The sequence below is a fragment of the Thermostichus sp. OS-CIW-33 genome, from assembly GCF_054059615.1.
Genome location: NZ_JBSSCH010000003.1, coordinates 171,896 through 229,566, shown reverse-complemented (window position 1 = coordinate 229,566; position 57,671 = coordinate 171,896). Strand labels below are relative to the sequence as shown.

Annotated in this window: 45 protein-coding genes and 1 pseudogene (2 of these 46 running past the window's edge); 21 read left to right on the top strand and 25 right to left on the bottom strand. The window is 57.9% G+C overall.

The annotated features are described in order from the left end of the window. The 5 genes and pseudogenes from ACVWZG_RS03595 to remA form a co-directional block, all read right to left on the bottom strand. On the bottom strand, nucleotides 1-870 hold the 5' portion of the coding sequence (locus ACVWZG_RS03595) for a fused MFS/spermidine synthase (protein WP_414342992.1). 69 nt of this gene lie to the left of the window's left edge; the window shows 870 of its 939 coding nt (coding positions 1-870); its start codon is at nucleotides 868-870; its stop codon lies beyond the left edge, outside the window. 119 nt (nucleotides 871-989) lie between these two features. Further along, complete coding sequence (speD, locus tag ACVWZG_RS03590; protein WP_414350000.1) at nucleotides 990-1,448, bottom strand: adenosylmethionine decarboxylase; 459 nt, start codon at nucleotides 1,446-1,448, stop codon at nucleotides 990-992. A 96-nt stretch (nucleotides 1,449-1,544) separates the two neighbouring features. Further along, nucleotides 1,545-2,832: pseudogene (locus ACVWZG_RS03585) on the bottom strand (RNA-guided endonuclease InsQ/TnpB family protein). 210 nt (nucleotides 2,833-3,042) lie between these two features. Beyond that, nucleotides 3,043-3,690, bottom strand: a complete 648-nt coding sequence (gmk, locus tag ACVWZG_RS03580) for a guanylate kinase (RefSeq protein WP_457405009.1) — start codon at nucleotides 3,688-3,690, stop codon at nucleotides 3,043-3,045. A 99-nt stretch (nucleotides 3,691-3,789) separates the two neighbouring features. After that, the gene (gene remA / locus ACVWZG_RS03575; RefSeq protein ID WP_414330335.1) at nucleotides 3,790-4,059 is read right to left on the bottom strand and encodes an extracellular matrix/biofilm regulator RemA; all 270 of its coding nucleotides are present in this window, start codon (nucleotides 4,057-4,059) and stop codon (nucleotides 3,790-3,792) included. Nucleotides 4,060-4,418: 359 nt separating this feature from the next. Between remA and ACVWZG_RS03570 the strand changes: the two genes are divergently transcribed. Then, a complete protein-coding gene (locus tag ACVWZG_RS03570; protein ID WP_457405010.1) occupies nucleotides 4,419-5,435 on the top strand; it encodes a phosphotransferase enzyme family protein in 1,017 nt (338 codons plus the stop codon). A gap of 239 nt (nucleotides 5,436-5,674) precedes the next feature. Here the strand turns inward: ACVWZG_RS03570 and trmFO are convergent, their stop codons facing one another. After that, a complete protein-coding gene (gene trmFO / locus ACVWZG_RS03565; protein ID WP_457405013.1) occupies nucleotides 5,675-7,054 on the bottom strand; it encodes an FADH(2)-oxidizing methylenetetrahydrofolate--tRNA-(uracil(54)-C(5))-methyltransferase TrmFO in 1,380 nt (459 codons plus the stop codon). Between the two features lie 183 nt (nucleotides 7,055-7,237). Here trmFO and trpD point away from each other — a divergent pair, with 183 nt between their 5' ends. Next, a complete protein-coding gene (gene trpD / locus ACVWZG_RS03560) occupies nucleotides 7,238-8,269 on the top strand; it encodes an anthranilate phosphoribosyltransferase (protein WP_457405014.1) in 1,032 nt (343 codons plus the stop codon). A gap of 51 nt (nucleotides 8,270-8,320) precedes the next feature. Here trpD and ACVWZG_RS03555 read toward each other — a convergent pair whose 3' ends face one another. Beyond that, nucleotides 8,321-8,947 carry a nitroreductase family protein gene (locus ACVWZG_RS03555; protein WP_011431721.1) on the bottom strand — a complete coding sequence of 209 codons (627 nt, stop codon included), beginning with the start codon at nucleotides 8,945-8,947 and terminating at the stop codon, nucleotides 8,321-8,323. 279 nt (nucleotides 8,948-9,226) lie between these two features. Here ACVWZG_RS03555 and dapA point away from each other — a divergent pair, with 279 nt between their 5' ends. Next, nucleotides 9,227-10,147 (top strand): 4-hydroxy-tetrahydrodipicolinate synthase, encoded by a 921-nt coding sequence (gene dapA, locus ACVWZG_RS03550; RefSeq protein WP_011431720.1) that lies wholly within the window; start codon nucleotides 9,227-9,229, stop codon nucleotides 10,145-10,147. A gap of 219 nt (nucleotides 10,148-10,366) precedes the next feature. Then, the gene (locus ACVWZG_RS03545) at nucleotides 10,367-12,202 is read left to right on the top strand and encodes a ribonuclease J (RefSeq protein ID WP_457405017.1); all 1,836 of its coding nucleotides are present in this window, start codon (nucleotides 10,367-10,369) and stop codon (nucleotides 12,200-12,202) included. 71 nt (nucleotides 12,203-12,273) lie between these two features. On the opposite strand, the gene ACVWZG_RS03540 is transcribed toward ACVWZG_RS03545, so the two are convergent. Next, on the bottom strand, nucleotides 12,274-13,233 hold the full coding sequence (locus ACVWZG_RS03540) for an SGNH/GDSL hydrolase family protein (protein ID WP_457405019.1): 960 nt from the start codon (nucleotides 13,231-13,233) through the stop codon (nucleotides 12,274-12,276). A gap of 160 nt (nucleotides 13,234-13,393) precedes the next feature. Here ACVWZG_RS03540 and ACVWZG_RS03535 point away from each other — a divergent pair, with 160 nt between their 5' ends. The 3 genes from ACVWZG_RS03535 (at nucleotide 13,394) to purD (ending at nucleotide 17,340) form a co-directional block, all read left to right on the top strand. Continuing rightward, nucleotides 13,394-14,683 carry an HD domain-containing protein gene (locus ACVWZG_RS03535; RefSeq protein ID WP_414349558.1) on the top strand — a complete coding sequence of 430 codons (1,290 nt, stop codon included), beginning with the start codon at nucleotides 13,394-13,396 and terminating at the stop codon, nucleotides 14,681-14,683. Between the two features lie 83 nt (nucleotides 14,684-14,766). After that, a complete protein-coding gene (locus ACVWZG_RS03530) occupies nucleotides 14,767-15,942 on the top strand; it encodes a glycosyltransferase (protein ID WP_457405021.1) in 1,176 nt (391 codons plus the stop codon). A 102-nt stretch (nucleotides 15,943-16,044) separates the two neighbouring features. Beyond that, entirely contained in the window at nucleotides 16,045-17,340 is a 1,296-nt protein-coding gene (purD, locus tag ACVWZG_RS03525; RefSeq protein ID WP_414523130.1) for a phosphoribosylamine--glycine ligase, read from the top strand. A 645-nt stretch (nucleotides 17,341-17,985) separates the two neighbouring features. On the opposite strand, the gene ACVWZG_RS03520 is transcribed toward purD, so the two are convergent. From ACVWZG_RS03520 to ACVWZG_RS03470, 11 genes are all read right to left on the bottom strand, one after another. Then, entirely contained in the window at nucleotides 17,986-18,474 is a 489-nt protein-coding gene (locus tag ACVWZG_RS03520) for a nitrate reductase associated protein (RefSeq protein WP_414357823.1), read from the bottom strand. A gap of 24 nt (nucleotides 18,475-18,498) precedes the next feature. Beyond that, nucleotides 18,499-20,634 carry a molybdopterin oxidoreductase family protein gene (locus ACVWZG_RS03515; RefSeq protein ID WP_457405168.1) on the bottom strand — a complete coding sequence of 712 codons (2,136 nt, stop codon included), beginning with the start codon at nucleotides 20,632-20,634 and terminating at the stop codon, nucleotides 18,499-18,501. 86 nt (nucleotides 20,635-20,720) lie between these two features. Then, nucleotides 20,721-21,302, bottom strand: coding sequence for a Uma2 family endonuclease (locus ACVWZG_RS03510; protein WP_457405024.1), 582 nt, complete (start codon nucleotides 21,300-21,302; stop codon nucleotides 20,721-20,723). A gap of 33 nt (nucleotides 21,303-21,335) precedes the next feature. Beyond that, a complete protein-coding gene (locus ACVWZG_RS03505; RefSeq protein ID WP_457405171.1) occupies nucleotides 21,336-22,178 on the bottom strand; it encodes an ABC transporter ATP-binding protein in 843 nt (280 codons plus the stop codon). Nucleotides 22,179-22,216: 38 nt separating this feature from the next. Then, nucleotides 22,217-24,208, bottom strand: coding sequence for a nitrate ABC transporter ATP-binding protein (locus ACVWZG_RS03500; protein WP_457405026.1), 1,992 nt, complete (start codon nucleotides 24,206-24,208; stop codon nucleotides 22,217-22,219). A gap of 72 nt (nucleotides 24,209-24,280) precedes the next feature. Further along, nucleotides 24,281-25,240, bottom strand: coding sequence for a nitrate ABC transporter permease (gene ntrB, locus ACVWZG_RS03495; protein WP_011431708.1), 960 nt, complete (start codon nucleotides 25,238-25,240; stop codon nucleotides 24,281-24,283). Nucleotides 25,241-25,385: 145 nt separating this feature from the next. Continuing rightward, nucleotides 25,386-26,708 carry a CmpA/NrtA family ABC transporter substrate-binding protein gene (locus ACVWZG_RS03490; protein WP_457405029.1) on the bottom strand — a complete coding sequence of 441 codons (1,323 nt, stop codon included), beginning with the start codon at nucleotides 26,706-26,708 and terminating at the stop codon, nucleotides 25,386-25,388. Nucleotides 26,709-26,769: 61 nt separating this feature from the next. Beyond that, on the bottom strand, nucleotides 26,770-28,317 hold the full coding sequence (locus ACVWZG_RS03485; protein WP_457405031.1) for a ferredoxin--nitrite reductase: 1,548 nt from the start codon (nucleotides 28,315-28,317) through the stop codon (nucleotides 26,770-26,772). 192 nt (nucleotides 28,318-28,509) lie between these two features. Further along, complete coding sequence (locus ACVWZG_RS03480; protein WP_414330507.1) at nucleotides 28,510-29,649, bottom strand: CAP domain-containing protein; 1,140 nt, start codon at nucleotides 29,647-29,649, stop codon at nucleotides 28,510-28,512. A 16-nt stretch (nucleotides 29,650-29,665) separates the two neighbouring features. Next, nucleotides 29,666-29,812: a hypothetical protein gene (locus tag ACVWZG_RS03475; RefSeq protein WP_187147246.1), complete on the bottom strand. Its 147-nt coding sequence runs from the start codon at nucleotides 29,810-29,812 to the stop codon at nucleotides 29,666-29,668. Nucleotides 29,813-30,093: 281 nt separating this feature from the next. Further along, nucleotides 30,094-30,579: an ureidoglycolate lyase gene (locus ACVWZG_RS03470; protein WP_011431703.1), complete on the bottom strand. Its 486-nt coding sequence runs from the start codon at nucleotides 30,577-30,579 to the stop codon at nucleotides 30,094-30,096. A gap of 215 nt (nucleotides 30,580-30,794) precedes the next feature. Here ACVWZG_RS03470 and ACVWZG_RS03465 point away from each other — a divergent pair, with 215 nt between their 5' ends. The 3 genes from ACVWZG_RS03465 to ACVWZG_RS03455 all read left to right on the top strand — a co-directional run bounded on the left by ACVWZG_RS03465 (nucleotide 30,795) and on the right by ACVWZG_RS03455 (nucleotide 35,486). Continuing rightward, nucleotides 30,795-31,586 carry a hypothetical protein gene (locus ACVWZG_RS03465; protein WP_457405035.1) on the top strand — a complete coding sequence of 264 codons (792 nt, stop codon included), beginning with the start codon at nucleotides 30,795-30,797 and terminating at the stop codon, nucleotides 31,584-31,586. A gap of 225 nt (nucleotides 31,587-31,811) precedes the next feature. Further along, nucleotides 31,812-32,453, top strand: a complete 642-nt coding sequence (locus tag ACVWZG_RS03460; RefSeq protein WP_457405037.1) for an ABC transporter permease — start codon at nucleotides 31,812-31,814, stop codon at nucleotides 32,451-32,453. A gap of 18 nt (nucleotides 32,454-32,471) precedes the next feature. Beyond that, nucleotides 32,472-35,486, top strand: a complete 3,015-nt coding sequence (locus tag ACVWZG_RS03455; protein WP_457405039.1) for an ATP-binding protein — start codon at nucleotides 32,472-32,474, stop codon at nucleotides 35,484-35,486. Nucleotides 35,487-35,489: 3 nt separating this feature from the next. Here ACVWZG_RS03455 and ACVWZG_RS03450 read toward each other — a convergent pair whose 3' ends face one another. The 3 genes from ACVWZG_RS03450 to ureC are packed head-to-tail and all read right to left on the bottom strand — an operon-like array spanning nucleotide 35,490 to nucleotide 39,670. After that, entirely contained in the window at nucleotides 35,490-36,749 is a 1,260-nt protein-coding gene (locus ACVWZG_RS03450) for an ABC transporter substrate-binding protein (protein ID WP_457405041.1), read from the bottom strand. Nucleotides 36,750-36,794: 45 nt separating this feature from the next. Further along, nucleotides 36,795-37,901 (bottom strand): ABC transporter ATP-binding protein, encoded by a 1,107-nt coding sequence (locus ACVWZG_RS03445; RefSeq protein ID WP_457405042.1) that lies wholly within the window; start codon nucleotides 37,899-37,901, stop codon nucleotides 36,795-36,797. Between the two features lie 50 nt (nucleotides 37,902-37,951). Continuing rightward, nucleotides 37,952-39,670 carry an urease subunit alpha gene (gene ureC / locus ACVWZG_RS03440; RefSeq protein WP_457405045.1) on the bottom strand — a complete coding sequence of 573 codons (1,719 nt, stop codon included), beginning with the start codon at nucleotides 39,668-39,670 and terminating at the stop codon, nucleotides 37,952-37,954. Between the two features lie 327 nt (nucleotides 39,671-39,997). Here ureC and psaA point away from each other — a divergent pair, with 327 nt between their 5' ends. From psaA to ACVWZG_RS03420, 4 genes are all read left to right on the top strand, one after another. Continuing rightward, nucleotides 39,998-42,265: a photosystem I core protein PsaA gene (gene psaA / locus ACVWZG_RS03435; RefSeq protein WP_414418192.1), complete on the top strand. Its 2,268-nt coding sequence runs from the start codon at nucleotides 39,998-40,000 to the stop codon at nucleotides 42,263-42,265. A 21-nt stretch (nucleotides 42,266-42,286) separates the two neighbouring features. Next, nucleotides 42,287-44,521: a photosystem I core protein PsaB gene (gene psaB, locus ACVWZG_RS03430; protein ID WP_414332634.1), complete on the top strand. Its 2,235-nt coding sequence runs from the start codon at nucleotides 42,287-42,289 to the stop codon at nucleotides 44,519-44,521. A 107-nt stretch (nucleotides 44,522-44,628) separates the two neighbouring features. Then, the gene (locus ACVWZG_RS03425; protein ID WP_457405047.1) at nucleotides 44,629-45,210 is read left to right on the top strand and encodes a Uma2 family endonuclease; all 582 of its coding nucleotides are present in this window, start codon (nucleotides 44,629-44,631) and stop codon (nucleotides 45,208-45,210) included. 81 nt (nucleotides 45,211-45,291) lie between these two features. Further along, nucleotides 45,292-46,848 carry a phytoene desaturase family protein gene (locus tag ACVWZG_RS03420; protein ID WP_099812798.1) on the top strand — a complete coding sequence of 519 codons (1,557 nt, stop codon included), beginning with the start codon at nucleotides 45,292-45,294 and terminating at the stop codon, nucleotides 46,846-46,848. Between the two features lie 59 nt (nucleotides 46,849-46,907). Here ACVWZG_RS03420 and ACVWZG_RS03415 read toward each other — a convergent pair whose 3' ends face one another. Then, on the bottom strand, nucleotides 46,908-48,395 hold the full coding sequence (locus tag ACVWZG_RS03415) for a hypothetical protein (RefSeq protein WP_457405049.1): 1,488 nt from the start codon (nucleotides 48,393-48,395) through the stop codon (nucleotides 46,908-46,910). A 1,155-nt stretch (nucleotides 48,396-49,550) separates the two neighbouring features. On the opposite strand from ACVWZG_RS03415, the gene ACVWZG_RS03410 reads away from it, so the two are divergent. Continuing rightward, on the top strand, nucleotides 49,551-49,955 hold the full coding sequence (locus ACVWZG_RS03410; RefSeq protein WP_457405051.1) for a DUF7933 domain-containing protein: 405 nt from the start codon (nucleotides 49,551-49,553) through the stop codon (nucleotides 49,953-49,955). Nucleotides 49,956-50,021: 66 nt separating this feature from the next. Beyond that, nucleotides 50,022-51,395 carry a hypothetical protein gene (locus tag ACVWZG_RS03405; protein WP_457405054.1) on the top strand — a complete coding sequence of 458 codons (1,374 nt, stop codon included), beginning with the start codon at nucleotides 50,022-50,024 and terminating at the stop codon, nucleotides 51,393-51,395. A 315-nt stretch (nucleotides 51,396-51,710) separates the two neighbouring features. Here the strand turns inward: ACVWZG_RS03405 and ACVWZG_RS03400 are convergent, their stop codons facing one another. Beyond that, complete coding sequence (locus ACVWZG_RS03400; RefSeq protein WP_457405057.1) at nucleotides 51,711-53,105, bottom strand: phosphoglucomutase/phosphomannomutase family protein; 1,395 nt, start codon at nucleotides 53,103-53,105, stop codon at nucleotides 51,711-51,713. Nucleotides 53,106-53,374: 269 nt separating this feature from the next. Here ACVWZG_RS03400 and ACVWZG_RS03395 point away from each other — a divergent pair, with 269 nt between their 5' ends. The 5 genes from ACVWZG_RS03395 (at nucleotide 53,375) to ACVWZG_RS03375 (ending at nucleotide 57,325) form a co-directional block, all read left to right on the top strand. Next, the gene (locus tag ACVWZG_RS03395; RefSeq protein WP_457405059.1) at nucleotides 53,375-54,109 is read left to right on the top strand and encodes a hypothetical protein; all 735 of its coding nucleotides are present in this window, start codon (nucleotides 53,375-53,377) and stop codon (nucleotides 54,107-54,109) included. Nucleotides 54,110-54,279: 170 nt separating this feature from the next. Beyond that, entirely contained in the window at nucleotides 54,280-55,284 is a 1,005-nt protein-coding gene (phnD, locus tag ACVWZG_RS03390) for a phosphate/phosphite/phosphonate ABC transporter substrate-binding protein (RefSeq protein WP_457403980.1), read from the top strand. 140 nt (nucleotides 55,285-55,424) lie between these two features. Continuing rightward, on the top strand, nucleotides 55,425-56,105 hold the full coding sequence (locus ACVWZG_RS03385) for an ATP-binding cassette domain-containing protein (RefSeq protein ID WP_457415205.1): 681 nt from the start codon (nucleotides 55,425-55,427) through the stop codon (nucleotides 56,103-56,105). Further along, a complete protein-coding gene (locus ACVWZG_RS03380; protein ID WP_457415214.1) occupies nucleotides 55,999-56,754 on the top strand; it encodes an ABC-F family ATP-binding cassette domain-containing protein in 756 nt (251 codons plus the stop codon). Before ACVWZG_RS03385 ends, ACVWZG_RS03380 begins: the two co-directional genes overlap by 107 nt. Beyond that, nucleotides 56,666-57,325 (top strand): ATP-binding cassette domain-containing protein, encoded by a 660-nt coding sequence (locus ACVWZG_RS03375; RefSeq protein ID WP_457415203.1) that lies wholly within the window; start codon nucleotides 56,666-56,668, stop codon nucleotides 57,323-57,325. The genes ACVWZG_RS03380 and ACVWZG_RS03375 overlap by 89 nt, the downstream gene beginning before the upstream one ends. Here the strand turns inward: ACVWZG_RS03375 and ACVWZG_RS03370 are convergent. Beyond that, a protein-coding gene (locus ACVWZG_RS03370; RefSeq protein WP_083757623.1) for an arsenic resistance protein crosses the window boundary here: on the bottom strand, nucleotides 57,322-57,671 show its 3' portion. 601 nt of this gene lie beyond the right edge of the window; only the last 350 of its 951 coding nucleotides appear in the window; its start codon lies off the right edge, out of view; the stop codon is at nucleotides 57,322-57,324. The two genes, ACVWZG_RS03375 and ACVWZG_RS03370, sit on opposite strands and share 4 nt — an antisense overlap.

The window sequence follows — 57,671 nt, the reverse complement described above, 5'->3', positions numbered from 1 at the left end:
AGCTGGGACTTGGTAGAGGCCCAGAAGGGTGATGCCATCGATGAATTGCAGTGCCCCTCGCTCGGGATCCAACTGTTGGCTCAGAATCTGGTCGATCTGCTCCGGCTCTGGCCTGGAGGGGATGGGATCCTGAGCTGCCAGGGCAAAACCCAGTGGGCCACCGTAGGTGGGGGCATAGATGGCGTAGGGCTGCACGGCGGCAAACACCGTTTTCAGGGTGCGAACAATGCGGGTGTGTTGATGAAGCTCAACCGGCCCCGTCGGCCCGGCTTGGATGGTGAAAGCCCCATCTGGCTGCAACTTGGAGCGGATCTGGCGGAAAAACTCCTGGGTGAAGAGGCGGTAGGCAGGGCCGGACTCAATGGGATCGGAAAGATCGGAAAGGATCACATCCCAAATGGGGCCTGTTTCCTGGAGAAAATCCAAGGCATCGGCAATCACCACCTCCACCCGCGGATCTTCAAAGGATCCCTGGTGCATTTCCGGCAGGTGCTCTCGGCAGGCTGCCACCACCTCCCCATCGATGTCCACCATCACCACCTGCTCCACCGAGCGCCAACGCAGCACCTCCCGCAGCGTTGCCCCTTCTGCCCCCCCCAACACCAGTACCCGCCGGGGGATCCCGCCCGCTTGGACAACCTGCACCATAGCCGGATGAACCAAAGCCTCGTGGTACAGAAACTCATCCACGGTAGTGGATTGCCAATGCCCATCCAGCATCAGACCCTTGCCGAAGGCCCCCGTCTCGGCGATCAGCATCTCCTGGAAAGGGGTTTTTCGGTAGGCCAAGATGCGCGTGACGGCACGGGCGGTGTAGTCCCAAGGGGTAAAGTACTCCTGAACCCAGAAGAAACTTCTCGGGCTGCTCATAAGCACCTCGCTACAGCTTTTTCCAGCAACATAGACTGACCTCTGGGGTGAATCGGATCCCACCCAGCCTACAGATGGCCCCCATGACAGTTTGGAAAAAGCTGCGATTGGCGAAGATCTCAGCGCCTTCGTCGGGTCGCTTCACAGGTGAGCACCTCAGCCGAGTCTGGGGCCTCTTCCAGGAGTGTCGGTTGCGCGGTGCGGCGGGGCACCTTGCGCAGGGAATATCGTCGCGCTTGAAACACGTCGATCAGATATTCACAGGCCGCTTCCGGTCGGGTGTGGCGACCACAGGTGAACACATCCACCGCCGCGTAGCCCGCTTCGGGCCAGGTGTGAATGGAGATGTGGGATTCCCCCAAAAGAGCGAGGGCTGTAATCCCCTGTGGCTCAAATGAATGGCACAGCTCTCCCAAAAAGGTGGAGTTGGAGCGTCTGGCTGCCTCTCGCAAAGCCTGTTGCACCAGAGAGGCATCATCCAAAAGTTTGGCCGGGCAGTCGTAAAGCTCCAGGATACAGTGGATCCCGATCAGAGCTGGAGACCTATCCCCTAATTGGCCAGATAGTGTGTGCAGCATACTATCCCCTAATTGGCCAGATAGAACTGATTAGAACCAGAGGCTGCACAGAAAGCGCAGCTTTACCATTGTCTCACAATTGTCATACTCCCCTGCCTAAAGGCAGGGGATTCTGGTTCCTGGTTCTGCGACAGCACTTACCGTGTCAGGTTGCCCTTCCACAGCAGAGGTGCATCTCTCCCCAAGCGTTTCCCCTTTCGGGGCGGTTCCCTTATGCCCTAAGGTACCGTTGCTCCACTCTTCACCCAACAGCTCCAACCCTTTGCGCAGGATGTTGATGGCCGCGTTGACATCCCGGTCAATCACCGTTTCACACTGCGGGCAGCGGTGGGTGCGAGTGGACAGCGTCTTCTTCACCCGGTGGCCACACTGAGAACAGTCCTGACTGGTGTACTGCGGCGGCACGGCCACCACCACCTTGTTGAAGACTTTCCCGTAGTAGTCAAGCCACCCGGTGAATAAACTCCACCCGGCATCGTGAATCGACTTGGCCAAGTGGTGATTCCGCACCAAGCTGCGCACCTGCAAGTCCTCATACGCCACGATGTCGCTAGACAAAGCGCTCCGCGCCGCCGTAGGCGAGCACTACGCACCGGGCCAACTTCACAGCCCAGTCTCTACGCTGGCGTTGGACTTTGAGATGCACCTTGCCCAGTCGCTTCCTCTGCTGGTGGTAGTTCTTGGATTGGGGTTTGGCCCCTCTCCGAAACTTCCGACTTAACCTGCGTTGCTCTCGCTTTAACCTCCTTTCGGCACGACGCAAAAACTGGGGGCACTCTACCTTGTGGCCGTGGCTGTCGGTGTAGAAGTGCATCAAGCCCACATCCAGCCCCACCGCCTCGCCGGTGTAGCCCACCTTCTCCCGACGCTCCACGTCCAGGCAGAACTGGGCGTAGTAGCCATCGGCTCTCCGCACTACCCGCACCCGATTGATTTTTAGGGTGAGGATGTCCCGCCGCGCCTCGCCGTTGCAGTACAGGGCAAAGGTGCCCGCCTGGAAGCCGTCCGTGAAGGTGATGGACATTCCATCTTGGGAGAGCTTCCAGCCGGAGATTTTGTACTCCACGGAGCGGCAATGTTTCTGGAACTTGGGATAGCCCTTCCGGGCTGCCTTCTCCTTGCAGCGGCGGTAGAAGTTGGAGATGGCAAACCAGGCTCGCTCCGCACTGGCTTGCCGGGCAGAGGAGTTCAGCTTCTGGGCGAAGGGGAACTCTCTGGCCAAGTCCTTGCAGAGGGAGTACAACGTGGCCCTGTTCACCCCCTGATGATCCATCCAGTGGCGCAGGCACTTGTTGCGCACGAACTGGGCAGTCCGAATGGCCTCATCCAGGGCTTGGTACTGCTGGGCTGTGCCGTTGAGGAGCTTGGCTTCGAGGACGCGCATGAGCCTACTTTATCAAAGGTCTAGCAAGATAAAAGCCGCCCTGGTCGCGTCAGCGGGCCGTAGGCCTTAGGGCGGGGCTTCAGACCCAGTTTTTTGGTAAAGCCAAACTACCCTCCCCAGCAGCTTTTTTCTTAACCGAAAGTTAACCCTAGGCCCAATCTGGAGCCACTGCACCACCGACACCAGCGTTCCGGGAAGGGGCTGGAGAAGCTAGGGCTGCTGCTCCTTTGAAGAGGGAGAGGGGGGATAGAGCAGGGCTTCCAGCTCCTGCAGCGCTTGCTCCAGGTTGTCGTTGACAATCACGTAGTCAAATTCGTCTTGGGCATCCAATTCCTTGCGGGCCTGCTCCAGGCGGCGCTCGATGCTGGCCTCTGAGTCTTGTCCGCGCTCGCGGATGCGACGTTCCAGCTCTTCCAGAGAAGGGGGACAGAGAAAGATGCGAATGGCATCTGGGTACTGTTGCCTCACCTGACGGGCCCCCGCCAGCTCAATTTCCAGCAGCACATCCTGACCCTGATTGAGTTTTTGGAACACGATCTCGCGGGGAGTGCCGTAAAAGTTGCCCGCATACTGTGCCCATTCCAACAGCTCGTTGGCTTCAATCAAGTTGAGAAATTCCTCCCGGCTGCGAAAGTAGTAGTTGACACCTTCCTGTTCGCTGGGGCGGGGGGGGCGGGTGGTGACCGAAACCGAGAGATACAGCTCGGGGTGGCGCTGGCGCAACTGGCTGACCAACGTACCTTTGCCCACTCCACTGGGCCCTGTCAAAACCACCAAGCGACCGCGCGGGGTGGGAGCCGGAAGGGATCCCTGCTGCTGCGTACACTCAGAGGGAACTGGGGTAGGAGAGGCTGGCATAGACAGAGACCGACGCAAGACGGCTGGGCAATTGACTTGTTTGGGTTGGTTTTAGGATATCTCACTCCTGGTTCCTCAGACGGCTCACAGCGATGGCTTTCACTCGGTTTCGTCTGGCAAACCGGGCTTGGCCGTGAGGAAGCGGTTGGCAACGGTTTCGGGTTGGATGGCGGAGAGGATGACGTGCCCGGAATCGGTGATGATGACAGCGCGGGTACGACGACCATAGGTAGCATCCACCAACTGGCCCCTCTCGCGGGCATCGCTGATGATGCGTTTGATGGGAGCTGACTCGGGACTGACAATGGCGACCACACGCCCAGCGGCGACGATGTTGCCAAAGCCAATGTTGATTAGGCGGGTATCCATGGGGTGATGAGGGAACCTAACGGTTGTCCGGCCAGCAACCTTCATTAAGGTAGCAAATGGGGCTCTTTCGCGGGTTTGCCACAGCGACACCTGAGTTCTCGGCCAATTGGGCAGTGAGTTCTGGCGACAAGTCCCGTTCGGGTGAGCCGCAAAAAGGCTGTGGTTGCATAACAAGCTGCACCCTCCCAAACAACTTGCCCTGTTTATCGAGGACGGTAAAATCGTCAACATGAAGCCACTTCAATAGAACTTGAACTGTAAGCCTCAAAGGCCGCCGCTGTGGTAAGCAGTTTGAGGCAGCTCTGAAAACGAAAAGATCGACCCAGCACCCCAAGCTTGAATAGATTTCTTCCTTGCCTATGCTTGACCTGACTTGGCTGGATCCCCTTGTCCAGCACTTTCAACTGGGGGATCCAGAGCCACCCGAAGCCATCCGAGTGGGCCTCATTCACCAAACTTGGAAACTCAACACCTCTGAGGGATCCTTCATCGCCCAGCGCCTTCACCCCCGATTTGATCCTGCTGTCACCGAAGATGGTCAAGCCATCAGCCAATGGCTGAGACAACACGGCTTCCCCGTCCCCCAATTCCGCCGCGCTCGCGATGGATCCCTGCACTTGTCCTGGGCAGAAGGGCTGTGGCGGGTCATGGATTGTCTGCCGGGATCCTGTCACCCAACTCCTCCCAATTGGGGCTATCTGGAAGAGGCGGGGGCAGCCGTTGGACGCCTGCATCGACTCTTGGCCCAGATGGACTATCGTTTTCGCTTCCAGATCCCGCATTTTCACGATACGGCTCACCTTTGGCAACAGCTACGCCAGTATGAGCCGGCCCCAGAAGTGCAGGCAGAATGGCAGTTTTTAATCGAAACTGTGCCCAATCTTCTGCTGCCCTCAGGGATCCCAACTCAAATCATCCATGCCGATCTCAAGTTCAACAACTTTTTGTTCGATGAGCAGGGGCGATTTGTGGGCCTGGTGGATCTGGACACCTTTATGTATCACAATCTCTATGTTGAATTGGGGGATGCCCTGCGCTCCTGGGGCAAACGAGGAAATACCCTTCAGCCCGAGGCAATCCTGGCCGGGTTGCGGGGCTATGCCCAAACCGGGAACTTGCACGCCCTACAACCGGAACTCCTTCTCCAAGGGATCCAACTGATTACCCTGGAATTGGGGATGCGCTTTTTACAGGATTGGTTTGAAGACGCCTACTGGAATTGGGATCCCCAGCGCTACCCCAGCCGCAAAGCCCATAACCTGGCCCGCTGCCAACAGCAAATTTGCCTCTATCAAGACCTAACCCAGAGGGCACCCCAACTGTTGGAGTCCATGCGCGTCCTTTTGTCTTGTGAGCAGCGGAAAGAGGGAAGGTAGCCAACAGGTTTGCCCAGCTTTTGACAGCTCGTTTTGGGATCTGCTACCGCGGCATAGGAATGAAACATTTCTAAATATTTCTGTGGCATTGCTTCCCGACTCTCCTCCCCCAGAGGGAGAGGGGCTGGGGGCGGTCGCGAAACGCCTAGGAAGTGTCTCAATCTAGTTTCAAATGACGATAACGCTCAATCTCGACTTTGACTTGGATCGCAATGGTCGGGAACACGCTCCAAGCTCCCCTAGGCGGTTTGCACTTGGCGCACCAACCCAGTCGTTTTCAGAGCAGCCAAAGCGCGATCCCGGTAACGGCCATAGCGCTCCTGCTTGTTGCGAAGCTGGCGCCCCTCCAAATCCGGCAACAGCCCAAAATTGGCCGGCATCGGCTGAAAGTGCCTGGGATCGGCGCTGCTGATGAACTGAAACAGGGATCCCATCATTGTTTCGGGGGGCAGCGTGATCAAGGGCAACCCCAGAGCCAGGCGGGCGGCGTTCTGTCCGGCCAACCATCCCCCTGCCACCGCGCAGGCATAGCCCTCGGTGCCCACCAACTGGCCGGCGGCAAACAGCGTGGGTCGGCGACGAAATTGCAAGGTCGGCCACAGAAGCTGGGGCGAATTCAAAAATGTATTGCGGTGCATCACCCCAAAGCGGACAAACTCCGCCTGTTCCAGGCCGAGGATGAGGCGAAAGACCCGCTGCTGTTCTCCCCATTTCAAGTTGGTTTGAAAGCCCACCAAGTTCCACAGCTGCCCTGCTTTGTCCTCTTGCCGCAACTGCACCACCGCGTAAGGACGGGATCCCGTGCGCGGATCCACCAGCCCCACCGGCTTCAAGGGGCCGAAACAGAGGGTGTCTTTGCCCCGGCGCGCCATTTCTTCAATCGGCAAGCAGCCCTCGAAAAACTTGCGCTCCTCCCGTTCAAAATCCTTGAGGGGCGCCTGCTCTGCCTCCACCAGCGCCCGCCAAAACCGTTCGTACTCCGCTTCCGTCATGGGGCAGTTGAGATAGGCTGCTTCCCCCTTGTCGTAGCGGGAAGCCTGAAACACCACCGCTCGGTTCAACGAATCCCCGGTAACAATGGGGCTAGAAGCATCGAAAAAGCTCAGGTACTCCAGGCCCGTAAAGGCTTGCAGTGCCTTGGCCAGGGGATCGCTGGTCAGAGGGCCGGTACAGAGGACGGCAATGCCCTCCGGGATCTCCGTCACCTCCTCCCGACGCAGGGTGATGCGGGGATGGTTTTGAATGGCTTCCGTGAGAGCCTGGCTGAAGCGGGCCCGATCCACTGCCAATGCCCCTCCTGCCGGCACTGCATGGCAATCCGCCGTCGCGATCACCAGGGATCCCAGTTGTCGCAGTTCTTCCTTGAGCAGCCCTGCCGCCCGATCGCTGGCCGCAGCCCCAAAGGAGTTGCTGCACACCAGCTCCCCCAACTGATCGGTGTGATGGGCCGGGCTCTGGCGCACGGGGCGCATCTCCGAAAGAATGACAGGCACTCCTAACTGGGCAATTTGCCAAGCAGCTTCTGTCCCCGCCAACCCCCCGCCCACAACATGGATGGGGGCGAAGGCTCCCGCTCGTGCAAGCGGGCTGCAAGCCCTTGGGTTAGTTGGAGGGTTCATCACAACCTCCGGGAGGGAAGAGAAGAATGGAGCGCACCCTGCTAGGGCCGGAAACGGCCCAGGTCAGACCCACTATACCAACCATTAGCATGGCCCGACCTGCACGAGGCAAGTGACCCAGAGGCGGGATACGCTACTAGATACGCTACTATGAGTACCCGCTGACACCCAGGATCCCGACCCATGACGGAAACGGCTGACCTTTGGCCACAGCTTTTGGGGCAGTTGCTGGATCGGCAATCTCTCAGCGAAGCCCAAGCTGAACAGTTAATGAACGGTTGGCTCCAGAACCAAGTGCCAGATGTGGTGTCGGGGGCGATTCTGGCGGCCCTGCAAGCCAAGGGTGTGAGCGCTGGTGAACTGGCCGGCATGGCACGAGTGCTACAGCGGGCTTCGCTGGGATCCCCGCTGGACTTGCCTCTCCTGGTGGATACCTGTGGCACCGGCGGCGATGGGGCCGGCACTTTTAACATTTCCACGGCGGTGGCCTTTGTGGTCAGTGCAGCCGGGATCCCGGTGGTTAAACATGGCAACCGTTCCGCCTCTGGCAAGGTCGGCTCGGCGGATGTGCTGGAGGCCCTGGGGGTGAACTTGGGGGCTGAGCCAGAGCGGGTGCGGGCGGCTGTGGCGGAAGTGGGCATCACCTTTTTGTTTGCTCCCCAGTGGCACCCGGCCATGCGGGCGGTGATCCCCTATCGGCGGGCCCTCAAGGTTCGCACCATTTTCAACCTGTTGGGGCCCTTGGTCAACCCCCTCTATCCCAACCGCCAGGTGATCGGGGTTTACGCCCAGGAGCTGGTGCCGGTAATGGCAGAGGCCCTGCGCCTGTTGGGACGGGAAGGGGCCATTGTGTTGCACAGCCGCGAAGGTCTCGACGAGGCCGGTCTGGAGCAACCCACCGATCTGGGCATCCTGTCCGGTGGGCTGGTACGGACGGAAGTCTTGAACCCTGCAGATTACGAGCTGACCCTGGCACCCACCCAAGCTCTCAAGGGGGGGGATGTGGCGGAAAATGCCGCCATCCTCACCCAAGTTCTCCAGGGATCCGGGACGCCTGCCCAGCAGGATGTGGTGGCCTTGAATGCTGCTTTGGCCCTGCAGGTGGCCGGAGTGGCCCCCGATTGGAGAGCCGGGATCGCCCAAGCTCGCGAGATTCTCGCCAGGGGTGCCGCTTGGGATCGCTTGCAACAGCTGGTTCATTTTCTCAAGGCTTGATGCCGGTAGGAGCCCAGGAGAGGGCGACAGGGATCCCACCTGAGTCTGGGGCTAAAACTCCCGCCCTCGCCCAAAGGCCAGAACTTCATCCACCCCCAAGCGAGGCTTGCGCGGCAGGTTACCCGCTGCCGCATATCCAACCGCCAGCAGCATCACCGGCACGTAGCGGTCGGCAATGCCGAACTCCCGCTTTACCCCTTCCGGATCAAAGCCGATCATCGGCCCGCTCACCAAACCCTTGGCCTGAGCCGCGATCATCAGCGCCATGGCAGCCATCGCCCCAGAGCGAATCGCTTCATCCCGCGCCAAGGTGGGATTGTGGAGATAGGTTGCCTGGGCCATGTTCACCCAGCCTTCCGCTTTTTCGGGGGGGAGGATCCCGGCAGCAACGCTTCTTTGCACAATTTCAGGCAGTTTCTCATACCCCCGCAGATCCCCCAGGATGATAAACACCACCGATGCATCCGCCACCTTCTGTTGGTTGTAGGCCAGAGATTTGAGGCGCTCTTTGTCTTCCGGGTCGGTGACCGCAACAAACCGCCAGTGCTGAATGTTGAAGGAAGAAGGAGCTTCCGTAGCATAAGCCACCAGCTCTCGGATCTCCGCTTCCGATAAACGGCGGCTGGGATCCAATTTGTCGGCGGAAATGCGCTCTTTCAGGGCAGTTAGGGCGTCCATAGGGATCCTCAAGTGTCGGTAGAAAGGCTGCTCCCCCCAAAGGTAGGGGCAGGATTGGCAAATGGCTATACATTCCGTGTTCAAACGGTCTGTCTTCTTTGTTATCTCCCTTTTATCCAGCCTGTGGCAACCGGGTGAGGCACAAACTGGGCCTTGGCAGGGCAGGCAAGCGGGATCCCTAACGCAAAGGCAGGTATGATGGAAAAACAAACTGGTCTCATCTGGGTGGGTCGCCCGGTTAATCGTCGGATTGGTGTGGTTGATGGGGAGAAGCAATCGGTGAACTTCGGTCGAGTGCTGACGGCCATGGTTACCCCCTTTACTGATGAGGGGGAGCTTAACTACGATGAGGCCGCTCGTTTGGCCGATTACTTGGCAACCCACGGCAGTGACGGCTTGGTGGTCTGTGGCACCACAGGCGAATCTCCCACCCTAACCTGGCAAGAGGAGTATGAGCTGTTCCGCGTGGTGCGAGATGCCGTAGCCGGTCGGGCTAAGGTGATCGCCGGGACGGGATCCAACTCCACCCGTGAGGCCATTGAAGCCACAAAAAAGGCCGCTCAACTCGGTTTGGATGGCTCTCTGCAGGTGGTGCCCTACTACAACAAGCCTACCCAGGCCGGCCTTTATGAGCACTTCAAGGCCATCGCCCAAGCCAGTGACCTGCCCATCTTGCTCTACAACATTCCCAGTCGGACAGGGGCCAGTTTACAGCCGGAGACTGTAGCCCAATTAGCAGAATTGGAAACGGTTGTCGCCATCAAAGAAGCCAGTGGTATGATGGATGTAGCTTCGGAAATTCGGCGACTCACTCCCTCGCGTTTCGCCATCTATTCAGGGGATGACTCTCTGACGTTGCCGCTCCTATCTTTGGGGGGGAGCGGGGTGGTCAGTGTAGCCAGCCACCTGGTTGGGTTGCAGTTGCAGGAGCTGATCCAGAGCTACATCAGGGGGCAACACGATCAAGCTTTGGCCCACCACCTGCGCCTGTTTCCGTTGTTCAAGGTTTTATTCATCGAGACCAACCCAGTTCCGATTAAGGCCGCATTGGAGATGCAGGGTTGGCGAGTGGGTCGGGCGCGCCTTCCCCTAGCGCCTCTACAGCCCAGTTCTCTGCAGGTTTTGCGACAGGTGCTTGAAGAGATGGGCCTACTGGCTGAATCGAAGGGATCCGAACAAATGGCGACGAAAGTTTCATGATTGCATTTTTAGGCTTTGCTTCTGCCATGACCACGGTTTTCAGGGGTTTGCAAGGGGCTCTTTTGTGGCGTTTGACCTGTGGGTAGGTAGCTTTTTCCCTGAAAAGCTCTTCCCCGGCCTGGGAAATGGATGAGTTGCGGCTTTCGCCCACAACTTTGTCGGGGATAGCTTGTGCCCATTTCTGTTTTTGTTTTTTTACTGTTGAGGATCTAAACCCATATGCCAACACCACGTTCTTCAGTTGCTTCTCGTTCTGTGATCCCACAATCCACCTCTTCCGTTCAGATGATTCCGCTGGGCGGCGAACGGGAGATCGGCAAAAACACATGGGCCTTCCGCTACGAGGATGACATCATCCTCTTGGATGCCGGTTTGGCTTTTCCCGATGAGAGCATGCACGGCATTAACATCGTGCTGCCGGACATGACCTACATCAAGCAAAACCGCGACAAAGTGCGGGGGATGGTGGTTACCCACGGCCACGAAGATCACATCGGTGGCATCCCGTATCACCTGCGGGAATTTGATATTCCGGTCATCTACGGCCCCAGATTGGCGCTGGCGCTGCTGGAAGAGAAACTGCGGGAAGTGGGCCTGCTCAACCGCACAGAGCTGCGTCCTGTTGGCCCCCGTGAAATCGTTCCCTTGAGTAAGCACTTTTTTGCCGAATTCATTCGCAACACCCACTCTTTTGCCGATAGCTTTACGGTGGCTCTGCACACGCCTGTGGGCGTCATTATTCAGACCGGCGACTTTAAGATCGACCATACCCCCGTGGATGGGGAGTACTTCGACCTGCAGCGGTTGGCCGAACATGGAGAAAAGGGAGTGCTCTGCCTGATCAGCGACTCCACCAACGCTGAAGTGCCGGGGTTCACCCCCTCTGAAGCCTCAGTGGTGCCCGGTCTCACCAAGGCCATTGCGGGAGCCAAGGGACGGGTGATCATCACTACCTTTGCTTCTTCGGTACATCGTCTCAACTTGGTGCTGCAGATCGCCGAACAGCAGGGTCGGGTGGTGTCTCTGCTGGGCCGCTCCATGCTAAACGTGGTGGCTCATGCGCGGCGCTTGGGCTACATCCGCTGCAAGGACGAGACGCTGCAGCCGATGCATGTGATCAACAGCCTGCCGGATGACCGGGTGATCATCCTCACCACCGGATCCCAGGGAGAACCGCTGGCTGCTCTTACCCGCATCGCCAACGGTGAGCACCCGCAGTTGCAAATCAAGCCAGGAGACACGGTGGTGTGGTCGGCCAACCCGATCCCTGGCAACACCATCGCAGTCTCGCGGGTCATTGACAAGCTGATGGAGCTGGGAGCCAATGTCATTTACGGCAAAGACAAGGGCCTGCACGTTTCCGGCCACGGCTGCCAGGAAGACCAGAAGCTGATGATTGCCCTCACCCGCCCCAAGTTCTTTGTCCCCACCCACGGGGAATACCGCATGCTGGTCAAGCACGCCGAAACCGCCATGAGCATGGGGATCCCGCGGGAAAACATTGTGATCATCGACAATGGCGATGTGGTGGAGGTGAACCGGGAGCGCATTGCCATCACAGGCCGCGTCCCCTCTGGCCTACAGATGATCGCCGCTTCCCACGATGGAGTGGTGATGGATGAGATGATGCAGGAGCGGCAGCAGATCGCCAAAGACGGTATGGTGACGGTGGTGATCAGCCTGGACGGCAGCGGCCAGTTGCTCTGCACCCCGCAGGTGCAAACCTTTGGCTTGGCGGGGGAAGGGAACCAACTCAAGGGATCCGACCTGAAACCCCTTCTGGAGAACACCCTTCGGCAAGCGTGGCCCCAATTTGCTCGTTCGCTGGAGCGGGGCAGCCTGGACATCGACTGGGCCGGCCTTAAGGGCGAAGTGGAGCGGGTGGTGCGCCGTTTCTTGCGAGAACAATTGCCCGGCAAGCCCACGGTGGCGGTTTTTGTGCAATCCCCTGAAGAGGAGTCTGTGTCTTCCCTGAGTGTGGAAACCCAACCGGAGCCGGTAGCGGGTGCTCTGGGCCGGCGGCGGCGTTCCTCGGCAGCGGTAGCTGCTTCCTAAAACTGGCCCGTTCTCCGTGGCTGGATCGTCTAAGCGCCTTTGGGATCCCTTGCCGAGCGCAGAGATCCTTCCTATTGTGCCGGCTTGTATCCATCCGTGAGAAAACTGCGGAGGGCGGACTCTGCCGCCGCATCTGGTTGCAGGGATCCCGCCTCGCTAAAGGGAGGGCAGCGGGTTTGGGGAGGGAGCGGTTGCCGAAGGGCGCTCAAGAAGGCATCGGCCAAATCGGCGTAGCCCCGGTCGTTGGGGTGAAAGCCGTCGGCCAGCGGGCCGGGAAAGAAGGACTCGCGTCGGTAGGAGCGGGGATCGCAGAGCAAGTCCACCACTGGGATCCCCTGTTGGCTCAAGGGGTTGATGGCCCGTTGCGTGAGGCCAACCGAGATCAGGGAGAGCAGTTGGCGCACGCTGCTGGGTTGCTGCTGACCCAGAGGAATCAGGGCGAAGTTGGGCAGGTTAGCCACCGCCAGGCGAGCTTGAGGGGCGCGGGCACGCACCGCCTGCAGCAGGGTTTGGTAATCGGCGGCGAATTGTCGGATCTGTTGATCGATGAAGGGCAAGGGATCCTCACCTCGGAGAGCCTGTTGAGCTGCTGCCAGAGCAATGGCGTTGGTATCGTTTCCGCCCACCCAAATGGTGATCAGGGTGGCATCGGGGGGAATGCGCGGCACTTGGTCCTGCAGCAAATTGGCCGGGATCCCCTGCCTCAGGGCTTGCATGGCGGGGCTGAGCACCGCTCCCGAACGGCCCAGGTTGATAAGCTCCACTGGGCCGGGCAGCAAGCGAGCCAGGCGGGGCACATAGCCCGTTCCATTGGGGCAGTCCAGGGGCTCTGAGCGCTGGGGTCGAGTGCCGGCGGCGTTGGCTGGGCCATCACAGGAAATGGAGGCGTTGTAGCCAACGGCATCGCTGGCTCCCAGGGCAACGTAGCGGGTGAGGGTGGGTGGGCTGGGCACAACAGGGGATCCAGAACTGGCAGAGCAGCCGGTTAGCCCCAAACTGAGTATCAAAATCAGCAGGGAGAGGAGGAACACCCAGCTGTCTTGTTGTCTTGGAGTCGAGTTTTCTGGGGTTCGGGTGCTGGCATCCTTTGCAGAGAGAGGCATGGGAAAGCGGGCATAGATAGGGCGAGGCGGGAAGCACCCCCAGACAGGCTAGCCAAGGATCCCAAAATTGGCGAGGTATGGTGGGAGTATGCCGCTACGGTTTTGCAAGTCCCGCACCTACCACGATCCCCTGCATGGCGCCATTAGCCTGAATGGAGGGGACGCAGTTGAGGCCCTGCTCATTCGCCTGATCGATACACCGGCCTTTCAGCGGCTGCGCCGCATTCGCCAGTTGGACACGGCCTTTTTTACCTTCCACGGGGCAGAGGGATCCCGCTTTACCCATTCGGTGGGGGTGCTGCAGGTAACGCGGCGGCTGTTCGACAAATTGGCCCATCGCCACCCGGAGCTGCGTCCCTATCGGGCGGTAACCTTGGCCTCGGCTCTGCTGCACGACATTGGCCATGCCCCTTTTAGCCATGCCGGGGAAGAGATCTTCGGCTGCCGGCACGAGGTTTGGACGGCCCGCATTCTCCGGGAGGATCCCCAGGTGAGGACGCTGCTGGCGGAGTTTGATTCCCAACTGCCGGCCCAGATGCAGCAAGTGCTGCAGAAGCAGTTTCCCCTGCCGCTGGTGGGGCAACTCATCTCCAGCCAACTGGACTGCGACCGCTTCGATTACCTGATGCGGGATAGCCTGCTCACGGGTGCCCAATACGGCCACCTGGACTTGGATCGCATCCTAACGGTGCTGGATTATGACCCGGAGACGGGATCCCTGTCCATCCCCGCCCGCAAAGGCCTGGGGGCCATCGAGCACTACCTGGTGGTGCGCTATTTCATGTACACCCAGGTGTACCAGCACCCCAAGAGCCTCTGTGCCCGTTTTATCTTGGAGCGGCTATTCAGGCGGGCAGAGGCGCTCCTGCAAAGGGGGGAGATTGAGCTGGATCCCATCCTCAGCGCTTGGTGCTGGGCCTCGCTGGCGGCTCAAAAAGGGGATCCCTTCGAGTTGCCGCTCCCCCTCTACTTGGCTGCCGACGATATCATCTTCAGCTACCCCATGCGCCTCTGGGCCATGTCGGGGAAGGATCCCATCTTGGCGGATCTGTCGCGGCGCTACTTGGAGCGGGATTTGTTCAAGGCCCGCAACATTACCCAGTTGTCTGAGGAACAACGCCAAACCCTGGTGGCCGCCGTGCAGGCCAAAATGCTGCAGGACGGGCTGGATCCTGAAAGTTACTTGGGCATCCGCTCTGCCCACGTCCAGGGCTATAGCTTTTATGACCAAGGGATCCAGCTCAAAACCGAGCGCGGCTACGAAGAAATTGCCCATCTTTCCCCTTTGGTGCGTGCCTTGGTGGAAACCCAGCGCCAGGTCTGGCTAATCTTTCCCCGGCCCTATGGCGATATCGTAGAGGGGGTTTTGTCTGCCTAGAAAATCATTGGGCCATCCCAGAGCTAGAGCATTAGAGGTGGGAATCTGTTCCTGAGCACATCTAAACAACGAGGGAAGCAGGAGTGGGGATCCGAGAAATCCTAACGGGGGTATTGTCCTTAACAGCTTTGGCGATTGCCCTAGTGGCCCTGCAACTGAGGCGAGCGTTGCGGGCTTCCCCCTGGCTGAGGGATCCCTCGGCGGAGCAGGCAGGGGAAATCGCGGCTGGAATGGAGCGGCTGGCGGTGATCGTGCCCGCCTACAACGAGGCCGAGAACGTGGTGGGCTGCCTGAGCAGCATTCTGGACAGCACCTCTGCCCCTTTGCAGGTGTGGTTGGTGGACGATGAGTCCACGGATGCCACCTGGGAGTTGGCGCAAGCCCTGGCCGCCGAACGGCAAGATCCGCGCCTACACCTGCTCAAGGGGGATCCCCGTCCCAAAGGCCAAAGGTGGGTGGGCAAAAACTGGGCCTGTGCCCAAGCCGTCGCCCGCGTAGAAGCCGACTACTTGCTGTTTCTGGATTGCGACGTGCGGCTGGGATCCGGTGCCATTGAAGCGGCCTTAGGACATTTGCTGGCAAGCGGCAGCGGCTTGGTGAGTGTAGGGCCGCAATTGGTGTGCGGTTGCCTGGCGGAGTGGCTGGTGCAACCCATCATGATGACCATCCTGGCGGTGGGTTACAACTTTGCCGCCGTGAACGATCCCGACAACCCCAAAGCCTTTGCCTTTGGTCCCTTCCTGCTGTTTCGGCGCTCTGCCTACGAGCAAGTTGGCGGGCATGCCGGAGTGGCCGATGTGGTGATCGAGGATGTGGCCCTGGGGCAACGGATCAAAGCCCAGGGGTTGGGCCTGCAAATTTGCCTGGGAGGGCCGCGGGTGCGCAGCCGCATGTATGCCAACGGGGCTGCCCTTTGGGAAGGGTGGACCAAAAACTGGTTCCTGGGCCTGGAGCGCAACTGGGCCTTGGCGGTGTTGGCAATGGGTACGGTCTTGGGGATCTGCAGCTTGCCCTGGTTGGGGGTGATCCTGGCTGGGGCTACGGGATCCCTGGAGGTGCTGTTGGCCAGCTTGGCAGGGATCCTGGCCCAATTGGCCATCCGGCTTCTGCTCCGGCATTGGGCGCATCTGCCCCTCTGCTACTGGTGGCTAACGGCAGTGGGGGGTTGGGCGACAGCGGCCATCATCTTGGCTTCGGCCATCCGCACCACCACCGGCCGCAACTGGACTTGGCGGGGCCGTTCTCTCGCCGTCCACTGACCGGAGTGCGCCAACACCCCAGAAATGGTACAAGAACATGGTCTAATGGGGAATGTTCGGAAAACAGGCAAGCTGGGTTTAGAAACAGCGGAATAGCACACCATGCAGGCTCTGGTCATCGGATCTGGGGGGCGAGAACACGCTCTGGCCTGGAAGCTGTTGCAGTCTCCCCAGGTTACTCGGATCTACTGTGCCCCCGGCAACGGCGGCATGCAGCAGCTGCCCCGCTGTCAATCCGTGGCTTTGGCGGCTACCGACATCGAAGGGCTGGTGCGGTTTGCTACCGTACAAGGGATCCGCCTGACGGTGGTAGGGCCAGAGCTGCCCTTGGTGCAGGGGATCGTGGACGCCTTCCAGGCAGCAGGGTTGCCCATTTTCGGGCCTAGCCGCGCCGCTGCCCAACTGGAAGGAAGCAAACTCTGGGCTAAGCAATTGATGCAAGAGGCGGGGATCCCGACTGCTCGCGCTACCGGCTTTGCTGAGCTATCTGCCGCTGTGGCCTATCTCGACTCCCAGAGTTTCCCAGTGGTCATCAAAAAAGATGGACTGGCTGCCGGCAAGGGGGTAACCGTTGCCCAAAATCGGGAAGAAGCCGTGCAAGCCCTGGAAGCAGCCCTGGCCAAGCCGGGCGATCAGGTGCTGATCGAGGAGTTTATCCCCGGCCAGGAGGTGTCGGTTTTGGCTCTAACCGATGGCCAGATCTGTGTGCTGCTGCCACCTGCCCAGGACTACAAGCGCCTTGGCGAGGGCGATACTGGCCCCAACACCGGTGGTATGGGAGCTCATGCCCCTGCCGATCACCTGGTCACTCCAGAACTGTTGGCCCGCATCCAAACCCAGATCCTGGATCCCACCCTGGAGGCTTTGCAACGGCGGGGCATCCGCTACCAGGGGGTGATCTATGCCGGTTTGATGATCACGCCCAGTGGGGATCCCTACGTGTTGGAGTACAACTGCCGCTTTGGGGATCCCGAAGCTCAGGTCATCCTGCCCTTGCTGGAAAACCCTTTGGACGAGGTGCTGCTGGCCTGTATAGAAGGACGGCTGGCCCAAATCCAGCTCAAATGGAAACCCGGCTATGCCGCCTGCGTGGTGATGGCAGCCCCAGGCTATCCCGATGCCTACGAGCGAGGGATCCCCATCTCCGGCTTGGATGCAGCTGCCACCACGGGGGCGTTGGTGTTTCATGCGGGTACCCGCCAGGCAGGCAAGCAGCTCCTGAGCGATGGCGGGCGCGTTCTCTGTCTTACCGGCCAAGGGGCAACCCTATCCGAGGCCCTGCGCCAAGCCTACGCAGCTGTGGAGCAAGTGCAGTTTCCCAAGGCCTACTACCGTTCTGACATCGGCAGCCACGCCCTGGGGCCTGCCGTCCGCCGAGGAGTGATCCCTACCCCATAAAGCCATCCCTTGCCCTCTCAGCTGCAGCCGGATGGAAGAAGCCCCAGAGGGGTCGCTCCTCCAGGGCCCATAAAGCAGCTTTGAAAAAAGCTTTGATGCTTAGACGATAGCGCTTTCGGTAACAAGACGGCAACAGTGATATCAAAAGCTCAACTTTACTTTAGATTCCTTAACAATAGCCCTCTGCTTTGACTAGGCACGGATATTGCTGAGCTGAGTCTCTCCCCTCTCGAGGGGGATCCCCCATTAGCCCACTTGAACTGTTGCGGACCCGGATCCCCTAGAGCAGGCATTTCCTCTCCCAGGGTGGAAGAGGGGTTGGGGGTGGTCGTCTGGGGCAGCGCATGGCAGAGGAGCATGACTCTAGTCAATAATAAGCTCAACTATACTGAAAATAATGTATAATATGTTCAGTACGGATTACTACCAGTTGATCTTTCTGTTTACTTTCGAGTCTGCCAACATGGTAGCCAAAGCAAAGCAGAAAATTGGTAGTAAGACGACACGGAAACTGCGCTTTGGGTATTCTACTCAAAGCTTTGCGGGATACCGCCATTCTGTTTGGAAACAAACAGAATGCTATCGCTGCATAGTTGAACAGTGATGTTCAGCAGTGTTCAGCGTAAATGTATCAGACTATCTCTCTCAAATAGATTCAGAGTAACTGCAATCACCATCCCTCGCCATCTTCAGGCCAAACTCTCGCAGAGCGGGCAAGAAATTTTTGTTTTCGTGATGGGATCGGCTCAACTTCAGCAAGGCAAATCTCTGGATATCGTGCAAGTTTCTCCAGAAATCGAGGGCAAGCCGGATCCCCAGGTCTTGAGCTTTTTGTTGGACAGCCATTGGGATCTGGTTGGGATTTTGCCATTCAGGCTGGGGGTCAATGGGAATCTCTTGCGCCTCTTCGTGGCAGATGGAGCGAACCAAATGGCGCAGATGGTTGCGGAGTTCTTCTAGATCCTGTGGAGATTCAGAGGGCCAATCAACACACTTCCGCCGCTCTTCTAAGGAAAACTTGGCCCATTGATGGAGCTTGAGCTTGATCCCGCACAAATCCAGCTTTAGGCGCAAGGTCATGGGGATGCATCGCAGAGAGTCGGCAAAATCTTGCTCAAACTGAAACAGAGTCATGGGAACCTCGATTAGGAACCAAATCTAGAGTTGAGGGGATTGCTTGAGCGGTGGGTCGGCTTTCTCAAGAGCAACGGCACAGGCTTTTAATTCCGGCTGTCCGGAATCAGGGCAACTGATGTCATGGGTGAGGGCATTACACTCAGCTTGTTCTGCCCAGAGGGATCCCCAGTGCATGGGTACAAATAGCGTACCGGGAGCAATGTTGGCAGTTATCTTGGCCGGGAAATAGGCCCGCCCGCGGGCAGAACGCACCTGAACCCAATCCCCATCTTGGAGGCCCAGCTTTTCCGCATCGCGAGGATGGATCTCCATAAAGGGTTGGGGGTGCATGTGCTTGATTTTTTCAATCCTGCCGGTACGGGTTTGGGTGTGCCAATGGCCGTATAGCCTGCCCGTAGTTAACACGTAAGGGAACTGAGGGTTGGGTGGCTCCGCCAAGCCACGGGAATGGTGGGGGATAAAGCGGGCGCGGCCATTGGGGGTCGGGAAACGCCAATCTGTGTAGAGGCGAGTGGACTTAGGGGCCGAGGTTCTTTCTTTGGGATAAGGCCATTGCTGAGGGCCTTGTTCTGCCAAAAGGGCATGGCTGAGGCCGGAGTGATCGCAGAGGCGATTTGCGGTAAGGGCGGCAAATTCTGCATAAACCTCTGCCGCGGTTTGGAAGGAAAATTGCGCTTCAAAGCCCAACCTGCGCCCCACTTCAGCAAAGATCTCCCAATCGGGTCGGGCTTCGCCAGGGGGGTCTCGAAAGGCTTGACAAAGGGTAACCCTGCGCTCGGAGTTGGTCATCACCCCGGTTTTCTCGCTCCACTGGCAGGCGGGCAAAAGCAAATGGGCATATTCTGCCGTTTCTGTAGGGTAATAAGCCTCTTGGTAAACGGTAAAGGGAGACTTTTTCAGGGCTTTTTTGACCCGTTCCAGATCCGGAAAGCTCACCAAAGGATTGGTGGCCACAATCCAGAAGAACTGCAGGGATCCCGTCTCCAGAGCGGCAATCATCTCGGTGGCCCTCAGTCCTGGGTGGGGGGAGATGGAGCCGCCGGGCAAACCCCAAGCCTGCTCCACCTCTGCCCGATGCTGGGGATGGCTCACCAGCCGATATCCCGGCAGCAGATGAGATAACCCCCCCGCCTCTCGACCACCCATGGCATTGGGCTGGCCGGTCAAGGAAAAGGGGCCGGTCCCCGGTCGGCCAATTTGCCCAGTTAGGAGATGCAGGTTGATTAAGCTGGTGATCTTGGCGGTGCCCTCGCTGGACTGGTTTAGGCCCATCGACCAAAGGGATAGAACTCTCTGGGATCCCTGCCAAAGCTTGGCTGCTTCGATCAAATCCTCGGTGGCAATTCCGCAGCGCTGGGCCACAATCTGCGGTTCATAATCGGCCAGCAAAGCTGCATATTCAGCAAAACCTTGGGTGAAGCCCTCGATAAAATCAGCAGCAATGGATCCCCACTTTAACAACAAATGGGCAATCCCATTGAAAAGATCGATATCCGTACCGGGGCGAATTTTTAAGTGGAGATCGGCAGCTTCTGCTGTCTGAGTGCGCCGGGGATCCACGACCACCATTTTGAGGGGGGATCCGGGCTTGTGCCGCTTCTTCAAGCGATTAAAAAGAATGGGGTGGCACTCTGCTGTGTTGGTGCCCACCAGAAAAGCCAGATTGCAGAGATCGAGATCCTCATAGCAGCAGGGGGGACCGTCGGATCCCAGGGATTGGGTGTAGGCTGAGACAGCTGAGGACATGCACAGGCGCGAGTTGGTGTCGAAATTGTTGGTTCCCAGACAGCCTTTCATCAGCTTTTGAGCAACGTAATAGTCTTCAGTGAGCAACTGCCCCGATCCATACATAGCCATGGAGTGAGGGTTGTCTTTGAGGCAGCGCAGCCGAGAAACCATCTCCTCAAAAGCCTGATCCCAAGAAATGCGGCGAAAGGGCTGATCCAAGCTCTCCCGAAACAGGGGAGAGAGCAGCCGATCTCGACCAACTGCCTCCAGGATCGTGGCCCCCTTTACACAGACCATCCCCAAGCTGGAAGGATGCTCCCGGTCGCCTCTCATTTTCCAGTCACCTGAGGCTGTCGAAACCGCCTCCAATCCACATCCCACACCGCAATAGGGACATAGGGTTTTGATGACAGCTTTTTCCGACTCCATCGCGGTCACCATGAGTTGGGATCCCTGTCAGGATGGATAAGTGTCTTGCATTTTGGATCCCGATAGGCCATCAGGTTAAGGATCTCTTAGCCGAGGAGATCGGCCACTTGGATCTCAAATCCGGGCAATACAACCTGGCTTTTGGCAGTCTCTTGTTCGGTTAGCCAAAGGTGGCGATCCTGAGTCTGGATAAAAATAAATTTGCTTTTGGGAAAAATCAGCCAGACTTCCAGTACATCGGAGCTGAGATACTCTTGGGCTTTTAGGAAGATATCTTCTCCACAGTCGGTTGGAGAGAAGATCTCCTCAACCAGAGGATAGCTCTGCGGCAAAGTGGCAATATCCTCTCCAAATTGCTGGATTAAATCTGGAGATGAGTAGGCAGCATCAGGTCTTCTGACTCTGCCTTTGGTTTGGCCGGGAGCCTTCACCAAAACCATAACCCCCAATGGCTGACATTCAACATAACCGAGCCAACGGAAGAGAAGTCGGGTTTGGATCTTTGCATGCCCTAAGGTTTGCCCCACTTTCTCCACAATGTAGCCATCTACCCATTTGGTTTGGGCAACCGGATTGGCCAGATAGTCGGCAAGGGTTTTGGGCAGGGTAGAGACCCGCTTCTCCATTGGGAGATCGGTTGGAACTACCTGAACCGGAGCAGTGGCCATCAACTTCCCTCTCCAAGTATTTTGAACCCTAGCTCAATCCCCTCCATGGGCAAAGCGGCGATAGAGGAAGTCAAGGGCGCGGTTACGCAATTCGTAGAACTCAGGCATTTCCATAATGCGGGAGCGGATGCGCGGTCGCTCGAAGGGAATGGTCAAGATCTCGCCGATATGGGCAGCGGGGCCGTTGGTCATCATTACCACCCGGTCTGACAAGTAGAGAGCCTCGTCGATGTCGTGGGTAATCATCAAAACTGTGCAGCGGTGATCCCGCCAAATGGCCAGCAGCTCATCTTGTAGATCTTCCTTGGTAATGGCATCCAAGGCCCCAAAAGGCTCATCCAACAGCAAAACTTCTGGACGAACGGCAAGAGCGCGGGCAATGGCAACCCTTTGCTTCATGCCTCCAGAAAGCTGCTTGGGCCGCTTGTGGGCTGCTTCCGCCAAACCTACCAATTCCAGATGTTCTTGAACAATTTCCCTTTTTTCCCACCGGGGTTTGGTTGGGTACACCTGATCCACCACCAGATAAACATTTTCAAAAGCCGTCAGCCAGGGCAAAAGGGAATAATGTTGAAACACCATCATCCGATCTGGCCCTGGGGAGGTGATGGGCTGGCCCTTGAGGGTAATGGATCCCGAAGTGGGAGTCGAAAAACCCGCCACCATGTTGATCAAGGTGGATTTGCCGCAACCCGAGTGGCCGATAATGCAAACAAACTCACCGGCGGCCACTTCCAGATTGATATTTTCCAGCGCAACGAAGGGCCCTGCTGAGGTGAAGTAGGTCTTGCCCACATTCTGAAGACAAAGAAGGGGCAGTCCTGCAACCGGAGATGCAGAAGATAGCGGTGAGGAAGATAGGCGAGAACTGGTCATCATGGTGTTTTCCAATCGAGAGTTTAAGGTAACAAAAGCTAAACTTCGCTGAGCCGGTACTCCTGCAGCTTCAGATCCTGCCGGATGGCCACAGACTCCAGGTAAGCAACGGGATCCTCTCCGTCAAAGCGGGATCCATCGGCAAAGAGTAAAGCTCCGCGGTCGTGGGCCCGATCCGGAAGGCCCAGTTCTCTGGCGGCTAGGGCGTAGGTTTCGCTGTCCAGAACTTGGTCGAGAACCGAAACCCAATTGCGGGGAAAAGCGCAGAGTCCCCAGCGAGCCATCTGCGTCAGGATCCAGAGGTGTTCCAATCTTTCCGGACAGGTGTTGCGCCCGTTGGCAAACTGGTGAAAACCGGTGAGGGCTTGGGATTCATCGGCAATTCCCCGCTGCAGAATACCCGTCCACCCCGGCTGCAGATCCTCCAGGGCCACGCCCACATACTGGGGCTGAGCCAGCCACTCCAAGATCTCAGAACGGTGCTGCGGCTGATCGCAGTAGTGACAAGCCTCCAGTAGTGCTTTGACCAGAGCCACGTGGGTGCGGGGGTAGCTTTGGGCCCAGTCCTGGCGCACCGTCAGCACTTTTTCAATGTGGCTGGGCAAGATTTCGGGAGTGGTGGTGACGATAAATCCCAACTGTTCCCGCACAGCGCGGGAGTTCCAGGGCTCGCCCACGCAGTAGCCATCGATGTTGCCGGCCTTGAGGTGGGCCACCATCTGCGGCGGCGGGATCACCGTCAACGTAACGTCCCGATCCGGATCCACCCCCCCACCGGCCAGCCAGTGCCGCAACAGGAAGTTTTGCATGGAAGCCGGATGAACCACTCCCAGGGTGTGGACTGTGTCGGGGGTGTGGTTGAGGTATTGGCGAAAATCCGCCAGGCTTTGAACGCCTCGCTCCAAAAGTCTGCGCCCAAAGGTAATGGCGTTGCCGCCGCGGGAGAGGGTTAGCGCGGTAATCAAAGGCACCGGAACTCCCCCCACCCCCAACGTGGAGGCCAACGGGATCCCGGCCACCACCATGGCCGCATCCAGCCGACCGGAGCGGATCCCTTCCCAGATGGTCTTCCAGCCTGGCTCCCGCACCAGGGTGACCTGCTCCAGGCCATGCTTTTGAAACAGGCCTTTTTCCTGCGCCACCACCAGCGGGGCGCAGTCGTTGAGGGGCACAAAGCCAACCTCCAAATTGACCTTCTCCAGGCCGTGTTTGGCAATGGCCACGCGAACAGGCGTTTTTTGGCGAGCCCGCTTTTGCTGGTTGAGAAAGTAGATCATCTCTCCCCGCAGGCTGTAGTAATCGGGGTGACGCACCACTTCCAAACGATGGCGGGGTCGAGGAAAAGGGATCCGCAAAATCTGGCCAATGCGGGCCTCCGGGCCATTGGTCATCATTACCACCCGATCCGAAAGCAGCAGCGCCTCATCCACATCGTGGGTAACCATGACACAGGTGAGCTGCTCCGCCTGGGCAATCTCCATCAGTTGCTCCTGCAGGTTGCCGCGCGTCAAGGCATCCAGAGCGCCAAAGGGCTCATCCAACAGCAGCACCCGCGGACGGATGGCCAAAGCCCGGGCAATGGCTACCCGCTGTTTCATCCCTCCTGACAGATGGGCCGGTCGCTTGTCGGCTGCCCCCTGCAACCCCACACGGCGAATGTGTTCTGCCACAATCCGGTCCCGCTCCGCTTTGGGAAGGGATCCCAGCACCTCGTCCACGGCCAGGGCAACGTTCTCCCGCACGGTCAGCCAGGGCAGCAGGGAATAGTTCTGAAACACCACCATGCGATCCGGGCCGGGATCCGTAACCTGTCGGCCCTCCAGGAGAATGCCCCCTCGGGAAGGCTTTTCCAGGCCAGCAATGATGTTGAGCAGGGTCGATTTGCCACAGCCAGAGTGGCCGATCAACGAGACAAATTCCCCTTTTTGGATCTCCAGGTGGATGTCTTTCAGGACAGGGTAGATCTCTCCGTTGTCAAGGAGAAATTCCTTGTCGACATGATCCACTTCAATGTAAGGCTGAGTCTTCATGATTCCCCTGAGATGATTTCTGAGAGCATGGAGAAATTGTCAGCAACCAATCTAAAACTCGGCCAAGCTCATTTAGCGATCCTCAGCCACCACCAGCGAGCCAATCCAAGCCGTGATCCGATCCAGCAGAAGACCCACCATCCCGACATAGATCAAAGCCAGAATGATTTCGCTGATGCGGGAGCTATTCCAGGCATCCCAGATGAAAAATCCAATGCCCACACCGCCAATCAACATTTCCGCTGCCACAATGGCCAGCCAAGACAAGCCCACCCCAATGCGCAAGCCGGTAAAAATGTAGGGCACAGTTGCCGGGAAAACGATTTTGAAAAAGTACTTCCAGCCGGACATGCGCACAATTCTGGCCACGTTGCGGTAGTCCTGAGGGATCTGCTGTACGCCGACAACAGTGTTGATCAAAATGGGCCAGAGGGCCGTAATGAAGATTACAAAAATGGCGGAAGGGTTGGCATCTCGAAAGGCAGCCAAAGAAATCGGCAGCCAGGCCAAAGGCGGCACCGTGCGCAACACCTGAAAAATGGGATCCAAAGCCTCGTACAGCCAGCGATTGACCCCGATGATCATGCCGCCCACAACCCCCACCAAGCCGGCCAGGGCAAACCCAATGAACACCCGCCGCAAGCTGGCCCAAATTTGCCAGAACAGCCCTTTGGCATTGCCGCCATAGTCAAAAAAGGGATCTTTAATGAGGGGATCCCAGGTGTCCTGCCAAACCTGGAGAGGGGTGGGCAAGTTGGCTCCGGGGCGGCTGTAAATGATTTGCCAGAGAATCAGGACGAGCAAAATGGCCGTAGCGGGCAACAGAATGCGACGCAGCGCTTTGTGGATTTGGACTCTTTGCCGCCAAGCAGAAGAAGGTGCAGAACTGGCGGGGGAACCGATTCCGGTACTGGACTGAAGAACAGAACCTTGGCCGGTTTTCAGCAGCCAGTGGCCTAGGCCAACCAGTAGGGGAAGCAGGATCCGAAAGAGGTGGTAGCCCAACTGTAGGGCAGAGTGGAAAATCCTCATGGCTTGCTGGGAGTAAGGTTGAAGTCAACTTAAGAGGATCCCAAGAGAGAAGGGGTTTAAGTTGAACACTCTTTGTGGGGATTCGGGGATCCCTTCTCTCCTGGACAGAGGGTTTGCAGCTAACTTGCTGGGGAAAGTTGGGAAATTAGGCCAGCTTCTTAATCGCCAATTTCTCCAGGTAGGCGGCAGGATTTTCGGGATCGAACTGCACCCCGTCGAAGAAGGTTTCCACTCCTCGAGAGGTGCTGGGGGGAATGGCTGCCCCCTGACCAATGGCTTTGGCAGCTTCTCGCCAGAGTTCTTCCCGATTCACCCGCTCCACCAAGGCTTTGGTATCGGTGTCGGCAGGCAGATAGCCCCAGCGGATGTTTTCGGTCAAGAACCAGAGATCGTGGCTCTTGAAGGGGTAGGAAGCGTAGTCCTGCCAGAACTTCATCAGGTGGGGGCTGTTTTCAACGACCTTGCCGGTGCCGTAGTCAAAAGTGCCCCGAGAACGGCCCAAGATATCGGGCACAGGTACCCCCAGCCAGCGGCGGTCGCCGATGATGCGACACATCTCCTCTTTGTTTTCCATCTGGTCGCACCAGATCTGGGCTTCTAGCACCGCTTTCAACAGGGCAAGGGTGGCTTTCGGGTGCGCATCCACCCAGTCGGCCCGCAGGGCAAAGGCCTTTTCCGGGTGGCCGTTCCACAGCTCGCCGGTGGTGAGGGCAGTATACCCCTCTTTTTGGTTCACCAGCTGGGCATTCCAAGGCTCGCCCACACAGAAGGCTTCCATGGTTCTGGATTTCATATTGGCCACCATCTGCGGCGGCGGCACCACAATGATGGAGACGTCGCTAGTGGGATCGATCCCGCCTGCGGCCAGCCAGTAGCGCATCCACATGTCGTGGGTGCCACCGGGGAAGGTCATCGCACATTTGGGATCCCCGCCGGCAGCTCGGACCTCGGCAAACTTGGCCTTGAGGGGGGAACTATCCAGGCCGATTTGCAAATCCCGATATTGGTTGGAAATGCTAATGCACTGACCGTCCAGATTGAGACGGGCCAAAATGTACATAGGCACCGGCTTGCCATCGGTAACTTTGCCGGTGGTGATGAGGTAGGGCATGGGGGTGAGGATGTGTGCCCCATCGATGCCGCCGGCGGCGGATCCCAGCACCAAGTTGTCGCGGGTGGTGCCCCAAGAGGCCTGCTTGACCACCTCCACATCTTTCATGCCGTACTTGTCAAAGAACCCCTTTTCTTTGGCGATGATCAGGGGGGCCGCGTCGGTTAGAGCGATGAACCCCAGCTTGGCGCTGGTGGTTTCGGGAGTATCGGCCTGCGCCACCCAGTAGCCTTTGCCCAAGGATTGCGATTGGGCGCGCGGGATCCCAGCCGTGGCCGCCCCAGCCGTGAGAGCAGCCACCCCGGCCAAAAATTGCCGACGGGAGACGGGAGAGGAAGTGCTGAACAGCTTAGACATCGAAACCTCCAAGATTTACAACGACGAAGAAAGAAAAACTTTCAGGACGGCAACAGAACCGCTAGCGGGTTACCAAAACAGAAGCCTGGGCGGCGGACGGATGCTGACGCGGCCTGGCCCCAAAGTGCTCCCTGAGCAACTCCACCAAGACCGGCTTGAGGTCTTCGCAAGGGATCCCTTGGCGCACACATTCGCCCAGCTTGGCGTCTTTGCCCACTTCTCCTCCCATGTAGATGTCCACGGCCTCCACCGGCTTGCCGTCCTTGCGAACGGTGGTGCCCATGAGGCCAATATCGGCCACCTGGGGTTGGCCGCAGGAGTTGGGGCAGCCCGTCCAGTGGATGCGCACCGTTTGAGGAATCTCCAGCTCCGCCTCCAGCTCCTCCATCAAGGCCACAGCCCGGTTTTTGGTCTCGATGAGGGCAAAGTTGCAGAACTGGTTGCCCGTACAGGACACCAACCCCCGCTGCAATGGCCCTGGGTTAGGGGAGAACTTCTTCAAGAGCGGCTCTTTGAGGAGCGGGGCCACTCGGGAGTCGGGCACATTGGGGATGAGCACGTTCTGCTCCACTGTCAGCCGCAGCTCCCCGGAGCCGTACACCTCCGCCAAGCGGGCCAGCTCCATCATCTCCAGGGCGTTGAGCCGCCCCACCGGCACATGCAGGCCGACAAAGTTGAGGCCCGGCTGCTTCTGGGCATGCACCCCCAGCAGATCCCGCTTGTGCCAGACCACCTCATCTTTTTCCGCTGCCCTGAGCAGAGGGTGGCCTATCTGGCGCTCCACAGCCGCCCGGAACTTCTCTAGGCCCCACTCGTCAATGAGCCACATCAACCGCGCCTTTTGCCGGTTGGCCCGCAGGCCGTGATCCCGGTAGACCAGCAGCACCGCCTCGCACAGAGGAACCACATCGCGGGGATCCACCCAGACATCTAGGCCAATTGCCTCGGCGCAGCGGCGAGCCGAGAAAAAGCCGCCCACCAGGACGTTGAAGCCCAGGCGGCCATTTTTGAAGGCGGGCACAAAGGCCAGGTCGTTGATCTCCGCATGCACCGAGTTGTCGCGACAACCACAGATGGCGATGTTGAACTTGCGCGGCAGGTTGCTGAAGGAAGGGTTGCCCTCGCCGTTGTTGGTAACCATGTCCTGCACCTTGCGAGTGAGGCCGCGCACGTCGATCAGCTCATCCGGGTCAATACCAGCCAGAGGGGATCCCGTGATGTTGCGCACGTTGTCCATGCCCGACTGGATGCTGGTCAGGCCTACCTCTTTCAGGTAGCCCAGGATCTGGGGCATTTCCTCGATGGGGATGCCCCGCAGTTGCAGGTTCTGCCGGGTGGTGAGGTCGGCTACGCCCTGTTCTCCATAGGGGTGGATGATTGCGCCCAACATCCGCATTTGGCCGCTGGTTAGGATCCCATTGGGCAGGCGCAGCCGCAGCATGAACTGACCTGGGGTGCGCTTGCGAAAGAAGATCCCCAGCCACTTGAGGCGGTGATCCCGGTCGTCTTCAGGAATGTTCTCCCAACCCATCCGGGCAAACGCCTCCAGCTCGGCCTTGACCGCCAGCCCATCCTTTTCGCTTTTGAGGCGTTCAAATTGGTTTGCCATGATCGCTGCCGTGGGGTGAACACTGGCTACCCTAGCGATGACGAACCATTAACTTTGGTATTGGCCGTTACACTTTGTAACAGGTTATGCAGTTTTGTCATTCTCGAATTGCGCTTTATGCATAAAGTCAGGCTTCCAGGAGCAGCAGACCCCTCTTTCCCCTTTGGGAAAGGGGCTGGGGGTGAGGAAAAGCTAGTTGAGAGGGTTGAAAGAGTTGAAAGGCTCCATCTGCCAGAGCAGACGGGGCGGGATCCCCAGCCCTTCGGTGAGGGGTGCGGGCCGTTGGGAAGTTTGGGGATCGCAGTCGTAGAGAGCGGTGGTGTAGCGGTAGCTGCGGGGGGGGCCACCGTTGAGGCGAATGCCGCTAATTTCAAAGGTGTAGTTGCGATTGGGCTGGATCGAACCCACGGAGTAGGTCAAAGTTTCCAGGCCAAAGGCGGGATCCCCCACGCGGAGATCTCCAACAGGCACCGGCTCGCCGCTGAGGGCATCGGTGATGCGGACTTGGGCTTGGCTGAGATCAGCCTTGCCGCCACGGCTGGGCACCGAGAAAGACCAGCGGTAGGCAGACAGGGGCTGGCCGGAAAACCCTTCTAGGCGGTAGAGGTAGCCGTCTTTCTCCGGGAAGGCGATGAACTCTGGATCTGGCACCGACTCGTCAAAACCGAAGATCCAGTTGGCGTTGGCCTGGGTCACCCGTCCAGCCCGTGGGTCAAAGACAATGCCGTAGGCCCCCTGGGCGTACTGAGGATACAGGTTCCAGCGGCGATGCCCCACATCCACAAAGTTTTCTCGACCTGGCTCGGCAAAATAGATGTCCACCTGCCGCGCCAACACCCGGCCTGGATCGGGGCCGTTCAGCTCTAGGATGGGCCCAACCGCCAGGTTGCTGAAGCGGGATCCCGCCTCCCCAGCAGGGGTAAAGCAGCGCCAAGAAGGGGGCGGCTGGTGGCTGAGAGTACCATTGGCTACCTGCATCAAGGCCGCTTGCTGGGCGGCTTCTAGGAACTGAGGATTGAGCTTCACCGGCGGTAACTGGTGCAACAGCCGTAGAAAATTCAGCCGATCCATCATCTTTTGGGCTGCTGCAGGCGTAAGGCGACCGGGGTTGCAGGTAGCAACCTGGGGCTGTTCGGCGTAAATAGGCCCCGTGAAGCTGCGGGTCTGGCGATCCAACCGGCACAGGAAGCTGGCAATCGGCACTTCCCCTGCCCGCGGTGGCTCCATCGAGGTAGGGGATCCTCCACAGGCCGCCAGCAGACAAAGACAAAAGATCCCCGCGATCCTCAAAGCCCAAAGCTGAACCAACTTGGGCAACCGCTGCAAGGGCATGCAAAAACCAGCCGAATTATGAGCCGGTGGGGGTGGGGGTGATGCTGGGGGGGCTGACGGTGCTGCTGCTGCTCTCGCCACAAGCAGGCAACAAGCCCAGACAGGCAAACAGGGCTAAGGCCGCCAAAAGCTGGTGGGTCACTTTGGGTTGCAACGTAGCCATGACAACAAACCTCCCAAATGCTGTTGGGTTTGACCCTGTTCTATCACCTGGCCGAGTGGGCCACAGCGTCAAAACTCATGCCGACAAGGGTATAACTTAAGCCCAAGTCAAGGAACGCTCACCCAAGTCGGCTACATCCACTAGGACTGGGATCCAAGCCCACTTTTTCTCTCCACCCATAGTGGAGTACGGATCCCCACAACTCTTCTTGCGCTCAAGCGAAAGATTGCTGTAGTCAATGCTGCCTTTTGCCCGATTGATAAGGGATCCCCAAAAGCTTGTCAGGGGGTGATCTGGAACTCCAGGTTGTAGGTTTGGAGTAAGTTTATGGTTTCGTGATCGGTGATGTTGGTGTCGGCCAGCTCCAAGTTGTAGAAATCGATGAACTCTTCGTGGTCAAAATAGGGGCCGGCATGCCAGGTACCCATCTCCAGCTTGATAAAGCGATCCCCAGGCACCCGAAAGGCTTGAATCTGATCCACGTGCAGCTCATCGGCAGGCGGTGCAACACCAATAAACCACTCCTTGCCATTCAGGGATCCCAGGCACTGGGTGCAGCGGATGTGGTGGGTGATCTGAGTAAACTTGAGGCCGCGGCGAGGCAAGCGCATGATGTAAAAGCGGGGCTGCCCTTGATTCAAGAACAACTGAGCATCTTGACTGTCGAAGGGTTTGTGATCGGGAGTGGGGCAAATGACCTGTCCGTAGGGGGCAAAGTTTTCCGGTTCAGCGAGATGGGCCTTCAGTTGGCGCAATTGGCTGGTCACCCTGCTCTTCTCCTTTGCGTTTGACGAGCTGTCTTGTGTCTCACTGTTGCCCTACAACGTGAGCACGAGGGCATGAAGACGCAAACAGCCCAGCGAACCCCATTCTATCGAGACTTGGCCAGGCAGCTTCCCTTCTGGGAAGGGATCCCTGAGCAAGCCCAAGCTGCTCAAGGTCGCAAGTACAATGGGAAAACTTCCCAGCCTCAGCAGAGCAAATGGCGATGCAGCGGGACTTACAAGAGCTGATCATCTCCCCAGCTCAAGTTGAAAGCCTCTCTCAAGTGCCGGTGGCTTGGTTGTATCGGCCTCGGCCCGTTCGTCGCTTTAAGGATCGCCTGCGCCAGTTCTCCGCTTTCTGGGATCTCCTACGCTTGCTGGTGACGCTGGACTTGTTCTTGCGTTTCTTGACCTTCTGGACAGGGGGATCCCTACTTACCCTGGTGGGGCGGATTTGGATCCCTGGCCTACAGGCCACTTGGGGCACTTGGCCGGTGGAATGGGGGATCCTGGCGGCTATTGCCGCCCTGGGCCAAGCCTATTGGATTTTCCGCAGCCGTCGCATGCCGCTGCTGCTGAATTTGCTGGAGGAGGTGGATCGCTACAACCGAATCATCCAGGCCATCCATGTCAATGATCAGTTGGTGGAAGCGGGCAACCCCGAGGTGAAGCTGGCCCAGAGGGCTGAGGTGATCGAAGCGCTGAAGCTGACCCGGGCCGATCTCATTCGCGCCTTGAAAACCGAACGGATCTTGCGGCAAAACGAAGACTTGATCGAGCAGCAGAGCGAGTTCTTTGGAGATAACTTGGCAGCGTTGACGGCCCTACAGGTGAGCGAGCAGGCCAGCGAACAGGGGCGAATCCTGGAGGCTGCTTTACAGATTGCTTTGCAGGTGCGCTCCCAAATCCGCCGCTTACAAGAGCGAGAGGCTAACCACCCCCCAAACAGGGATCCAGACAAGATTGAGAAAGATCAGCAGGATAGAGATGGCAACTCAGATGGGCAGTGAAACAGATGGTTATTTTTGTCGGCAGGCGGCGCTGTGGGTTCTAATCCTTGGGAGAAAGTTGAGGTTGATTGCACCGCGTTAGCAGGTCGGAGACCGAAATTGGAGTGACCCCATCTCCCTGATTGGTGCTAAATCCCCGCTCTGCACTATTCCGCACTGTCAAGATCGCCTGCCGGCGCTACACTGGGGCTGGTCTTGGATCCCTCGGTCATCTGCGCACCTTTGATGAGCCTTTTGGCCCGCTCCCTCAACTACGCCCAGAGCCACAGCGACACGCTGTTTCAAGCTTTCGTCCAACACCTGCAACTGGTGGCGGTGCCTTTGGGAATGGGGCTGCTGTTGGGTTTGCCGCTGGGTTTTTTCAGCTCCCGCTCCCAGATGCTTTCTCTGGTGGTGATCAATGCGTTCAGCAGCCTGCGGGTGATTCCCAGCTTAGCCATTTTGTTTTTGGCTATCCCCTATTTCGGCCTCAGCTTCCGTTCGGCAGTTGTGGCTCTAACCCTTCTGGCTCTGCCCCCCATTCTGATCAGCACGGATGTGGCCTTCCGCAGTCTTGAGCCGGCCCTGCGGGAAGCTGCCCTGAGCATGGGCATGACTCCTGCCCAGGTACTGCGGCACGTGGAGATCCCTTTGGCCTTGCCGGTGATCTTGGCCGGTGTTAAAACGGCTACCATTGAGGTGATTGCCAGTGCTACTCTGGCAGCGTTTATCGGCGCAGGAGGGCTGGGTACTTTCATTACCCTAGGGTTTGCTCTCTATGACAACGCCATCTTGCTGGTGGGGGCGGTTCCAGTGGCCCTTCTGGCTATTGCGGCCGAGATCGGCCTTGGCACTCTGCAGCGGGCTTTGGAACCTCCCCAAGCCTGAGGTTCTGTGAGGGATCCCATGCCGTCTTCCTCTAGTTCTTCTGAAGTGCGATCCCGGTGGCCTTTCCGCTCCATTCCTTTGCGGGTGGCGTTGCTGCTGCCCCTAGTGCTCTCAGTAGCAGGGGGAGTGGGGGGAGTGGCCTATCTCTCCTGGCAGGGCGGGCGACACCTGGCGCTGCGCTTGACGGAGCAACTGAGGCGGGAAGTTACCGACCGCACCGAAGAGCATCTTGCCAGATATTTGCAAATTCCCCTTCAGATCAATGCCCTCAATCAAGGGGCAGTGAGGGGGGGGCTGCTGCCCGATTTGACAACCCCCAGCCCAGCCGATCTAGAGGTGCTGGAAGCTCACTTTGCCCGCCAGTTGCAGCCATTTCCTGAGCTCAGCTATGTCGGCTTTGTCTCGGCTCAAGGGGGGTTTGTGATCGCCCGCCGCCACGCCGACGGATCAATTTGGACTTACCATACACTCGGCCTGTTGCCGGGATCCGCCCAGGGCCGCCAACGGGATCCGGAAACAGGGGATCCCACAGGGTTCACTCGCCGGTTGGGCTTTGTGGATCTGAGGCAGTTGTCCTGGTTTCACCAGCTCCTGCAGTCGGAAGGGATCCGCGACACTTGGGTGGTAACCCGATTTTTTGCGGAGCTTCCTGCCCAGGATCCAGAGCGGCTGATCGTGACGTCCCTGTCTCTGACCGACTCGGAGGGGCGGGTTTACGGCAGCTTAGTGGCTTCCCTCTCCGTCCGGCAGCTTCAAGCCTTTCTGGAACAGATGGAAGGCCGTTCTCCCATGGGGGCGATCTTTCTGCTGGACGAGGAAGGACAGGTGGTGGCCAGTACGGCGGGGCCTGCTCCCCATCCGCTGCTGGTGGCTGTGCAAGAGCAGGTGGGCTCCTGGGAGACGGCCTCTTCTCAGAATTCGCTGCGCCTCAAGGTCGGAGGGATCCCTTACTGGGTGGAGGTGGAGTCCGTCCAGAGTGAAGGGAGGCTAGGTTTTTATTTCGTGTACGGGATCCCAGAGGCAACCCTTCTGGCCAAAGTCCATCGGAGCGCCCAACAGGCTGCGCTGTTGGGGGGTGGGCTATTGCTGAGCATGCTGGGGACAGGGATCCTCCTCGGCGAAGCTCTCTCCCGTCCCCTGCGCCGCCTCACCCAAGTAGCCGAGCAATTTATCCAAAGCGGTTTCCAGCCCTGGCCTCCTTTGGATCCCGGCCCCATCCAGGAGGTGCAGACCCTGGCCAAAGCCTGGCAGCAGGCGGCAGCAGCCCAGCAGGCCCTGCTGGATCGTCTGTGGCAGCAGCAGCAAGAATACCGCGCCGTGGTGGAGCAGCAGACAGAGCTCATTTGCCGCTTTCGGCCCAATGGGCACATCACCTACGTCAACTCTGCTTTATTGCGTTTCTTCGATCATCGGGTAGAAGAAGTGGTGGGCCGAGCTTTGTGGGATCTGCTGCTGGAAGAAGAGCGGGAGGTGGTGCTGCAGGCTTTTGCCGCTCTCACGCCTGAGAGTCCTTTTTATAGCAGCGAGCGGGAGTACCCCGGCAAAGACGGCCAGTCCCGCTGGGTGAGCTGGGTGGATCGGGGCATTTTCGACAGCCAGGGCCAGTTGGTGGAGATCCTCTCGGTGGGGCGGGAGATCACCGAGCAAAAACGGGCAGAACAGCAGTTGCAGGCCCTCAACCGCGAGCTGGAAGCCCAGGTGGAGCTGCGCACGGCCAAGCTGCAGCAGGCTTTTCGCTTTGAGGCGATGCTGCGCGCCCTCAGCGGCCAGATGGTGGCCAGCCTGAATGAGGGGGAAATTCTGGAAGAAGTGGTCAAAAGCCTGGCCGAGGCACTCAACCTAAGCGGCTGCCATATCCTCTTGCTCTCAGACGATGGATCAACCTGGATCCCTGGCTACTGCTACTCCCCCTCTCTCTCTTCTGACGTGGCTCAAGATGGCGGGGCGGATCCCTTGCATGGGCCAGACTACGCCAGTGACCCGGAGTTCCTGCGCCTGCCGCAGTCCTATTCTTCCTCGCAGCAGAAATGGGAAATCCACTGCTGTTGTCGCACAGGGAAAGAGGGACGCTGGGTGCGGCTGCTGGCCTACACCCTTTGGGACAAAGAGAAGCGGCTGGGAGCTTTGCTGTTGGAGCGGCTGCCGGAGCAAGAGTTTTCCGAAGACGAGATTCAACTGGCCTATCAGGTGGCCAACCTATGTGCCCTGGCCATTCGCCAAGCCCGTCTGTACCAAGCAGCCCAAGCGCAGGTGAAGGAATTGGAGCGGCTGAATCTGCTGAAGGATGATTTCCTCAGCACCGTCTCCCACGAGCTGCGCACCCCCATGACCAATGTGCGCATGGCCTTGCAAATGCTGCAAATGACCCGCGATAACCCCGAGAAACAGCAGCACTATTTCAGCGTTGCCCTGAAAGAATGCAACCGGCAAATCGAGCTCATTAACGACCTGCTGGATATGCGACGGCTGGAAGCCGGGACGTATCTGCTGCAACCAGAGAATATTTTTCTGCCGCGGTATTTACAAGATTTGCTGGCCGGGGCTCAGCCTTTGGCCCAAGCCAAACATCAACACCTGCAACTGCACCTGGAGGCAGGGATCCCCTCGCTTTGGGCCGACCCCACCTGCTTGGGGCGCATTCTGCGCGAGCTGCTGCACAACGCCATCAAGTACACGGCCCCCGAGGGATCCATCCACCTGCGGGTTGTCTCAGAAGGAGAGGGGATCCTCTTCGTCTGCAGCAACAGCAGCGAGATCCCAGAGCCAGAGCTGCCCCGCATCTTTGAAAAGTTTTACCGGATCCCGCAATCGGATCGCTGGAAGCACGGCGGCACCGGCCTGGGGCTGGCTTTGGTGAAGCAACTGGTGGAGCACATGGGGGGGAATATCTCCGTCAACAGCTCGGATGGATGGACCCACTTCCAAGTTTGGTTGCCCCAAGGTGAGGATCCTGCTCCGCCATTGCCCGGCCCACCCCCAATGTCAGAAGACCTCCCCTTTTGGAAAGAGGCTGGGGGTGAGGGGCATACCTGACCCCTATCCCGGCAAGACTTGTTGCTGCCAGAGGGCCTCCAGTTGCACCGTGTATTCGGAGTTCACGATGGGCACTGCCCCAGCAATGGCCTCTTGAATGGGGATCCCGGCAGCAGCCTCCAGCTGGGCAAAAGCTGTTTGGTAGTCGGCAGACAACCGGCTGACATCAATGAGCGGCAGATCCCCCCAGACCTCCGGCTTGAACTTTTCCAGCTGCCCCTCCGGGCTGGCCAAGACCTCTGCCAGGACCATCGCCCCCCAAGGATTGGCCGCATTGATGGGAATGGCTGTAAACGAGGGATCGATCAAGCTGGTGCCCGGGATCCCATAGGGGGTGGTGCTGGGGGGAAATTGGCCGTTGCCCTTGCGTAAGATCACCTGATCGATAAAGGTGGGGATGAGCCACACTTCGCCGTTGGCAAAAAGCTCCGCCAGGCGGGCAAAGGTGGGCGGGTAGGTTTGGCCCTGTCTCCACAGGAAGGGATCCAGCTTTCTCAGGTATTCCACCAGGGCAGGGGATTGTCGCGCCCAGAGATCGGCATCGAAGTCCGGCCCGCTGTACTGAGCATAGCCCCCGGTCACACCATAGAAGGCGCTCAACAAAAAGCGGCTGCCATGAAAATCCGGCGGGGCCACGTAGGTAAATCGCCCTGGATTGGCCTCTGCCCAAGCCAACAGTTCGGCGTAGCTCTGGGGGGGATTGGGTACCCGTTCGGCATCATAGGCCATCAAAAAGTAGTTGCCGGTGTAGGGCGCAGAATAGCCCTCGGTGGGCAGGCCAAAATCCGTTTCAATATCGGCGGGATCGTAGAAGGGCAAGCTGGGCAATTTCTCAGCAAAAGGGCCGAAGAGCAAATTCCCCTGCTTGAGGGTGCGGAAGTTGTTGCCATTGATCCAGATGAGATCGATGCTGCCGCCGCTGCGCAGCCCGGCCTGTACCTCCCCAATCACCTTGTTGACTGCTTCAACGGTATCCGTGAGCGGGATCCGGTTCAAGCGAATGCCATAACGCTCCTGCAACTGGCTTCTCACCCAGCCATCCACAAACCCATTGATGGCCTCACTGCCGCTCCACATGGCCCAGTTGACAGAGCTGCCCCGCGCCCGCTCCAGAATGTCTGCCCAGCTCAGGGATCCCAGATCCACCATGTTCTGGGAGGTGTTCTGGGCAAACGGAGAGCCTTGACTCAACGCCCAAGCTCCCAGAGATCCCAGGCCGGCCAATACCTGCCGCCGCTTCCAGAAAACGCTTTTGGGTTGCATAGCCTTGCCTCCACCCCCATCCAACTTTCAGGTTCCAGATTCAACTTAAACTCTCCCCTCTTCCTTGGGGAAAGGGGCTGGGGGTGAGGGATCCCCGCCAATCTCCACAGGCCACAGAGCCTCTGTCGGCAAGTGGATCCACACCGTCTGCCCCGGCGCAAACACTTGGTGGGGAGCCACCCAAGCCTGCAGACTGCCCCAAGGGGCTTGCAAGGTCAGCCGTCGCTGGGTGCCCGCAAAGCGTTCCGCCATCACTTGAGCGGAGAAAACATTGTCGGCCAAGCCGGGCGGATGGGGAAACACCTGCACCTGTTCCGGGCGCACCGTCAGCCGCACCTGACCTTGGAGTGGCGCGGCGCTTTTCAAGAGGATCCCGTTGTTGAGGCAAAGCTGGTGACCCTCCGCCTGCGCATCGAAAAAATTGACCCCGCCAAAAAAGCGGGCAATGCGCTCGGAGCGCGGCTGCTGATAGAACTCCACAGGGGATCCCACCTGGTGTAGCTGCCCCTCAAACATCAGGCCGATGCGTTGGGCCATGGCTGTGGCTTCTGCTTGATCGTGGGTAACCAGCACCGTCGTCACCCCTGTTTCCGCCTGCAGCTCCAGGATGAGAGCCTGCATCTCTTGGCGCAGGTTGGCATCCAGGGCCGATAAAGGTTCATCCAACAGCAGCACCTTGGGCCGAATCACCAAAGCCCGCGCCAGGGCCACCCGCTGCGCTTGTCCGCCAGAAAGCTGGCTAGGCCGACGCTGAGCAAAGCCGGGCAATTGTACCCGCTCCAGCATGCGCAAGGCGGCAGCCTCCCGCTCTGTCCGGGGAATGCCCCGCATTTTCAGGCCAAAAGCAACATTCTCCCCCACGCTCAGGTGGGGAAACAGGCGGCTGTGTTGGGACAGCAAAGTCACGCCGCGCCGTTCCGGCGGCAGAGGGTTGAGGGGGATCCCGTCCAGCCAGATTTCCCCCGGATAGGGCAAGGGATCCGGTTCCAGCAGGCCGGCGATGAGATTGAGGGTGGTGGACTTGCCGCAGCCCGACGGCCCCAGCAGGGCGAAGATCTCCCCTGCCTCCACGCTCAAAGACAAATCCCTGAGGACAGGGATCCCTCGCTTGTGGAAGCGCTTGCTGAGGTGGCGGAGAACAAGGTGGCCCATGCTTGGGTTACCGATCAAACGCTCAATAGAGCTCTCAAACTCTCCCAAAATTAGAACAGAAAGTACCGTTGTGCCATGGGCAGCACCTCTGCCGGCTCGCAGGTGAGCAATTCTCCATCGGCCCGCACTTCATAGGTCTCCGGGTTCACCTCAATGCGGGGAGTGGCGGTATTGAGTTTCAAATCCGCTTTGCCGATCTCGCGGCAATTTTTCACCGCTACGGCCCGGCGCTGAATCCCCAATTTCTCCGGGATCCCCAGGTCTAGGGCAGCCTGGGAGACAAAGAGCAGGCTGGTCTCGGTCAGGGCGCGGCCAAAGCTGCCGAACATGGGGCGGGGGTACACCGGCTGCGGGGTCGGAATGGAAGCATTGGGATCCCCCATTTGGGCGTAGGCAATCAGGCCCCCCTTCAGGACGATTTCCGGCTTAACCCCGAAAAAGGCTGGCTTCCACAGACACAGATCCGCCAGTTTTCCCACCTCCACCGACCCGATGACGTGGCTGAGTCCTTGGGCGATGGCGGGGCAGATGGTGTACTTGGCTACGTAACGCTTGGCCCGGAAGTTGTCGTTGCGGCTGCTGTCCTGCGGCAGAGGCCCCCGCTGCACCTTCATCTTGTGAGCCGTCTGCCAAGTGCGGATGATTACCTCCCCCACCCGGCCCATGGCCTGGGAGTCGGAAGAGATGATGCTGAACACCCCCATGTCATGCAAGATGTCTTCGGCGGCAATGGTTTGGGGGCGAATGCGGCTTTCGGCAAAAGCAATATCCTCCGGCACATTCTTGCTCAGGTGGTGACACACCATCAGCATGTCCAGATGCTCTTCGATGGTGTTGCGGGTAAAGGGGCGGGTGGGATTGGTGGAGCTGGGCAGCACGTTGGGCTCGGAGGCAATGCGGATGATGTCGGGGGCATGCCCACCCCCGGCCCCCTCGGTGTGAAAGGTGTGAATGGTGCGGCCATTGATGGCGGCGATGGTATCTTCCACAAAAGCCGATTCATTTAAAGTATCGGTGTGGATGAGGGTTTGGACGTCGTACTCATCCGAGACTTGCAAACAGCTGTCGATCACCGCCGGCGTGGATCCCCAATCTTCATGGATCTTGAGGCCGCAGGCCCCTGCCTCCACCTGTTCCCGCAAAGCTGCGGGAAAAGCCGCGTTTCCCTTGCCAAAGAAGCCCAAATTGACGGGGAACCCCTCCGCCGCCTGCAACATCTTGCCCAAGTTCCAAGCTCCAGGGGTGCAGGTGGTGGCGTTGCTGCCTGTGGCCGGCCCAGTTCCGCCCCCCAAAAGGGTGGTCACTCCCGAGGCGATGGCAAACTCGCACAGCTGCGGACAGATGAAATGCACATGGGCATCGATCCCGCCCGCTGTCAGGATCAGGTTTTCCCCGGCGATCACCTCGGTGCTGGGGCCCACCACCATGCCCGGCGTCACGCCTGATTGGATATTCGGGTTGCCGGCCTTGCCGATGCCGACAATGTAGCCCTCCCGGATGCCCACATCTGCCTTGACGATGCCCCACCAGTCCAGGATCAGGGCGTTGGTGATCACCAGATCCAAGGCCCCGTTGGCGCGGGTGGCCGTCGGCGATTGCCCCATGCCATCGCGGATGGTTTTGCCGCCCCCAAACTTAATCTCCTCGCCGTAGGTGGTGAAATCCTCCTCCACCTCGATGATCAGTTCGGTATCCGCCAGGCGCACCCGATCCCCTACGGTGGGGCCGTAGTTGCTGACGTATTGGCGACGGGGAATCTCTAGGGTCATAGGGTGGTATCTGCAAAAGGGCTGCCAGGGTTTTACCACACATCCCCACCCAGGGGATCCCTTGCTGCTTGTTGTCTGGTTTCAACCCTTCATTAGAACCCATTGGGTCGACTGAAAATTCGTTACATATATTTACATCTATGATCGAAAAAACAATTGCCAATCGACTCCAGCCTCGATGGGACAAGGGATCCCTCGTTTAATTATTGTGAAGCAACTGAGGGCTCACAAACCCTGACCTATAATGCCAGGTAAGTCCTGCCCTGGGGGAATCTTCTGCCAAGGGGTAGGGATGCTTCGTTCCTTGTCGCAAGAGAGGAGTTCTTGATGACAACTACGCCAAAGGAGCGAGAGCCGAAGGTCAAGGTGTCGGTTGATGTGGATCCGGTTCCCACCTCATTTGAGAAATGGGCCAAGCCGGGGCACTTCGACCGCAGCCTATCCCGTGGCCCCAAGACCACGACCTGGATCTGGAACCTCCATGCTCTTGCTCATGACTTCGACAGTCACACCAGCGACTTAGAAGACGTCTCTCGTAAGATCTTTTCCGCTCACTTCGGCCACTTGGCAGTGGTTTTCGTCTGGCTGAGCGGCATGTACTACCACGGAGCTCAGTTCTCCAACTATTCTGCTTGGCTGGCGGATCCGATCAACGTCAAGCCCAGCGCCCAAGTGGTCTGGCCCATCTTCGGCCAAGAGATCCTGAATGGGGATGTGGGCGGCGGCTTCGAAGGGATCCGCATTACTTCTGGTCTATTTCACCTCTGGCGAGCTGCCGGCATCACCAATGAGTTTCAACTCCTCTGCACCGCTATTGGTGGCTTGGTGATGGCCGGGCTGTGCCTGTTTGCCGGCTGGTTCCACTACCACAAGCGGGCTCCCAAGCTGGAGTGGTTCCAAAATGTGGAATCGATGCTCAACCACCACCTGGCGGGCCTGCTGGGGCTGGGTTCTTTGGCCTGGGCCGGTCACCAAATCCACGTGGCCATTCCCATCAACAAGATGTTGGATGCGGGCGTGCCGGCGGATCAGGTGCCTTTGCCCCACGAGTTCATCCTCAACCCGGCCCTGATGAAGGAGATGTTCCCCAGCGTGGATTGGGGCATCTTCAGCGGGGTGGTGCCCTTCTTTACCTTGGATTGGGGCAAGTACGCGGAGTTCCTCACCTTCAAGGGTGGCCTGGATCCGCAGAACGGTGCCCTCTGGCTGACCGACCAAGCCCACCACCACTTGGCCATTGCCGTGCTCTTCATCGTGGCCGGGCACATGTACCGCACCAACTGGGGCATCGGCCACTCCATTAAAGAGATCCTGGAAGCCCACAAAGGCCCCTTCACCGGCGAAGGCCACAAGGGCCTGTACGAAGTGCTTACCACCTCCTGGCATGCCCAACTGGCCATCAACTTGGCCATGGTGGGATCCCTGAGCATCATCGTGGCCCAGCACATGTACGCCATGAACCCCTACCCCTACATGGGCATCGACTACGCCACCCAGATCTCCCTGTTTACCCACCACATGTGGATAGGCGGCTTCTTCGTGGTGGGGGGTGCTGCCCACGGGGCCATTTACATGGTGCGGGACTACGACCCGGCGGTGAACCGCAACAACGTGTTGGATCGGGTATTGCGCCACCGGGATGCCATCATCAGCCACCTCAACTGGGTGTGTCTGTTCTTGGGCTTCCACGCCTTTGGCTTCTACGTCCACAACGACACGATGCAAGCCCTGGGCCGTCCGCAGGACATGTTCTCGGACACCGGCATCCAACTGCAGCCCATCTTTGCCCAGTGGATCCAGTCGCTGCACACTTCGGCCATTGCCAGCACCGCTCCCTATGTGGGCGCTTCGGTTAGCCCCATCTTTGGCGGCGACGTGGTAGCTGTGGGCGGCAAGGTGTCCATGATGCCCATGGTGCTGGGCACGGCGGACTTCATGGTGCACCACATCCACGCCATGACCATCCACATTACGGTGCTGATCCTGCTCAAGGGGGTGTTGTTTGCCCGCTCTTCCCGGTTGATCCCGGACAAAGGCAAATTGGGCTTCCGCTTCCCCTGCGATGGCCCAGGCCGCGGCGGCACCTGCCAGGTCTCCGGCTGGGATCACGTGTTCCTGGGGCTGTTCTGGATGTACAACTGCATCTCCATCGTGATCTTCCACTTCAGCTGGAAGATGCAGAGCGACATCTGGGGCACCGTCAACGCCGATGGCACGATTGAGCACATCACCGGCGGCAACTTTGCCACCAGCGCCATTAACATCAACGGCTGGTTGCGGGACTTCCTGTGGGCGCAATCGGTGCAGGTGATCAACTCCTACGGCTCGGCGCTGTCGGCTTATGGGCTGCTCTTCTTGGGCGCTCACTTCGTCTGGGCCTTCAGCCTGATGTTCCTGTTCAGCGGTCGCGGCTACTGGCAGGAGCTGATTGAGTCCATCGTTTGGGCCCACAACAAGCTAAAAGTCGCTCCGGCCATTCAACCCCGCGCTCTGAGCATCATTCAGGGTCGGGCGGTCGGTGTGGCCCACTACCTGTTGGGAGGGATCGTCACCACCTGGGCGTTCTTCCTGGCACGGTTCGGCGCACTCGGCTAAGGCAAGGAGGAAGAGAGAATCATGACAACTGCAACTCGTTTTCCCCAATTCAGCCAAGACCTGGCCAGCGATCCCACCACGCGTCGGCTGTGGTATGGCATTGCCACCGCCCACGACTTCGAGACCCACGATGGCATGACGGAGGAGCGGCTTTACCAAAAGCTGTTCGCCACCCACTTTGGCCATCTGGCAATCATCTTCCTGTGGGCCTCCGGCAACGTCTTCCACATCGCCTGGCAAGGCAACTATGAGCAATGGGTAGCCAACCCCACGGGTGTCACCCCCATCGCCCACGCCATCTGGGATCCCCACTTTGGCAAGGCAGCGGTGGAAGCCTTTACCCAACCGGGGGGCGGCGGCCCCGTCAACGCGGCCTACTCTGGCCTGTACTACTGGTTCAACACCATTGGCCTGCGCACCAACGGCGATCTCTACACCGGCGCGATTGGCCTGCTGTTGTTGGCGGCAGTGTTTCTGTTTGCCGGCTGGCTGCACCTGCAGCCCCGCTTCCGGCCTAGCCTGAGCTGGTTCAAGAACGCTGAAGCCCGTCTCAACCACCACCTGGCCGGCTTGTTTGGGGTCAGTTCCCTGGCTTGGACTGGTCACCTGGTACACGTCGCCATCCCCGAGTCCCGCGGGCAGCACGTAGGCTGGGACAACTTCCTTACCACTCTGCCCCACCCGGCAGGTCTGAAGCCCTTCTTTACCCTCAACTGGGGGGTGTATGCCCAGAACCCGGACACGGCCAACCATGTCTGGGGCACGGCAGAAGGGGCGGGCACGGCCATCCTCACTTTCTTGGGTGGCTTTAACCCCAACACCCAGTCCCTGTGGCTGACGGACATGGCCCACCACCACCTGGCCATCGCGGTGATCTTCATCGTGGCCGGCCACATGTACCGCACCAACTGGGGCATTGGCCATAGCATCCGGGAGATCCTCGGCGCCCACAACCCCCCCAAGGGCACTCCCTTCGGAGGCCTGCTGGGAGAAGGCCACAAAGGTCTCTATGACACGGTCAACAACTCCCTGCACTTCCAGTTGGCTCTGGCCTTGGCCTGTCTGGGGGTGGTGACCTCGCTGGTGGCGCAGCACATGTACGCCCTTAACCCCTACGTGTTCATGTCCATGGATCACACCACGGAGGCGGCTCTCTACACCCATCACCAGTACATTGCTGGCTTCTTGATGGTGGGGGCGTTTGCCCACGGGGCCATCTTCCTGGTGCGGGACTACGATCCTGAGGCCAACAAGAACAACGTGCTGGCGCGGGTGCTGGATCACAAAGAAGCGATCATCTCCCACCTCAGCTGGGTATCGCTGTTCCTGGGCTTCCACACCCTGGGGCTGTACGTCCACAACGACGTCATGCAGGCCTTCGGCACGCCGGAGAAGCAGATCCTGATCGAGCCGGTGTTTGCTCAGTTCATCCAGGCCTCTCACGGCAAGATGATCTACGGCATGGATGTGTTGTTGTCCAACCCCGACAGCCTTGCTTCTACCGCTTGGCCCAACTACGGCAACGTGTGGCTGCCGGGCTGGCTGCAGGCCATCAACGATCCCAATGGATCCCTGTTCCTGCCCATTGGCCCGGGTGACTTCCTGGTGCACCACGCCATTGCGCTGGGCCTGCACACCACCACCTTGATCCTGGTGAAAGGTGCGTTGGATGCCCGCGGCTCTAAGCTGATGCCGGATAAAAAAGACTTCGGCTACAGCTTCCCCTGCGACGGCCCGGGTCGGGGCGGCACCTGCGACATCTCCGCCTGGGATGCCTTCTACCTGGCCATGTTCTGGATGCTGAACACCATCGGCTGGGTTACCTTCTACTGGCACTGGAAACAGCTTGGGGTTTGGAGCGGCAACACTGCCCAGTTCAACGAGAACTCCACCTACCTGATGGGCTGGCTGCGGGATTACCTCTGGGCCAACTCCGCCCAGTTGATCAACGGCTACAACCCCTACGGGATGAATAACCTGGCGGTTTGGGCCTGGATGTTCCTGTTCGGCCACCTGGTGTGGGCAACTGGGTTCATGTTCCTGATCTCCTGGCGCGGCTACTGGCAAGAGCTGATCGAGACCTTGGTGTGGGCGCATGAGCGCACTCCCTTGGCCAAGCTGATCCGCTGGAAAGACAAGCCGGTGGCCATGTCGATTGTCCAAGGTCGTCTGGTGGGTCTGGCTCACTTCACGGTGGGTTACGTGTTGACCTACGCGGCCTTTGTTATCGCCTCGACAGCCTCTCAGTCGGGGTAGCAAGCCCATAACCTGCTGAATAGGGATCCCTCGGCTGGTCCAGGGATCCCTTTTTTGTGAGTTGGTAGAGTGGTGATATGAAGTTTAGGGTCTGATGAGTTTGGTCGATGACTCTAGCCGCCCGATTGGATCCCTATATCAGGCGATATACCTTTGAGGAGTTTCATCGACTGATTGAGTCTGGACAGATTGAAGAGCCCAATCAGTTGGAGCTGATTGACGGGCTCCTGGTTCAAAAGATGACGAAAGGGGAGAGGCACGCCGCCTACTGTAGCCGCCTGTACCGACTGTTGGTGGGCCTTGTGCAGGAGCAAGCTATTGTGCGCACCCAGGATCCGGTGCAACTGCCCCCCAATCACGAGCCAGAGCCCGACTTTGCCATTGTGCGCTTTCAGCAGGATGAGTACCGCTCTCGGCATCCTCAGCCCGAAGACATCTATCTCATCATCGAAGTGGCTGATTCTTCCCTTACCTATGATCGGGAAGTCAAACTCGGACTCTACGCCAAAGCCGGGATCCCCAACTACTGGATCTTGAACTTGCAAGAGAACTGCCTAGAGACGTACAGCTTGCCAATAGAGTCGGGAGTTTACCAAAAAAGAGAGGCTTACACCCCCGAGGAGAAAGTTGGGATCCCTGGGATCCTGGCTGGAGAGTTGAGTCTGGATCAGGTTTTTTCCATCGGTTAAGGCAGGGATCCCTTGCCGGCAGATCGAATCTTGGCTGGCAGGAGTATTTTGGGTGGGGAAGCATTTGCAAAAGGATTGTTGATGAGCTACGACGCGGTGGTGATTGGGGCCGGCCACAACGGGCTGGTGAGCGCTTGCTATTTGGCCAAAGCGGGGCAAAAAGTGCTGGTGCTGGAGCGCTATCACACCGTTGGTGGTGCTGCCATTACGGAAGAAATTCACCCGGGCTTTCGCGTGTCGGTGGCTTCCTATTCCTGTAGTTTGCTGCGCCCGGAGATCATTCGCGATTTGCGCCTGCCGGACTATGGCTTTGAGGTCTACGCCAAGCAACCTTCCTACTTCATGCCTTTCCCGGATGGGCAGCACCTCTTTCTGTATGCCGATAACCGTGCCAAGAGCAAGGCGGAAATTGCCAAGTTTTCTCGCAAAGATGCGGAAGCCTACGACCGCTGGGAGGAGTTTTGGGATCGGGTGAACGAGGTGGTGGAGCCAACCTTAATGCAGCCGCCGATTTCACTGGGCCAACTGGCGGATCGCTTTGCAGCTGCTGGCTATGAAGACGATTTCCGCCGCATCATGCTCCTCTCGACCACTGATCTTTTGGATGAATTCTTCGAGTCGGAGCAAGTCAAGGCGGCGATGGCTCCCCAATCTTTGATTGGCACCTCAGCCGGGCCGATGACTCCGGGTACGCCCTACATTTGGCTAGTCCATGCGGTAGGTCGGGCCATTGGCTCGCGTGGGGTCTGGGGCTATGTGCGCGGTGGGATGGGATCCATTACCCAAGCGATGGCCAAGGCAGCTCTGGACTTAGGGGTGGAGATCCGCACGTCTGCTCCAGTGGCGGAGATCTTGATGGAGAGTGGGCAGGCCGCTGGGGTTATCCTCGAATCGGGGGAAACCGTGCGGGCGCGGGCGGTTCTCTCCAATGCCCATCCCCAAATCACCTTTTTGCGACTCTGCTCCTCTTTGCCCCCAGACTTGCGTGACCGGCTAGAACGGCACTACCGCACCTCAGGCCCGGTGTACAAGCTCAACTTGGCCCTGGAGGAACTGCCCCGCTACACGGCGGCCCCTGCTGAAGTGCCCCCAGAAGTGGTCAGTTCCGCCACGGTAGACATTGCCCCCTCGGTGGCCTATCTGGAGCGGGCTTGGGATGACTGCAAGTACGGGATCCCTTCCCGGGATCCGTTTATCGAGATCTACAGCCAATCCCCCACCGACCCGACAATGGCTCCCCCAGGCAAGCACATCCTCTCCTGTTTCTGTCAGTTTGTGCCTTACCAACCCAAAGGGCGAGACTGGAACGATGGCCTGCGGGAAGAATTTGCCGATCGGGTAATCGACAAAATCGCCCAATTTGCCCCCAACATTAAAAATGCCGTGATTGCGCGGCAGATGTTGTCGCCCGTGGATCTGGAGGCCCGCTTCGGCCTTGTGGGGGGCAGCATTTTTCACGGGGAAATGACGCCGGATCAAAGCTACAACCTGCGGCCCATCTCCGGCCTGGCCGACTATCGATCCCCCATCCCCGGCCTTTACCTCTGCGGCTCAGGGGCGCACCCAGGAGGCGGAGTGACCGGGATCCCTGGCCACAACTGCGCACAGGTGGTGCTCAGCGATCTACCCAAGCTCTGACCGACGAAAAGGCCAAGCCAGAGCGGATCCCTGCTCTGGGATCAAACGGGTTGCCTGGGTTACAGCCGCACCTGCGTGCCCTCAAAGAATCCACGAATAATGAGAATAACTCCCCCTGCATCAGGATTACCCGTATTTCCGTCGCCAATTGGTGAGTTCGGGCCTATAACTTGGTTGTCAGTGGGGAACTCTTGCTCAATAAAGAATTGCCCAGAGATATTCGAGCCAGAGGTGGTTGGATCGAAAACCAAATTCAAGTTGCCTCGCAGCAGAGAACCGCCAATATCTGCCCTATTAAACGGCCCGGCCAGTTGTGCCCCAGCTAAGGTGCGGAAGACAAAATCTCCCGTGGTGGGGACAATGCCCTGAAGGATAACAGGACTGAGATTAGTTCCCTCCACAGGGGATCCAGGCAACGTACCTGTGGAGCGCTCGGTGCGCAAGGAGAAGAAGTAGTCAAACGCGGTAGGGGCACCGGGACGCTCAGGGACGGGCAACTGCGGGATCGGGGTGGGGAAAGGTCGCGGCGGCGGGCTAACCTGGACGAAGTTGAGGACTGTGCTGACATTGGCCGGGTCAAACTCTGCCTGCACCCGACCGTTCAACAGGCGCCGGATGCGCACCAACTGATTGGGCAAGATATTGGGCCGCGTCGGATCCGGGGCAAACAACACCGACTGGGTGCCCACCTGGGCAGGGCGATAGACAATCTCCGCCTGGTTGGGCCGGAAGTTCAGGCGGGCAAAGAGAGCCAAGGCATCCTCAGGAGTGCCATCGCCCGCAACCCCCCGCTGCCGCACCACAAAGCTCGCGGAGAAACTGCCTGTTTGGAGAATAGCGACTACAGGACCTTGGGGTGGAGGAGGGTTGACAAAGGAGCCAGGCGCCAAAATCTCACCACCGGGGCCAGGGCCACCGTTTTCAAACAATACACCCACAGTGGGGACAATCAGGGAAGAATCTCCCTCCAGGACGACTTGATTACCATTTCTACTCACCAAAATGCGGCGCACGGTGAGAGTCAAGACAGTACCTTCACTGGCGGCTCTAAAGGTTGTGTTCACTCGAATGCGCTGATCATTGGGGTTTGTCGAAATTGCAACCAGCCCGGCGATACTAAATTGCGTAGATAGTCTGCCGTCGTTGGGTCCAAAGGCAGTGATATTCACCAGCGGTGTGGTTCGCCCAATTTGGATGGCCAGCGTGCTGGAGCGAAGGGTGGAGTCGATTGTCAGCTCACTGGCTGGGATCTCGTTCACGGGCAAGATGCGGGCTTCAACATTGGCGATGCGAGCTTCACCGCTTCCCTGCAAGGGGTTGGTACGCACAGGGATCCCATTGTCAAACCTCGGATTGACGTAGTCCAACCGGAGGCTGGTGGTCTCCAGCACCGAGCCGGGGGTAAAGCGGTACTCCTGCGCCGAGACAAACGCCGTGGGATCCACCTGGACGGGCCCAGGCAAGGTCGGGGACTCATTAACTTCTCCGCAGCCGCCTAGCAGCAAGACTCCACACAAAACCGCCAACGAGCGACCTTTGAAGTTCATACGGCACTTCCTCACACACCTTAAATCTGGGCAAATCCACACAAAATGGGGAGAAGGCACCCAACCCCTAACGCTACAGGTAAGCTGGCCGCCCCTGCTCGAGGCTATGATACCCCATATCTAGGGGATGGGCCATTTCCGGAAAAATTTCTTGGATTTGCTCTGCCGGTCGCTTGACAACGCCCTGGAATGCAGTAGAACTAACAGCAGTCATCCCCCTTTCAAACGGGATACCTCGTAATCTTGCTTGTCAATGTACAGGGGTAAATTCAGTGGATCCCGGCTGGACGCTGTCGGAAAGATTTGCTGTGGTGTGAGTGAGTGGAGACTTCCCCAATGAAACGACGTTCTGGCTCAGCCCTTGGCGGCGGTGGCCTTTCCCTTCTGGTAACTTGGGCTTCGCTGGCCCTGGTCACTGGTTGTAGCAGCGAGACTACTGGTGGGCTGCCGCCCCTCTTGACTGCCGACGGAGCTACACCCCCTCCGGTGGCGGTTGCCCCTACCATTTCACCCAACCTCACGCCCATCACCTTTCGCCCCGGGCCGGACTTTGCCCCCATCACCCCGCCGCCAGTTCAACCCGATCTGCCGGATCCGCCTCAATTTGGGCCAGGGGGCGGCTTCAACGTCGACCAGCCGTTTGCATCGCTCTCTTACAGGGTGGATTTAACCAACCTAATTGTTCGAGGAGGGATAGCAAGCGTAGACATCCAGGTTCTGAACATCACTTGTGGAACGGATGTTACCAGCGTAATCCGGCCTGAGGCCATAAGTCAGTTCAGAAACTTGCTAGTTGGGAGAGGCAACACATTTGCCGACGCTAACGGCTTCAACTTTAGCTACACGTTTCCAACGGATCCTAGGTTTTTCGATGACTTGAGGATTTTTTCAAAGGGAATTAGGAATATCGATGGCGAGGAGATACTGACAGGAGATGACATTGTTTTTGTCCTAACTATTAGAGATGCTTTTGGACAAGTTTTGCGGGTTGATGACTCAATTTTCAATCCAGGGGAAACTCGAAACGAGGTGCGCGGCTTTGCCATTCCACGCTGCGGCAATCTTCCTCCGCCGACGCCTAGTCCGACTCCAACGCCCCTGCCGCCTGTACCTACGCCTACCTCAGGCCCCACTCCTGTGCCAACGCCGGTTCCTGTGGGACCCTCGCCCCTGTTTGCTCGCTTCCTACTGCCCAATCCAGCGCCGGTCAATACACCTGTTACCCTCACCTTTGTAGTCGATAACCGAGTGGCTGGCGCTATTCCCTTGAGTGGTCTCAGCTTCCAGGCAGTCTTGCCAGAGGGGCTGGTCGTGGCCAATCCTCCCACACCTGCCGGCATTGCCAATCCAAATACCTGCGGGGGCACTTTGGGCGCAATACCGGGAACAAGGATCATCAACCTTTCGGGCGGAGTTCTGGCAGCAGGTGCTACTTGCGAGGTGAACGTCTCCATTCAAGCAACGGCTCCTGGGATCTACACATTGCCGCTGCTATTTGTGTCGAACAATCAGACTCTGCCCAGTGCAGCTCCTCCCATCAATCTGGTGGTTAATCCGTAACGGTGTTATTCGCTGCGAGTTCGGCCAACTCTGCAATGTCAACTTGGTGAGTGAAGGTGCGAGGAGATGAAGATCAAGAAGGATTGGTTGCACACTTTGGGCAGTATCTGGGCTGTTTTCTTCACCACAGCCAGTTTGATTGGCTGCCAACAGGCAAAGGAGGATAGGAGCGTAACCAGCCTTCTTCCTGGGCCAATAATCCCCCCTCAAACTCCTAGCGTGCCTACCGGAGGCACCGAGGTAGGCTTACCTCCCATAGCGCCAGGGATCCCTTTACCAACTCCTACCATTGCTATCCAACCTCCTCTCCCAGCCCCAACCATTCCTCCGATTCCCTCTCCTGCTCCTGTTCCCACCATTAAGGCGGAGATCCCTGTTCCTTTTACTCCTTTCCCTCCTCCTCCCCCCCCTCCGTTCCCTGTTGAGAAAGTTAGCGTTACGCCGGAAGAAGTTAAGTTTGACTCAGGGACAACTGTTGGCTCCATAGAAACTCTCACGCTTAAGCCTTCTGCTCCTCCGGCCAACGGCAGTTTGGTGTTGAAAGTGGAAAGCAGCAACCCGCAGGTGGTGGGCATTTCTACAACGGCTGCCTCTTTTGTAACCGTCGTCATTCCACCGGGATCCGAGGATAAGCCCACAGTTACATTAACCCGTTTGATCCCGGCCACTCAGGAAGGCAATGCCACCATAATAGTTACCCGCGACCCTGCCACAACAGCTGTCAATTACCCGGTGGGCAGTGTGAATGTTCTTGTGCCGGTTAAGGTATTGCAGAAAGCGCCGCCTACCATTACGGTTACCCCTTCGACGATAGAGTTTCTCGATAATGACATAGTTGGGGCTACCAAGGTTGTCGAGGTCAAACTCGATGCCCCTCCGATTGGTGGGCAGGTTGTTTTGGATGTCAGCGGAACTCCTAACCCCTTTGGGGCGGGCGCTCCGTTCACTGTTTCGACCTCTACTCTCCTCTTTAAGGAAGGTAGCAAAGGGCCTCAACAATTCGGAGTTATTCGACTAACGGACGGGGTATTCACTGGCTCCATCACTATTAAGCTTAACCCATCCTTAACTACTGCCAGCAACTTCCTGACCAGTGATATTAACTTTGTGATTCCTGTGAAATCAGCTGTAGGTTCTATCGAGCTTAAATATGGGGATTCAGTAGATTGCACCAACAACCTTGGTAAGCTAGTCATCGTAAATCCACAAATTACCACCCAAGGTAAAGTCCTTAACCCCCTAACTTTCAAGGCAGAGCCTGAACCTCCACCGCCAGCTGGCTTTTCGTTTGACAGGCCAACGGGGGCAATCAAGGTGCAGTGTCCAGCCACCAAAGACACTCCTCCCATTGGCTCTACTCTCTTGACATTGGTGACTGTTACGGACTCTTCTAGTCCTCCTATCTCGGCGCAGGCACGTGTGAACATTACAGTTAAGTAGACGATACATGCCTGGCTTGTATGAATGTCCAAGACCATCTTGGGTGAGACTGTTGAGCTACACCCAATCGGCTTTTCTTTTGCTGCACTGGTAACGGTTACTAACTCTTCGACTCCCCCAATTGCAGCTCAGAAGTTTGCAGCGGTCAAAGTCGAGTAGCAAATATCGCCTCTAAGAAATCTGTGCAAAGCTAGGAGGGGGTGATGGAACTGATCACATCAAATCCAAAGTCCCCAGCGTGTCTCCTCAGGGGCTGGGCGCGCTTAGTCCGTGCTTTTCGGATCAGTATCGTAGGGCTTGGTACTCGGATCTGAACTAAGCTGCCAATGTTGCTGCCCAATCCAGGAGGGCGTTCACTGCTTTTAGGTCTTTCGCCTCTGAGTACAACCTCAGCAGAGGCTCGGTGCCACTGCCGCGAATCATCACCCAACTGCCGTCGGCAAGGGTAAATTTGTGGCCGTCTTTGTCGAAATGCTTGATCACTTTCTGCCCCAAAATCTCAGCCGGGGGATCCATCTGTAGCCGTTTGAATAACTCAGTTTGTTGGTTTTGATCCGCGAGGTGGAGATCGCGGCGCAGGTAAACAGAGGTGAACCCTTCCCGTTCCTGCAAAGCTCGGTAAAGGGCGCTGAGATCTTGGCCGGTTTCCGCGACCGCTTCGATGAGATAGAGGGCCGAAAGCAGAGCATCCCGCTCGGGAATGTGGCCCAAGTAGCCGATGCCGCCCGATTCTTCCCCGCCCAACAGCACCTGGGTGCTCATCATGCGCTCGGCAATGTACTTGAAGCCCACCGGCATTTCCGTAACCGGCAGGCCATAGCGCTCGGCAACTTTAACAAACAGCTCAGAGCCGCTGATGGTTTTGACAATCTCGCCCCGTAAGCCGCGTCGCCCCGCCAAGTGGTCGATCAAGATGGGGATCAGGATCTGCGGGCTGAGGAAATGGCCCTGCCCATCCAGGGCGGCAATGCGGTCGGCATCCCCATCAAAGACCAGGCCCATTTTCAAGGGGGCCGGATCCGCCGCGATGATCTGAGCAGAAGCCTGCAGGTTTTGGGGCAAGGGCTCGGGGGGAAATCCCCCAAACAAGGGATCCCGATGCGCCTGCAACTCAATGACCTTCTCCCCCAAGAGGCGCTTGAGGCCCCCGGCGCCAGAGCCAAACATGACATCCACCCAAATCTTGGCCGGGGATCCCTTGAGCTTTTCCAGATCCACAAAGCGGCTGAGCTGAGCCAGGTAGCCGGGCCAGGGATCCCAGGTGTGGATGGGGGCCTTGTGGGATCCAAGAGGCTGGAGGCTTTGCAGCTCCTGCTCGATGGCGGCAGTGACTTCCGGTGGCACGGAGCCACCAAATCCTCCCTTGACCTTGAGGCCGGAATAGTGGGGGGGGTTGTGGCTGGCGGTGATCACCAAAGCGCCGTGGCAGACCCGTTCCTTGGCACCCCAGCTAAAGGCCGGCGTTGGGGCCACACAGGTGGAGAGGTAAACTGGGATCCCCAGGCGGGCCACCACCTCAGCAACGTGGGCGGCAAAGCGTTCCGAAAGAAAGCGGTTGTCGTAGCCGACCAGGATCCCTTCGCCGGGGTAGGTGCGGGCCAACACTTGGGCGCTGGCCTGGGCGGCAAGGGCCAAGTTTTGGAAAGTAAAGGCATCGGCAATCACGGCTCGCCAGCCGTCGGTGCCAAAGTGAATAGGGGGGGTGGGCATAGCTTGATGTATCGGATCCCGTCGCATCAACTCATAGCATGATGCCAAGGTCAATGGTTTCAAGGAGGACGAAAAAGCGGTTGATCTGCGGTTTCTCAGCCCACTCTCAGGCAAAATGGGCTGCATTCTCAGCTGGAGCGGGGGTAATAAGAGAGGAGTTCTCTTGCAGGGTTCATCAATCCAGCTCCCAGCCTGACGGCCCAAGGTATCTGCGAGGGAGTTCCTCCGCGTATTTACGTGGGTACAGTTCTGCAAGTTGTGGTGCCAAGATGTTCAGCCTACTCCTTCTGCTGACCTTGATTGGGGTGATCTTCTTCACCCGGCGGCTACAGCAACTCCTGCACAACATTCCGCAGCGCTACTGGCTCTCTCTGGGTGGAGGGATTTCTCTGGCCTATGTGTTCACGGCTTTTTTGGCGGAAGTGACGGAGCTGCAACAACACTTGATGCCCCTAGAAGTGCCTGTGTTGGGCTATTTGATTGAACACATTCATCTGCTCATGTTGCTGGGCATTGTTACGGTATATGGGTTGGAGGGGCTGGCCCAATCTTCCAAGCAAGAGGCATTGCTGCATCCAAGGATATTTTCCGTTCACATTGGTTTCTTTACGCTCTACAGCGTAATTCTGGGTTATTTGCTAAGACACACGGTGCAAGAATGGCTCAGTTGCCTGTTGCTGACCATCGCTTTGGCTATCCACCTCAGCATCGTCTGTAAAGATCTATTTGAGCATCATCCCCACCTATTTCAGCACCAAGGGCGTTGGCTGTTGATCGGATCCCTTTTTGTCGGTTGGCTGATGGGGCAAAGGGCCATTTTGCCGGAGATAGCCTTAGCCGCCAGCATTGCCTTTGTAGCGGGGGTTTTAATCTTTCAAGTGCTGAACACGAGCTACCCGAAACCGAAGGGCACTTTGGGGCATTTTTGGGGGGTGTTGTCGGTTTTGGTAGCTTGCTGGTGGCCGTTTCGGCCATTCGGGCCTGGGAGTGAGTTCTACGGGTAAACCCAGCGTATCAGTAGCAATCACTGGGATCCCTCTCTGAAATTCTGCGGATTTTGAGTGGAGATTACCTTTTCTTAATCTTCGCTTAACAAAAAGTTAACTCTAGCCTGCTATTTTCTATCTGTTCCTTGAAGAAACACTAAGCCCTCATTGAGGAGTCAATAGACACTATGATGAAAACTTTCTTGGCAGGCCGTCGCTCTTTGCTCGTGGGGCTAGTTGCCACCGTGGCCGGTGCTTCTGTAGCCCTGTCTGGACTGGTGCATGCCCAGGCCAAAGATTGCCCCCGTCCGCCGGAGATGGATGTGCGCTTCTGCGACCGCGATGGCGATTTGATTGCCGATGTGCCGGAAGATCCGAACGAGTGGATCAATCCGGATACCCTGATCTTTGCCTACACCCCCGTTGAGGATCCCTCAGTTTACAAGAACGTTTGGGCTGAGTTTCTCGATCACTTGGCAGAGGTAACCGGCAAGAAGGTGGAATACTTCCCAGTGCAGTCCAATGCTGCTCAGTTGGAAGCGATGCGGGCGGGCCGTTTGCATGTGACCGGCTTTAACACCGGCTCTGTCCCTTTGGCGGTGAATGCGGTGGGCTTCCGTCCTTTTGCTATGATGGCCAGCTTGGATGGCAGCTTCGGCTACGAAATGGAGATCATCGTTCCTGCCGATAGCGATATCCAATCCATCGAAGATCTGCGCGGTCGGCAATTGGCTTTCACTAGCGAAACCTCCAACTCTGGCTTTAAGGCTCCTTCGGCGCTGCTGAAAGGGGAATTTGGCATGGAGCCCGGGGTTGACTACCAAACTGTCTTCTCAGGCAACCACGAGAACTCTATCTTGGGTGTGTTTAACGGTGACTACGAGGCGGCGGCTATTGCCAACTCCGTGATGACCCGCATGGCCAAGCGGGGCACGATTGATCCCAGCAAAATTCGCACCATCTACAAATCTCAAACTTTCCCCACCACAGCCTATGGAGTTGTCTACAACCTCCACCCAGAAGTGGCGGAAAAAGTGAAAGAGGCTTTCTTCACCTTTAAGTGGGAAGGCACCAAGCTAGCGGAAGAGTTTGGCAAGAGTGGTGGGGAGCAGTTCATTACCATCACTTACAAAGAGTATTGGGAAGTGATCCGCACTATTGATAAAGCCAGCGGCGTGGAGTACAAGCTCTAAATCCTCTCCAGCAGATCTTTCACTTATGGGATCCCTTCTCGATCGGGGATCCCTTTTTGTTGTCCTGCAACAGTCAGGATCAAGCCGGACAGTATCATCGTTGCAGACCTATCCTGCAGATCCCAGCATCCTGATCCCCCATGGCCCTGTTCACCCTCAACTCCGTTCGCAAAGATTTTGGCATCAAGGAACTCCTGAGGAATGCCAGTTTCAGCCTAGAAGAAGGCGATAAAGTCGGCATCATCGGCACCAACGGTTCCGGAAAATCCACACTGCTCAAGATGATCGCTGGCCTAGAACCCATCGATGGGGGCGACCTCTGGGTCAGTTCTGGGGCGAGGATAATCTACCTACCCCAACAGCCAGAGATGGATCCCGAGCATACGGTGCTGGAGCAGGTGTTTGCGGCTGCCGGAGAAAAAATGCGCCTGATCCGAGCCTACGAGGAGCTTTCCCATCGCTTGGCCCATCAAGGTGGGGATCCCAGTCTGTTATCCCAGTTGGCCAGTATTAGCGAGCGTATCGAGGTGGAATCCGCTTGGGATCTGGAAACCCAGGCCAAAACCATTCTCAGCCGTTTGGGCATTGCAGACTTTCAGGCCCGCGTTGGCGATTTGTCGGGGGGATACCGTAAGCGGATTGCCATTGCGTCAGCCCTCTTGGCAGAGCCAGATGCTCTACTGATGGATGAGCCCACCAATGGATGCCGAATCGGTGGAATGGTTGCAAGATTATTTGAATCGTTTTGCTGGGGCAGTGCTGCTGATCACCCACGACCGCTATTTTTTGGATCGGGTTACCCAGCGCATTCTGGAAATTGATCGCGGCGATCTGTATGCCTACAGCGGCAACTACTCTTACTACCTGGAGAAAAAAGCGGCTGCTGAAGCGGTCGAAAAGGGATCCCAACGCAAGTATGCCAATCTCTTACGGCGGGAATTGGAATGGCTCAAACGAGGCGCCAAAGCCCGCAGCACCAAGCAAAAAGCCCGCAAACAGCGCATCGAAGACCTACAAAATCAAGAATTCAAGCAAGCTCTGGGACAAGTGGATATTGCGACCGCCGGGCGTCGCATCGGCAAAAAGGTGATCGAGCTAGAAGGGATCCACAAATCCTACGGCGACCAACTCCTCATTCAAGACTTTACCTATACCTTTGCCCCCGATGATCGGGTGGGCATTATTGGCCCCAATGGGGCGGGAAAATCGACTTTGATGAATATCATCATCGGCAAATTGGCTCCAGATGCGGGCCGAGTGGAGATTGGCCCCACCATCCACATTGGCTACTTCGACCAACACTCTGACGATCTCAGCCTCAACCCCGACCAACGGGTGATCGAGTACCTCAAAGAAGTGGCAGAGCCGGTGAAAACTGCCGATGGGGAGACGATCACCGCATCGCAAATGTTGGAGCGCTTTCTCTTTCCCCCCAATCAACAATATGCCCCACTCCACTTCCGGTGGTGAGCGCCGCCGCTTGTTTTTGTTGAGGGTGTTGATGCAAGCGCCGAATGTGTTGATTTTGGATGAGCCCACCAATGATCTGGATGTGCAAACCTTGGCAGTATTGGAAGACTATCTGGAAGAATTCAATGGTTGTGTGATCGTGGTGTCTCATGACCGCTATTTTTTGGATCGCACCGTGAATCGCATCTTCGCCTTTGAGGGATCCGGCCAAATCCGGCAATATCCTGGCAACTATTCTGTTTATCTGGAGCATAAGCAGCGCCAAGAGAGTGAGATCAAATCCGCCCGCCCTGAGTCTGTCCCTCTCATTCCCCAGCCTGAAAAAGAGCTTGATAGGATCCCACAAAGCAGAAAACTCTCCTTCAAAGAAAAACGGGAATATGAGCAGCTTGAAAGCCAAATTCCGCAGATGGAGGCAGAAAAAGCTGAAATTGAGCAGATCCTTTATCGCAACCCTCCCAGCGGCTACAGCGAAGTGCAAAAGTTAGCCCAGAAACTGGCAGACTTAACCGCCGCCATCGACTCCGGGACCGCCCGTTGGCTAGAATTGGCCGAGCGCCACCTCAACTAGCGTCGAGCCTGCTTCCAGCATCTCTTCTGTCGAATTTGCAACAGCATCTGGGCAACAATCGTCAAAACCGGCAGCTCGATCAGGGGGCCGATCACCAAAGCCAGAAGGATCAACGGACGCTGCGGAAAAGCAGAAGCAGCAATGGCCAAAGCAAGCGGAGAATTGCGAGCCAAGGTTGTACAGGTCAAACAGACCCACTCCTCATAAGCCAAACCCAGCCAGCGGCTGACCTGGTAAGCCAAGAGGAAGTTGACGGCGAAAAAAACCAGAATGGGAGGCAGAAGCTTGAAAAGTAGGGCTGGATTCTCAGCGAGAATGCTTCCTTCAGTGGCAAAAATAAAAACTA

What these genes read in the sequence shown, in the direction of transcription:
- psaA (WP_414418192.1), top strand. Translation starts at nt 39,998, where the DNA reads ATGACAACTACGCCAAAGGAGCGAGAGCCGAAGGTCAAGGTGTCGGTT.
- ACVWZG_RS03375 (WP_457415203.1), top strand. Translation starts at nt 56,666, where the DNA reads ATGGGGAGACGATCACCGCATCGCAAATGTTGGAGCGCTTTCTCTTTC.
- psaB (WP_414332634.1), top strand. Translation starts at nt 42,287, where the DNA reads ATGACAACTGCAACTCGTTTTCCCCAATTCAGCCAAGACCTGGCCAGC.
- ACVWZG_RS03385 (WP_457415205.1), top strand. Translation starts at nt 55,425, where the DNA reads ATGGCCCTGTTCACCCTCAACTCCGTTCGCAAAGATTTTGGCATCAAG.
- trpD (WP_457405014.1), top strand. Translation starts at nt 7,238, where the DNA reads ATGACGGAAACGGCTGACCTTTGGCCACAGCTTTTGGGGCAGTTGCTG.
- remA (WP_414330335.1), bottom strand. Translation starts at nt 4,059, where the DNA reads ATGGATACCCGCCTAATCAACATTGGCTTTGGCAACATCGTCGCCGCT.
- ACVWZG_RS03405 (WP_457405054.1), top strand. Translation starts at nt 50,022, where the DNA reads ATGAAGATCAAGAAGGATTGGTTGCACACTTTGGGCAGTATCTGGGCT.
- ACVWZG_RS03545 (WP_457405017.1), top strand. Translation starts at nt 10,367, where the DNA reads ATGCCAACACCACGTTCTTCAGTTGCTTCTCGTTCTGTGATCCCACAA.
- ACVWZG_RS03420 (WP_099812798.1), top strand. Translation starts at nt 45,292, where the DNA reads ATGAGCTACGACGCGGTGGTGATTGGGGCCGGCCACAACGGGCTGGTG.
- ACVWZG_RS03505 (WP_457405171.1), bottom strand. Translation starts at nt 22,178, where the DNA reads ATGACCAGTTCTCGCCTATCTTCCTCACCGCTATCTTCTGCATCTCCG.
- gmk (WP_457405009.1), bottom strand. Translation starts at nt 3,690, where the DNA reads ATGCCAGCCTCTCCTACCCCAGTTCCCTCTGAGTGTACGCAGCAGCAG.
- ACVWZG_RS03450 (WP_457405041.1), bottom strand. Translation starts at nt 36,749, where the DNA reads ATGCAACCCAAAAGCGTTTTCTGGAAGCGGCGGCAGGTATTGGCCGGC.
- ACVWZG_RS03475 (WP_187147246.1), bottom strand. Translation starts at nt 29,812, where the DNA reads ATGGCTACGTTGCAACCCAAAGTGACCCACCAGCTTTTGGCGGCCTTA.
- ntrB (WP_011431708.1), bottom strand. Translation starts at nt 25,240, where the DNA reads ATGAGGATTTTCCACTCTGCCCTACAGTTGGGCTACCACCTCTTTCGG.
- ACVWZG_RS03500 (WP_457405026.1), bottom strand. Translation starts at nt 24,208, where the DNA reads ATGAAGACTCAGCCTTACATTGAAGTGGATCATGTCGACAAGGAATTT.
- ACVWZG_RS03555 (WP_011431721.1), bottom strand. Translation starts at nt 8,947, where the DNA reads ATGGACGCCCTAACTGCCCTGAAAGAGCGCATTTCCGCCGACAAATTG.
- purD (WP_414523130.1), top strand. Translation starts at nt 16,045, where the DNA reads ATGCAGGCTCTGGTCATCGGATCTGGGGGGCGAGAACACGCTCTGGCC.
- ACVWZG_RS03415 (WP_457405049.1), bottom strand. Translation starts at nt 48,395, where the DNA reads ATGAACTTCAAAGGTCGCTCGTTGGCGGTTTTGTGTGGAGTCTTGCTG.
- ACVWZG_RS03510 (WP_457405024.1), bottom strand. Translation starts at nt 21,302, where the DNA reads ATGGCCACTGCTCCGGTTCAGGTAGTTCCAACCGATCTCCCAATGGAG.
- ACVWZG_RS03460 (WP_457405037.1), top strand. Translation starts at nt 31,812, where the DNA reads ATGAGCCTTTTGGCCCGCTCCCTCAACTACGCCCAGAGCCACAGCGAC.
- speD (WP_414350000.1), bottom strand. Translation starts at nt 1,448, where the DNA reads ATGCTGCACACACTATCTGGCCAATTAGGGGATAGGTCTCCAGCTCTG.
- ACVWZG_RS03490 (WP_457405029.1), bottom strand. Translation starts at nt 26,708, where the DNA reads ATGTCTAAGCTGTTCAGCACTTCCTCTCCCGTCTCCCGTCGGCAATTT.
- ACVWZG_RS03445 (WP_457405042.1), bottom strand. Translation starts at nt 37,901, where the DNA reads ATGGGCCACCTTGTTCTCCGCCACCTCAGCAAGCGCTTCCACAAGCGA.
- trmFO (WP_457405013.1), bottom strand. Translation starts at nt 7,054, where the DNA reads ATGAACCCTCCAACTAACCCAAGGGCTTGCAGCCCGCTTGCACGAGCG.
- ACVWZG_RS03520 (WP_414357823.1), bottom strand. Translation starts at nt 18,474, where the DNA reads ATGACTCTGTTTCAGTTTGAGCAAGATTTTGCCGACTCTCTGCGATGC.
- ACVWZG_RS03400 (WP_457405057.1), bottom strand. Translation starts at nt 53,105, where the DNA reads ATGCCCACCCCCCCTATTCACTTTGGCACCGACGGCTGGCGAGCCGTG.
- ACVWZG_RS03395 (WP_457405059.1), top strand. Translation starts at nt 53,375, where the DNA reads ATGTTCAGCCTACTCCTTCTGCTGACCTTGATTGGGGTGATCTTCTTC.
- ACVWZG_RS03535 (WP_414349558.1), top strand. Translation starts at nt 13,394, where the DNA reads ATGCCGCTACGGTTTTGCAAGTCCCGCACCTACCACGATCCCCTGCAT.
- ACVWZG_RS03570 (WP_457405010.1), top strand. Translation starts at nt 4,419, where the DNA reads ATGCTTGACCTGACTTGGCTGGATCCCCTTGTCCAGCACTTTCAACTG.
- ACVWZG_RS03465 (WP_457405035.1), top strand. Translation starts at nt 30,795, where the DNA reads ATGGCGATGCAGCGGGACTTACAAGAGCTGATCATCTCCCCAGCTCAA.
- ureC (WP_457405045.1), bottom strand. Translation starts at nt 39,670, where the DNA reads ATGACCCTAGAGATTCCCCGTCGCCAATACGTCAGCAACTACGGCCCC.
- ACVWZG_RS03455 (WP_457405039.1), top strand. Translation starts at nt 32,472, where the DNA reads ATGCCGTCTTCCTCTAGTTCTTCTGAAGTGCGATCCCGGTGGCCTTTC.
- ACVWZG_RS03515 (WP_457405168.1), bottom strand. Translation starts at nt 20,634, where the DNA reads ATGGAGTCGGAAAAAGCTGTCATCAAAACCCTATGTCCCTATTGCGGT.
- ACVWZG_RS03485 (WP_457405031.1), bottom strand. Translation starts at nt 28,317, where the DNA reads ATGGCAAACCAATTTGAACGCCTCAAAAGCGAAAAGGATGGGCTGGCG.
- phnD (WP_457403980.1), top strand. Translation starts at nt 54,280, where the DNA reads ATGATGAAAACTTTCTTGGCAGGCCGTCGCTCTTTGCTCGTGGGGCTA.
- ACVWZG_RS03425 (WP_457405047.1), top strand. Translation starts at nt 44,629, where the DNA reads ATGACTCTAGCCGCCCGATTGGATCCCTATATCAGGCGATATACCTTT.
- ACVWZG_RS03480 (WP_414330507.1), bottom strand. Translation starts at nt 29,649, where the DNA reads ATGCCCTTGCAGCGGTTGCCCAAGTTGGTTCAGCTTTGGGCTTTGAGG.